Origin of the sequence: Blautia sp. MSJ-36 (assembly GCF_018917985.1) — a bacterium.
Taxonomy (GTDB): Bacteria; Bacillota; Clostridia; order Lachnospirales; family Lachnospiraceae; genus Blautia_A.
In genome coordinates this window covers 173,014-227,614 of record NZ_JAHLPQ010000003.1, presented here as the reverse complement: position 1 = coordinate 227,614, position 54,601 = coordinate 173,014, and the positions used below count along the sequence as shown (strand labels likewise).

Genomic DNA, 54,601 nt, shown 5'->3' with positions numbered 1-54,601 from the left:
CTCCAAGTATAGTAATTGACCACTTCCTATCTACGAAGTGGAGTAAAAAACTATTTACTATCAATCATTATGAACTACAAAACGGCAAATGTATAGTTACCCAAGAATTAAGCGCTTACATTCATTATGTCCAACCAGGCAAGGAGAGCCCCCTTCTTCTAATAGTCTAATTGCACCACAAAAAGAATCCAAACCTCCCGAAAACAAACATACACAATCACAATCCTGAACATTCAAATGAATCCTATTTGCATGCTCTCTATAGCTATATATTACTTCACTTTTCCTAAATACAATATGCCAATGATCTCCCGTTAAAAATCCAAGTATTTTTTCCCATTGTAAGCTCGTATCCTTCCATTTATCATATTCCAATACCGGAATAGATACATTTATATCTCTAGTCCAACAATCTTTAAACCTTCTTCTGGATACTCTTTTGTCTAAAGCAAAAATGCTCAAACCTATTATAAATAAATCCTCATATATTGCAGGAATCTGCATTTGATCCATCCGGTACCAGCTGTCTGTTATATTTGTAAATATCGTACTATATTTTTTTCGATTAATCGAAAAAACATATGCGTCTTTCCATTCGTCATCTGGCTTTTTCTCTTGTTCCTTATCAACCCAAAACCGCATTCCTAATCCTCCCCATAATACTTTTCAAACACAGATAACGCATCTCTCAATGCATCTTCTACTACTTGTGCTGTTCCCATATTAGAAAAATCAACTGTTCTCAAATTATCCAAGTTTAAATCACCATCAATGCTATTTTCTATATATTCATGCATGTCATTTAAAATTTCGGATGTTTGTGCCGGTGTTTTTCCTTTTGATATTTTTTCTTCATATCGAAAGTCAAAATTTTCTTTTATGTATTCCTTCAACATTTCTTTTAACAGTACATCAACCGAAACATTCCCTATATCTGCAATATCTTCAATTTCCAAATTATCCATAGCCTGTGACAATGCATCTGCTGCCATATTATCTTCTACCGATGCTCCAGAATTTGTAAATTCATGCAGTAATTCTGTCCAAACAACTTCTGACGGCTTTCCTACAAGGTCTTCCCTATTATATTCACGCAATGCATTATCCAGTCCACCCGATGCAACTTTTTGTGCAAAACCTAAAGTTCTTGCAGCTGCTGATTGGAAACTACCACCTGTCGACATGTCTGTTTTCATTGCTGTAGCATATTTACTAGCAGCTTTTGCTTTCGAATCATAATCTCTATTATTTATAAATGACGTCACTGCTCTTTTCGCTTTTGACCAATGCAGTGTTGTTGGTGCTATATATCCTTTCGATGTACCCATATTAGCTTTTCCTCTGTTCTTTTATTTCTGTAATCTGCTCATCTGTTAACGTTCCTTTTTTTACCATTATTTCTAATACAGTATTCATACTTCCTGTATCACTATTATACATTGTTCTTAATGCAGCCATATCACCCGCTTTTATTGTGACTGTTGATTTTCCAATTGCCTCCACTATTTTTCCTTTATACGTATCAAAATTCAAAAATAAATCTCTTATAATAAAAAATTTCATTTCGCCTTTTTCGATCTTAGGTATAATAATCTTAAATGTATCTGCAACTTCTTCTGCATTTAATTCTTTCATATCTTTTATAATAGCCGCCATTTGGCCAGCTTTAGATCGTCCAATTCTTTCCAAAATTTCTTTCGTATTTTTACTGAATCCAGATTCATCAATGCTAGAACTTTTCAGATTTTCTCTTGTTAAATAAAAATATTTTTCTAAACGATATTTTTCCAAGTCAACAGGTTTACATTCTATCCACTTTTTCATTTGTGCCGTATTCCACGGATTTTGACTATCCATATTTCCTTCCCGGAATTCTGTACGAATTTGCTTGAATTTTTTATTTTCAGTATCAAATTCTTTACTCCATTCATTTAGCTGTATAAACAAGTCATTATCCAATTTTTGTAACACTAACAACTTCGCCAAAATAGAAATATCAATTTCATCACCATAATAAATTTTTGCCAACTGGCGTTTAGTAATAAATGTATTCAGAAAGCGTTTTGCCTGACGTGGATTCCCTTTCAGCGTAGAAGCAACAATTTCTCTTATTTCATCAATAATCTTTGCCGTTTCATTAAAAGCTGACTTATCCCCGTCCCTCCAACTCAGGTTTAACTCATCAATCAAACTATTAATTTCTTCTAATGTAATTATATCACCAGAAACTATCATTTTTTCTTCAAATATTTTAGCTATTAGGCGGCTAAAACTTTCCTGTTTCAAATAACTTTGTGCAACCAGTAATAATAGATAATTTTGTATGTCCTTTGCAGATAACTCTGGGATATATATCGGCAATTGAATAATTTTTTCAATATATTCTTTGTCTAGTTCTACATCAAAACCATTCATCGGTGGATACTTTTCACGAATGGAATACTTTATAACATTTTCATCCGCAGCAATAATAAATGTTGTTCTATCAACAGCTAAAAACAGCTTAATCACTTCCAATATTTCAATTATTCGTTCTGGGCGGCATCTATCCAAATCATCTACCATTACAACTATATTTTCGATATTGTCATTTTTCAGCGCATCTGAAAACTCTTCTCTAAATTTTCTTATATTATTTATTGTACTTTCATCGGTCGAGTCATCTTCATCTTTCCAATATTCATCTTTCAACGATTGAATTGAATCTGCTGCATTTTTGACAGTATTCCCTATTTCTTCTGCACTTCCAGTTACGCTTAATAACATAGGTAACGGATTTCCTGTTGCTACACTTGCAACTACCGGTGCAAGTGTAGATACGGCTTTCGTTCCTAATTTAAACCAATTTACTCTTTTAATTAATTTTCCAAATTTCTTTTTTACCTCTGCAGGAACTTCTTCTTTTAGTTCCTGCAATAAGGCCTCCATAATTGCAGTTTTCGCATCATCATATGATTCAAACATCCATGCATTAATGGTCACACAAATAATACCTTTTTGATTTTCAAGTTTTTTATCTATTAACTTCAATAAAGTGGATTTTCCAGCACCCCATAGTCCAAACACTCCAATTGTCAATGGGTTATATTCTTTATTTTTAGCAATATCTGCAATTATTCTTGCATATGGTTCATAAAATAGAATATCAATATCTGACGCATTATCCAGCCACATAAAAACCCTCCCTCGTTTTGACACAATTTTATAACATCATATTTTCTTCACTATTTCCCATATTTAACTGGTTCTTCCGCTACCATTTGCGCTTGCTCATCTCTCTCAATTTTCCGGTAATCCACAGTCTTTTTAGAACGCATTTCCCTGTAAATCACTCCCGCCAGTGCACTCATTACAGCATCATACTTACTTTTGTCCTCAAATAGAGAACCATAGCTGTCCTGCGCTTCCATATAACTTTCCATTGCTGCATTTCCAAAAGCAGAAGGAAAAATGCTTTCCGTAAAAATTCTTGGATCTGAAGTACGTGCAGAACTTGCCAGTTTATCATCAGCAATCAGCTTATCGTGTAACGCACCAAGCATCACCCGATCTCCATCTGTAAACTGTCCTTTATACTTCTCGTTAATCTTATCCAAAATTTCATCCAATGTGCTTTTCTGTCGGATCCCCTGTGCCCCCTGCTTTTTAGATGGAACATACTGCCCGTCAACTTTTTCCAGTTTTATTGCACCCTCAAAAGTCTTCTGCAATTTATAGTATTCCAATTTCAGCTTTCCATCTAAATCAATCGGTTCTTCCTTTTCTTCCGGCAAGAGTCCAATTAAATAGCTAAGGAAGAGATATTCCTTATGCATATCTGCGTCAAACATACGAACTACTTGTGTTATATAACTATACCATCGTAATAATTTTCTTACCTGTCTTCTGAATTGATACCGTTCTTCTGGGTTTTTCAAATTATATCTGTCTGCTACCGGTTTTAATACACTTGTCATTTTTCCCATTGCAGTTGCATCCTGCTTACCAGGATGATTCCATATATCAATAAATGCCTTGATATCATTCTCATTATAAATTGCATAATCCAGAAGTTCTTTTTCCGTTTGATAAATCAAATCTACGTTTACTTCCTGCTCAAGGCTTGTCTCCTGATAAAATGGCTGAAATGCTTCCAGAATATCTTCTTTTTTATTCGCAAAATCCAACACAAATGTATCCACTTTTCCTGGACAGGTTCGGTTTAGACGAGATAATGTCTGCACTGCTTTCACATTTTTCAATTTTTTGTCAACAATCATTGTATGTAACAATGGTTCATCAAAACCAGTCTGATATTTTTCCGCTACTACCAGAACGTTGAAATTATCATGAAATTCTTCCTTTGTCTGACTTTCTGATATATGGCTTCCATCTTTTCTTACATTCAACCCGGATTCTGTATACTCTTCATCTCCATCCTGCACCGTTCCGGAAAATGCAGCCAAAATATCCATATCTACATAATGTTGTTCTCTTATATATCTTTTGATTTCATGGAAATATCGAACTGCTGCCAGTCTCGAGTCTGTGACAACCATCATTTTTCCTTTTCCACCGATTTTTTGTTTCGTAGTCTCTCTGAATGTTTCTACGATAATCTGTGATTTCTGGCTGATATTATATGGATGTAATTTTTCATATTTCTTTATAATTTTTGTTGCTCTGCTTTCTGGAAGCTCTGGATTTTCCGGTGTGTCTTTTGCAATTTTGAAGCAAGTACTGTAAGTCATATAATTCTGCAAAACATCCAGAATGAATCCTTCCTCTATTGCCTGTCTCATACTATAAATATGAAATGGATGGAAACTTCCATCTGTCCATTGACTTCCAAACATCTCCAGTGTTGCTGGTTTTGGAGTTGCAGTAAATGCAAAAAAGGATAGATTTGGATGTTTTCCATGTGTCAGCATCTCCTGCACAAGTTTGTCATTTCTATCTATTTCATCTTCTGCTTTTCCTTCTATTTCCGCATATTCTCGCAATGCTGCTTCTGTATCAGCCAACGCCGCTTTCAGTTTCATTGCAGAACTTCCTGTCTGTGAAGAATGAGCTTCATCGACAATAATCGCAAAATTTCTTCCGGCAACCTTATCCACTTCCTGATAAATCACCGGGAATTTCTGCAATGTAGTTACAATAATTCTTGCTCCGTTATTGATGGCGTCTCTTAAATCTTTTGAGTTCTTTTTATCATCAATCGTCTCTACCGACCCTATCGTGTGATCAAACCCTGAAATGGTTTCCTGTAACTGTTCATCTAACACGGTTCGGTCTGTAACTACAACCACACTGCTGAAAACAGATTCATCATTCGAATCATGTAAGGAAGCCAGTCTATACGCTGTCCAGGCAATAGAATTGGATTTTCCAGAACCTGCACTATGTTGAATCAGATAATTACGACCTGCGCCTTCTTTTTTCACATCTGCAATTAATTTACGTACAACATCCAATTGATGATATCTTGGGAAAATCAATCTTTTCTTCTTCGTGACCCGCTCTGATCCGTCAGGCATTTGTTTCTTTTCTTCCTTTACCTGCAGATGAATAAACTTTTGGATAATATCCATCATACTATCTTTCTGGAATACATACTCCCAGAAATATGATGTCGGATATCCGTCTGGATTCGCAGGATTTCCCTTGCCGCCATCATTTCCTGCACCGTTCGATCCCTGATTGAACGGAAGAAAATATGTATTTTTTCCTTCCAACCGTGTTGTCATCCAAACTTCCAACTGATCAATACAAAAATATCCTAAGATTCTCTTATTGAACTGAAAACATATTTCTCTTGGGTCACGATCATACATCCACTGACGCTTAGCATTATCAACGTTTTGTCCTGTATACTGATTCTTTAATTCAAGGGCAAATACCGGAATCCCATTTACCGATAGAACCATATCAACAGAATTATGTGTATCACTGGAATAAAACCATTGTCTGTTGCAAGTAATTTCATTCTTTTCGTACAGTGCTTCCGCTGTTTGATTTAAGCCAGATTCTGGTTTAAAATAACATACTTTGAACGGAATACCTCTATGTTTAAATCCATGTCGCAGTACAGAAATAAGTCCGTCCATATCACATGCATTGTTGAACGCAAGGCAGAATTTTCGTTCTGAATCTACTTGATTCTGCAATAAAAAGCGTTTCCACTCTTTCGGTTGCGTTCTCTGAATAAATCTCAACAGCGTATCTTTATAAACACCAAGCTGAGGATCATACACATCGTTATTATGTGTATATCCACCTGCCGGTGATAAAAAGAATTCTTCAATGTCTGCCTCGAAGCGTTTTTCTGTTGTAACATCTATACTCAAGATTCTGGCACCTCCTTTTTCCCTGTTACATACTCGTAAATCAGGGATCTTTTATAACTTTTTAATTCATCAACAAATTTCTCTTTTTTTATAATCAACTGATCAATTTGCGGTATTTTTTTATTTAAATATACTGCAATTTCCTGTTGTTCTTTTCTAGGTGGAACTGGAAATAATATTGAAAAAAATCCCTGTGGATATAATCTAAGTCTTGACGCAGTTATTCCAGTAGAATATGCTGCATATGTAGCTACTAATGGCGAGATACGTAACAAATACTCAAGATAATCTGCATCATACGTATCTGTTTTTTGTCTGTATGTGTTATATGAAGGACTTATTACTCCATAATATTTTGATACACCTATCGCACCTTGCCACATCCACATCGTGTTAGCAGCAATATCTCCTTCATGGCATATTTTGTAATCAACTAAAGATTCCGACATAAACATATTTACATTTTTATTTTTTCTTGGTGTCACACCTGTTATATGGGATACCGTTAACAATTCCTCTTCTCCTGTCACAGAGCGCTCATTTGTTTCCCTAAACAATTGTTTTCCTTTTTTTACATCCCAGTTCTTTGGTATTCTTCCTAACCATTCAACACCACTTTCTTTCATTGAACAATTATTTCTAACTCCTCTGGTTATTGCTTTTGTAACAATTGATTCTCTTAATTCTTTATATTTCCTTATCGAAATTTCTGTTTTATTAATAATAGTATCTATATAATTACATTTATTTTCAATAAAATCTGCAATTTTAATTTGTTCTTTGCTCTCCGGATATGGTATTCTAAAATTTGCAAATGAAAAAGCTGATATTTCTTTAAAAGTAGTTCCTGTCCCCAGCAATTCAAATTCTTTACTTAATATGCTCATCAGGAAATAAAAATACTTTTCACTAATATCTCCTTTTTTTACACATGACAAACATCCTTGGTTAGTACATAATTCATTTTTTGCTATGGCTACACTTCCAATAGGAGCTCTCTTTGAAAAAACTATGCTTCCCGCAGGAACCAATGTTGTATTACATGATTCATACCCTACTATTGACAGATTTCTTCTACCTGATGAAACATATTTATCTGATGTTTTATAATCAGCCGGTGTTATCCATGTTACATTCCCATCAAAATTTCCCTCCTGTTCACTTTTAGGCGTTGCACCGGCAACAACATAAAAAATACTCTTAATTTTTGTTATCTTCCATTCCTCTGGAATTTCTCCCAACCATTCAACCCCGGAATCTTTCATCTCTCTACTCATATTATTTCTCCCCAAACAAAGCATCCAAACTACTCTGAATATCCAGTTCCAGTTCATGCAAGCGTGCTGCAATTTCTTCCACTGGTTCCGGTGCCTGATATTCATAAAAGTACCTTGTCATTGGAATCTCGTATCCTTTTTTCGTTTTCTTTTCATCTATCCATGCTTCTGGTGCATATGGTAATACTTCTCTCTTAAAATATTCCGCAATATCTTCTGTCAGCGGTACATTTTCTGTATCTCGCAGAGACACATCAGCCACTGGCTTTCCCTTCTTTAATATAACTTCGCCATTTTCATCTTTCTGTGGCTGTTCTACTACAATCTTCTGATATCCAAATTCCTCTGTGTCAAAAATCTTGCTCTGACAGTAAATACCATCTTTCTCACCATATACAGTTCCATTTTCAAATGCACCATATGCCTTTACAATCAGATCACGGCATTTATCAGTAATGTCATTTCTTTTTGTTCCGATACTTTTTCTTCTTGCTTCAAAACAATGCGAAGCATCAATCAACTGCACTTTTCCAGCTCTGTGCACTGGTTTATCTTTAGAACAAATCCAAATATAAGTGCTGATACCGGTATTCATAAACATATCTGTCCCTAACTGCACAATCGCATCCAACCAGTCGTTTTCCAGGATATATCTTCTAATCTCTGACGGGCCGCTTCCTGCATCTCCTGAAAATAATGGTGATCCATTCTGAATGATAGCCATTTTTCCATTTGGAGCCAGCTTGGAAAGTCCGTTCAATACAAACAACTGCTGTCCATCTGATATCTTCGGAAGTCCGGGTGCAAATCTTCCCAATTCACCTTTTTTCGCCTCTGCCTCTACTGCTGTTTTTTCTCTTTTCCAGTCAATTCCGAAAGGTGGATTTGAAATAATATACTGAAACTGATACCCGCTAAACTGATCTTCTGACAAGGTATCTCCAAATCTCATATTATTTGGATCACCCCCACGAATCATCATATCTGCTTTTGCAATCGCAAATGTAGAGGGATTAAACTCCTGACCAAAACAGGTAACCCCAATCTCCTTATTCAGCTCCTGAATTCTTTCTTCCATGCAACTGAGCATCTGAGATGTTCCCATTGCCATATCATACACTGTTACATTTCCACCTTTGCTCAAATCTGCATCTGATAAAAGTAAATCGGTCATTAAGTATATGATATCCCTGCTGGTAAAATGCGCTCCTGCCTCTTCGCCAAAAGATTCTGAAAATCGTTTTACTAAATCTTCAAAAATATACCCACAGTCTACTGCACTGATCTTATCTGGTCCCAGATATCCTTTTTGCGAATTAAATTCCTTTATGACAAGATACAAGGTATTGCTTTCTACCATTCTGCGGATAATATTATCAAAATCAAACTTTGCCAGCACATCCTGAACATTTGCTGAAAATCCATTCAGATAATCTCGAAAATTTGCTTCGATATTTTCCGGATCAGATAATAAAGATTCAAATGTATATTTGCTGATGTTATAAAATTGATAACCGGAAGCTTTTGTCAGAAATCCATCAATTACAGCAAAATTCTTCACCTTTTCATACTGTTCCAATACTGCTTTATGTGTCGGTAATAAACAATCATGAAATCTTTTTACTACTGTCATTGGCAAAATTACCAATCCATATTCATGCGGTTTAAACGGTCCCCGTAGCATATCTGCTACATTCCAGATCACTGTCGCTTTCTCTGCTATATTAGTTCCAACTACATCAAATTTCTTATTCTCGTCCATTTATTGTTCCTCCGTATAAATATGTTCTAATTCTGCTGTTGCCTTTTCTAATTTGTATTTCAATTCTTTTATTTCATTTATCTTGGCGTAATATTTATCTGCAATTATCTTCTGACTTTTTAAGTCAGGCAATGGAATTGTTATTTTTTTCAATCCTTCAACCGGCAGATTTAATAATGTAGCTCCTACTGCTACTCTAGATAAGGCTGCTTTTCCATTTTCACTTTCCAAATATGCTTTCAAAAAGTAAGGATTTATCTTATCTTCATCTAACTCAATAACATAAAGATTACCATTCGCTAAAATCTTATTTCCTTCTTTTACAGATGCAATTGCCATTTTTACCGGAGATACATTTTTGGAAATTACGAGACTTCCATTTTTAATACAATATTTCTCGTATTTAGGATTCATTTCTTTCAAATAAGGAAGATCATCACTAATAATACCATCCTGTATATTTGCCAGCATCAAATACTGCATGTTCGTTGGTTCATCAGATACAATTTCATCTAAAACCGATGCTTTAATCTGTGCTCCTCTTGTTATGTTCTTTATCACAGATTCAAATGGTACACCGTTTTTTATGAGCATCTCTTTTTGAAGATATCTTGACGGATTAAGAGTGTATTCATTTTTTGCCACCTCTTCACTCAAAACTAGCTTTGAGTTATCGTCATCTATATTCAGCAATTCAATAATTTTAGAAATATTTTCATCACTAAGAACATTCTGTCTTCGTCCAACTGAGGCCATCTCCGTTGCATCTATCATTCTTATATTTTTATTGTTTCTGCTTAATACCAGTAATGAACAGGCAATTCCTGTATTCGAATACAAATTGGATGGAAGTGCTATCACCGCCTCGACAAATCCTTTTTTTACAAATTTTTCGCGGATTACTGCATTGATTCCTCCGTTCCAAGTCACTCCATTACTCACCGAAACAACCGCTTTTCCATGTTTGTTGAGATGATTCATGACATTTATAATAAATACCCAGTCTCCCGCAGCTGCTTTCTGTACTTCCGGTATAATATTATATATCGCCTCTAATTTCTCGTTGTTCCCAATGCTCTCTTTCACCCTTATCCCCCAAGGATAATCACAGAATATTTTATCAAACATCAAATTGTCATCTATGTCCAGAACTGATTTTTGCTCAATTTTCACCTGATCAGAAATTAATTCCGTTCTAATTTCTGCTACTTCTTTGACCTCGGTTACAAGCTCTACACCATAAAACTGTGATTCTGGGTTTCTTTCTATAGCATTCACTAGAAATGTTCCAATTCCACTACAGAAATCTGCTGTTTTATCATTTGAAATTTGAAGTATCTCATTTGCCAACTTTACAACACTCTGTGGGGTTTCGCATTCTCCCATAAATTTATTCCCTTGCAATGGCCACCACAATACTACTGCTAAAAGTGTTTCTTCCGAATATGCTTCTCCGATTTCTATTGCCATATTCCATAAATTTTCAATATTTCCTTTTATGAAACTGACTCTTTCCGGTGAAAAAGTCAGTTCCATATATTCTACTAACTGATATACATCGTTTATCTTATTTTTTAAAGATAAATACGCTACATACGATAAGCAAAAGCCTCCATATACGGATGTATTTCCAAGTTCTCTCATCCTATTTGAAATATCCCAACTAATCTCTTCAACTTTCGAGCTTTCTTTTTCTTTTAACTCTTTAACTGAAATATTCAACCCTGTTTCCTCCTTTGGTTATTCACAATCAATTTCCTTGTGTTCACTATAGCATTTGTTTATTTGATTGTCAATAATCAAATTTGGTTTTTCATAACCATAAATGTTTTTCTAATATAATTCCCTTTTATTATGACAGTAGATTTTTATTTCCATAGCAGCAATATTTATAAGTCCCAAGAGCAATATATGATTTATCGGAAAATATTTTCTCACTACATCACCTATTACAGCAATTGATGACACGCTGATAAGCAGAATCCATATAGAATATTTATCCCATGCTTTTCGATACTGCTCTATCTTCCTCAACACAAATATCTCACTACTTATTCCTAGTCCAAGAAAAATAAGAATAGCCATAATTCTCAAAAACCACGACCATCCTGCTGAAAAATACTCTCGCTCACCTAAAATATTTAATTCTGATGGATGGATTAACCACTCTATATATCTATACCAAAACCTCAATGGAACAATTATGCAAGCAAATAGATCTTTTTGAAATACGGTATTTTTTATTACTGCCAACAAAACCAAGATCATATAAGCTATCATCCAGAATGTTTCCTTTTCTTTCGCTTCATTTTTCAACTTTTTTATTTCACAATCTGTTTTTTTCTTCACAGTCTTTACTTCTTCTTGTGCCTTATTAAACTGGTATTCTATTGTTCTAGCCTTTTTCTCCGCTTCTTTTTGTTTCTCCTGTGCTTCATCTACTGCCTCAACAGATGATTTATTCACCTGTATCTGCAATTTAGAGTTCTGGTCCCGAACGTCTTTTATTTCTTCTTCGAGCTGCTCTTGTTCGCTCCTGCTCTTCAAGCCGTTTCTGTTCCTCAAATCGTCGTTGCTCTGCTGAAGCGATCGATTCAACTTCTGCGTTTCGGACAGTTCGGTTGTCAAACGATGAATTTCGTCGTTTAATTTCCGAATTTCGTCTTGCATTTCGTGATTCTCGAAGAATAAATTCTGTTTTTCCATTTTCAGCTTGTGTGTCCTTTCCTGAAATTTCTGGATAAACTCGTTCATCTTCTGATTTCTCACCTGTAACTCGTCTCTCTCTTCCGTCACTAGCTCCAGTGAAGCCGCCTGCTCCTTCGCAAGCTGCTTCCACTTGTCGGTAGTATCCGGCAAGCTCTTCATCTGCTCCGTTTGTTCGTTCTGCTTCGGCTCGTACCCTTTCGTAATTTCTATCAAATTCATTCTCCAATCCCTCCTTGCTGATGTCCAGATGGAATGTTTTTGACAAATTGCTGTCTCGCACTTTCTTCCCATCCTGGTTCTGAAATGTGATGTGCTTCCGTTTCTCTGCCCAGTTTACTTCCCATCCAAACTGTTTCATTTTTTCTATAAACTTCTCTTTGCTGATACAATTTTCCAGTGCTTTTAACACTGCCATTGCACAGTCCGCTACAAAGCTGTCCTTCACCTGCTGACGGAACAGATTATATTTATCTTTACTCCATGCAGTGACTTCCCCTTTTTCAATCTCACTTCCATCAAAGTGCTTTCCTTTTTCCGCAACTGTCAGTCCTCGCTCCCGGCACATCTGATTGGTAAGCTGTTTCATACGTTTCAGATCGTTTCTGGTGTTATGTAGCTTTCTCCCATCTTCATAACTCACCGAATTTGTAACCAAATGGCAATGAATATGTTCTTTATCCTTATGTACCGCTACTAAGGTCTGGAATCCACTAAACCATTTTTCCGCAAACTCTTTTCCAAATTCAAATGCCTGCTCCGGAGTGATCTGCTCATCTTTATGCCAGGAAATGATGTTGTGGGCATACATTCTCCCGGTGTCTTTATCCCACATCTTCTTTTCTTCCAGAAAGGTTCTGTACACCAAATCATAATTAATCTCATCATGGCAGTACGGACCTGTTACATAAGTCAGCATCTCACTTGTTTTGTCCTGACGCAAAACGTATTCGATGCAATTTCTCATTGCTCCATGTGTATTTGTCCGCTTGTTAATCGTCTTATTAATAGCCATATCTTTTCACTCTCCTTCCGGTACTTAAGAATATTTTTATTGAGGAAATACAGCGTACTGTCATTTGGAACTTCTCCATCTGTATGCAGCTTTCTTGCAATCTGATTGATATTTGTAGTAGCTCCACGAAGCTGACTGAGAATATCTGCAAACATCTGGTTCAATCTTTTCAGTTCTTCCACTTCCTCTGTAGAAGCTATCTTCAAATCTGCGATTGCTTTTATTACAACTTCCTGCTGTGTTCTTCCGGATTCTTTCACTTTGTTTTGAAGCAGATTATATTCCTCGTTATTCATCCGTATGGTTACTGTATGATTTCGTTTTCTCATAGGCTTTTGTCTCCTTCCTTGCTTCATTTTCATTCTTTATCAACAGACACAGCGTTTCGGCTAAAATTTACAGGGATTCCATAAGGGGCAACGCCCCTTTGGTGGGTGCAGGGTGAAACCCTAGTCAATCAGTAAGTGTTCCGTAGGAATGTCCGGTGGACATTTCGCAAGAATACTTACGCCATTAACGTGCCGGGGTTCCAAGGGGCAGAGCCCTCTGGCAAGTTTAGGAGCAGCCCAAAGGCTGGCTCCGGTGCAGAGTGGCTTGCCACTTTGCGAAACTTGCCTGTCATCTCCCCACCACTGAACCAGCACCAAGTAAGCAACATTCTCCTCTGCGTTATCAAGCCAAAATTGAGATGACAGTGGTTTTGTGGTGCAGGAACTGACTGTAAAAGAAAGAGAAAATCTCCACATTCCATAGATTTTTCCTTTCTGAAACAGGCTAGTCATGCACCACTCCGATGTGAAGTATCGGACAATCATGTGCCGTATCCGGCACTCTATATTTCTTCTTTGCCTTGCTTATACAACGTTTTCCATCTGCAAATGCCTCTCTGCCATATTTCGCTGTTATTTCTGCTTTTCTTTTTCTGAATCACTTTCCATTTCTGCTGAAAAGCATAAAAATAGCAGTCATGAACATTTCACTGATTTTTACCAATAGAAATGCCATCACTGCCATTACCTTTTTCTGCTATTCTGTTTCCGTAAAGCTTTCCTTACTGTCAATCTATTTTTCTATTACTGCTATTTTATTTTGTCGCAAATTTCAAACAGGTCATGCAATAAATTCTCCAGTTTCATAAGTCTGCGATGCTGATACCAGATCAATCCGGGAAGTCCCACTGCAAGGAAGAACGAAGCACATAAAATCTTTATTGCCTGTCCTCTGCTGCTTATCCCTCCATATCCAAATCCACATACCAGATTCACGAATAAAACATAGAAATATCCACAAAATAAAACAAATTCAAAAATCCACACCAGCACCTTTTTCACTTTCTCTTTCACTCTGTACTTCTCCCTCCTGCATTTTTAAATTCAGTGTAGCGAATTTCTCGCTATATTTCAATAGTGAATATCTCGCTAAGTTATTATTATGCTAGAGGTGAAACGCATGTATCAGAGAATACGGGATCTGCGTGAAGATCGTGACCTTACGCAGAAGAATATGGGTGAAATTCTGAATTGCAGTCAGCGTATTTACAGTAATTATGAATGTGGTGATGTCGATATCCCTACTCACATTCTGATTAAACTGGCTGAATTTCATAACACCAGCGTTGATTATCTGCTAAACCTGACAGATGATAAACGTCCTTACCCAAGAAAAAAGAATAGCTCCACTTAAGGCAGTCCGATTTATTTTATGCAAACCGGACTGCTTTTCCTTTTTACAGACAGCTAAAAACTATCCGCAAAATCCAGTGCTGCATCCATATCAGCTTCTTTCTCCCAGTCCAGATTATCTTCTGCGATCTCTCCATCCGTTTTCTCCATTGTTAGTGTTCTGTCCGGCAGATTAATTTCTCCTACCGATTCTTTTACAAACGGTACAAGCATTTCCATCAGATTCTTCGCTATAGCCATCGGGACGGATTCTTTCACTCCATCCCGGATAGCTGTTTCCACCCTTTTCAGAAACACATCTTCCTTTTCTCTGGTTTCCAGATACGGATCTGCTTCATTCCTGTACTCTCTGGAAAAATAATCGTTTAAAGCAACTACAACTGCTCTGGTGTACGATTTATATTTTTCCCTGTCCATCGTCTGCAAATATTCCCATGCCTGCCTGTCCTGTTCATCACAAAGATTCAAACGGATATTTGTATTGATGATTTTCCGTTCTTTTCTCATACAAGCATCCCTCCGTTTCTCTGGATTTTCCTTACGGTCATTGCTTCATAGCCTTTCGCTGTGGCACAGATGTCCCGTACAATTGTCACCCGGCTCTTGTCATATTCTCCAAAATTCTGGATCATACAACCGCCACCGCCGACCACATACAGACGCATCAGTTCTGGATTATATTCCCGTTCTCTCAGCTTATGAAAGAGTTCTTTCGTATAATCTCCGGCAGCTTTACGAATGACTGTCAGATATTTCTCACCAATATCTGCTGTCCCGGTACGGATCACCTGCTCAATCACCAGATCATCCACCACTGTTCCCAGTTCTTTCAACAAAGATTCCCTGACTGCAAGCACACACTGGTGCGTTCCATATTTCTCTGTAAAGCATTTCTTCTCTAATGGACGGGAATTATTGATATACATGATGTTCATAGTCCCGTTTCCAATATCCACAAGCATGTTGATTCCTTTGAAATCCTGTAATCGGTAAAAGGCTGCTGCAAACCCCTGTGGGTAAATATCAGCTCCTGCAAACTCTACATGGTAGTCTTTGTTACGGAATGTAAAATCCACACTTTCATTCTGGAGAAGATATTTCTGAAAGTCTTCTTTCTGTGTAGCTACCCAGGTAAGGGGAAGTCCGGCTGCGATATGTACCGTTGCCCGGTTCATACCTTTCCCATCAAGTTCTCTTGCGATAGCCGCCAGTGTCAGCACATAATAGTCCTCATCCTGCGTTTTCTCTGCACAGAACTCCTTGTGTTCCTCTCCGATCTGGTAATACATGCCATTGTAAACAAGAAGATTATTCTGAAAGATTGGCTCCTTGTCATATCTGGCTACACCGGATGGGAAACATCTGGTAGCTGTTTTCATGTTTCCATAACCATGATCAATCCCGATTACCATAACTGTTTCATTATTGTTGTTTTTCATCATTCTCATAATCATACCTCACACTTTCTTAATTTTTATTTTTTTACTTTTTCCCAAATTCGGGAAAAACCTATATTTGTATCAGCTAAAACGTTGATACCTGAAAAAGGGCAATCAGTGTAAAAAAAGCAAAATTTTATGTACTCTGGCAGCTATCTTTGTTATTTCTCCTGCTCTGGTAACATTTCTTTTTGCTTATTTTGCCCTAAATGCCCTTAATTCCCTGATTCATATTTAATTGTAACTGTTTATAATCTGTATCTGTTTCTTCAAAAGGTATTCTTTCTTCTGGATCTACAGGACAAAAGTCTTCTTCCTTAACTGCAATATCCTGATAATAGAATTCCCCATTGTACTGCTTCAGAAGGAAACCTTTATCTGTCATATTCCTGAAAAAGTTAGATTTACCATGCCCCTGTCTGCCATTCTCTTTGCAGTATTCCTCATACATATGGAACACTTCACTTCGTTTCAGACGTTTTCCTTTGGCACGCACCAATGACTCATCAATAAAAGCACAGATACTATCTGACGTCCGTTGCACTTCTCTTACACATTCTTTGCTGTGTTCGCTCTCCGTGAACTTTCCCTGTTCATACAGATTTTTCAATGCAATCATCGCCATATGAATTGCATAATCAGATTCTGCCTGTACCTTTTCCTTTAAGTGCAGATCTTTTTCACCACTTTTTACTACCCGGTTCATATCGAGAATCAGTAGTCTACGGTAAAAAGCATCTGACTTATCCTCAAGATTCTGCGGCATTTCATTGGTAGAAAAAAGCAGCTTCGCATAAGAGTGGAAATGAATTGCATCCTGTCCTTTTTTCTCATAAATCAGTGTGTCCTCACCGACTGCTTTCTTTAATACATCTGTATTCTCCATTGCCTTGCATGGAATATCCGCACAGGCGTTTAACAGCTTTCCGTACATTCCAGTCGCATAGAATCGTTTGTTCAAATCCTGTAAAGAAATGCTGGACATATTGGTGATTCCAACGATATGCTGGATCAGCGATACTGCCACCGACTTTCCTGTTCCACCATTTCCTTTCAGTGTAAGGAATTTCTGAAACTGCGTATCCTGTGTCATGCAGTATCCAAAATACTCCCAGAATGTCTGCTGTTCTTCTTTGTTAGGAAGAGACGATGCAAGATACTTTTTGATATTTTCTCCACCATGCAACACCTGCTCCCTGTCCTCCGGATAATAGGGAAATGGTATCTGATTGATTGTCAGATAATCTGGATTGTGTTCCAACATTTCGCCTGTAACCGGATCATAATATCCATTTTTGAAGTTGATCCACCTCACAGGTTGTTTATTTAGTTCATATGCCTCTCGGTGAACTTTTGGCTGTGCGATCAGCAGACTATAGATTCTTTTGATCACTCCACTCTGTACCTGGTCACGATAGATCAGCTTCTGGATACGGTATTTCATTCTTACCCCATCATGGTCTTCCAGGAAAACACCATGCTCATAATAATACGGTGTGATTCCTACCACAAAAAACTGAACATTCTCCACCAGATAATCTACAATCTCCATATCCCGGACGCCTTTCACATTTCCTTTTGCATCAAATAAGTGAAAACGACTCAGTTCCGGTTCTTCTCTCGGATCTCGTTCAAAACGCAGAATATACTGTTCCAGTAATTTCTCAACTTCTTTCTGATTATCCAGTTTGCCAAGATACTCTTTCTCTTTGAACAACTGCCAGCCTGCTTTTCCGTCGAGACCAGCGTCTTTGAAAAATGTCTGTAACTTATCATTCATCCACTTCACTGTACAGGCAGCCACATAATGATAGGCACTCTGACAGCTTCCAGTAAACTGAATAGACCTCATTTCCTCTATAAAAGAATCTACACTGAAATAATATCCGTCATCTTCCTGCACCAGACAGATTGCCTGATATCCTGACATTACAATATTCAACGCTATATCCTGATTGTCCACCAGAAAGATATAGGTTTGTGCTGTCCCTTCTGGATTGGTTTCCATATAATGCTTCAAAAACTTCTTGTTCAAACTTATCACTTTCTTTCAGGCAAAGAAAAAGACGCAAGCCATATTTTATGACTCACGCCTTACTTCGCTCACAATATTCTATTTTTATCAGTTACCTGCCAGATTGGTTACTGGCAATCCTTATGCATAAATCAATTCTTTCAAGATAATCTCCTCTGCAATCGCTCTGTGCTGATTAGCTGCTCTTACCCATGCCATCTGATCTTTCTCCTTATCTGGCAGTGGTTCTTTTTCTTCCAACTGCTCCAAGATTACTTCTTCCCGTTCTCTTGCTTCCTTGTCCACTTCCAGAAGATGCTCGCCAATCGTATCCTGTAAAAGCATCACCTGATACGTTGAGTTTCGATGGTTCTTCAGATAATCTCTGCGAAGAAATCCATATTTGCCAAGTTGCTCCATCTGCTCACCGGATTTATAGGTGAGATTCGGAATCAGGTATCCATTTACATTTGTATAAGTCAGTTTCATATCCCTATGACCTCTCTTTCGTTTAAACTGTTGTCTGTAACAGAACCAACTGTTCATGTTACGTCATTGCTACAAATCTTTCTTTCCATATCATTTTGAATCCAACCCGGGCAGATTTTCTTCAAAATCATGGTAAAAGTGCTTCGTTTCTGTGTTGGGAAAATGAACGGAAACACTTGATTTTACTGACTTTCTTCAATGTAACCTTATTATAACGTCCTCCCCCCATCCCACCTCCACATTCGGATATTCCTCATACCCGCCCACACTCTGTGCGCCTTTCCTCAGATACGCCTTCACCTTTTCCCCGTAAAGAAACGGATCATTTCCTTTCACGATCCCCCACTCCATAAGCAGAGCTGCGCTTCCGCTGACAAAGGGTGCCGCAAAGGAGGTTCCGGTAACAGTGGCGTAGCCACCGCCTGGAACCGGGGCGGTGATGGATACGCCGGGAGCTGCGAGGTCAGGCTTCCGGATCGGCAGGAACTGACTTCCCCTTCCGGAAAAATCTGCGTAGGCATTCTGTCTGGAATCATAAGCTCCAACAGAAATAATTTTTTCGGCAGTGGAAGGAATCGTCAAAGTGCCCACAGCCCGCGGAAAATAAAACCCAGTTCCGCGATTCAGTACATTCCCCCCCGGCAGCCAGAGAAAATACTGACCGGAACGCACATGTTTTCCACTTAAAAGAACTTTCCAGACACCGCTGTCCACATAATTACCTTCAGGAATGAAATCTATGTAGATTTCCTGGGACAGCTGATATGGACCGGGTTTTCCATAATAGATCAGAAGCTCTGTATTTTCCAGCAGATGCCGCTGGGGGCCCAGCCTTTCATATAATGGACCGATCCGTTCTCCGGACGGACTTTCCAGATAAATTTCCATCTCATCTTCATAATCCTTCCATAGCTGTACATTTAATGTGGGCTCAAAAGCTCCCACTGCCAGCTGGATTTCTTCTGTTTTCCCCTGCTGCAGGATTCCTCCTGCATGCCAGGGCTGGCTGCCGTTATTTCCGGTTCCTGTAACGATCACAGTCCGCCCCATGGCCGCAACAATATCAATGTAATTTTCCAGAAGGGAATCTCCTCTGTGGGAACCATAATTATTCCCAAAGCTGACGTTTATGACGATCGGTTTTCTCATCTTCACTGCCTGCCGTATCAGGTAATCAATACCCTCCATCAGCTCCGTTGTCCGCGGAAATGAATTTTCCCGTGGATTTCCCATTTTTACCACCAAAAGGTCACTTCTATACGCAACGCCTCGATTCACTCCATCCGATGCTCTCCCGTTTCCTGCTGCTATTCCAAGAACTGCTGTTCCATGTCCGCTGAAATCTCCAGACGGAACAAGGCGCCTGCCTTCGGTTTCCCCGAGTGCAAGCGCCTCATCAATTTCTTCCTTCGTATATTCAGTTCCTGATACATAGTTTTCCGGTGGATTTCCAGCTACACTCTGATCCCACAGTCGCAGGATCCGGGTACTGCCATCCTCGTTTCTGAAATCCGGATGGAAATAGTCCACTCCGGAATCCACAATGCCCACCAAAATCCCTTCGCCGGTTAAGCCATCGACTCCATTCTGCACCGGCAAAATGCAGCTTGCCTCCCGCTCTTCAAAGGTCTCAAAGTAGAGTCTCTTGGGCTTTTCTATAAACTCGATCTGCTCTCTGCCTGAGTATGCAGCAATTTCCGATTCCGGCAATGTCACTACTGCATAGCTGCCAAGCAGCGGGACCACCTGGATCCTCTCACCACCAAGTCCACTTTCCGGGCCACTGTACTTCACGATCACATCCCACAGCCTGGTGGTGGGATCATACCCCACATTCAGATTTTCCGATTTCGCCCGCTCATGCGGCAGAGCATTCATGGCAAGATTAAGAAGATTCTCTAATTTCTGATCTGGCATAAGGCTTTCATTTCCATTGATACATTTTATTTATTATATGCATAGCTTTCAATTAAAGAACCAGCTTCTGCTTCCTTCTGATTCAGTGCATTTACAACTGCCTCATAAAGCGGTTTCGCCTGCGGTGCAGCCCCAAGCAGCTCTGCCAGTGTCATTCCATAGGCAAACTGGATCATCGGTCCCTCCAGCATTCCTGGTGCCATCTGGTTGAACAGTTCTACTGCCAGCGGTTCTGCCACGATCTCACCAAGGGTGCTGTCCATACTGAATCTCTCTACCGCAAGGCATGTCTCTGTTTCATACTCATAATCATAAATTCCGGAACCAACTTCATGTACTTCCTCTTTCTCCGGAAGTACGATCACAGCTGTAGTGTTTGCCGGTACTTCTACATGCACATGGATCTTTCCATTTTTGCAGGATGTCTTTGCCACGATCTTTCCGTAAACGGATTCAAATTCCGTCCCCCACTCTTCAATGCCTTTCACAAACATGGGTTTTACCTGGAATTTCTTATATCCCGGCTCTAACTGGGATAAACCGGCAACCTTGCGATACATCCAGTCTCCGATGGAACCATATGCGTAATGGTTCAGGGAGTTCATACCGGATTCATCAAAGGTTCCGTCCGGTTTGATGGAATTCCAGCGCTCCCAGATCGTCGTTGCTCCCATATTTACTGCGTAGAGCCATGATGGATAATCTTCCTTCATGAAGAGAGTAGCTGCCATCTCGTGCTCGCCATTTTCAGAAAGTGTATGGCAGATATATGGTGTGCCGACGAAGCCTGTAGCCAGATGATTTTTGTGGTTTGCAATATTCGTAAGCAGCGTATTTAAAATGCGTTTTCTGTCTTTTTCTCTTGCAAGATCAAAATACAGGGAAAGGATCGCTCCTGTCTGTGTCTCACTTACGATACGGCCTGTCTCTGTATAATATTCTCTCTGGAATGCATCCAAGGTTTTTTCGTACAGATCCGCATATTCTTTTGCTTCTTCTGACTTACCAAGCACCTCTGCTGTTTTCTTTACAAGATCTGTCACATACAGATAGTATGCGTTTGCGATCATATACTTATCTGTTGCTCCGGTTCTGTCTGCGCTCTCTTCCTTATCCAGAGCAAGCCAGTCTCCATACTGGAAACCGCTCTGCCAGAGACCGCTCTCTTCACAGTTATTTTTGATATAGTCTACCCACTCATGCATACATTTCCAGTTCTCTTCCAGGATACCTTTATCACCGTAGATCTGATAAACAACCCATGGAACGATAACCGCTACATCACTCCATGCCGAAGCACTGTACTGTCCCAGAATGTCCGGGACAACATGGGGCACTCCTTTTTCCAGTGAAGATTCTGCTGCCACATCACGCATCCATTTCGTATAAAACAATGCTGTATTTCTGTTAAATGCTGCTGTCCATGAAAATACCTGTGCATCTCCGGTCCATCCAAGACGCTCATCTCTCTGCGGGCAATCCGTCGGGATATCCAGGAAGTTATCTCTCTGGCTCCATGTAATATTGCTCTGCAACTGATTTACCTTCTGATCAGAGCAGGTAAAATCTCCTGTTTTTTCCATATCAGAATGTGTCACACAGGCAACAAACTGATCTGCCGTAAATTCTTCCAGTCCTTCCACACAGATATAGCGGAATCCGTGGAATGTGAAATGCGGACGGAAGATCTGCTCTTCTCCGCTGCAGATAAATGTGTCGATGGATTTTGCCTGGCGAAGTGTCTCCGGGTAAAAGTTTCCGTCTTTATCCAGAACCTCTGCATGACGGATCACGATCTTCTGTCCCTTTTCCCCTTTCACATGCAGCTCGACAACACCTGTGATGATCTGTCCAAAATCAACCAGTCTTTCACCCTTTGGTGTCACGATCAGCTCTTTGCCGGCAATTTTCTCTGTGATACGGACAGGCTCATTTTCCTGTGCAGTCAGAACTGCTTTGTCAAACTCTTTGACAACAACGTTTCCTTCTGTGATCTCCGGTGCATCTGTGTCGATGGTCTCTCCCATATAGATTTCGCTGTAACGGATCTCTCCTGTCTTTACAGACCATGTTTCATCGGTAGCGATCACATCCTTACTTCCATCTTCATATTCCACATGAAGCTCTGCAAATGCTCCCACCTGTGTTCCATACTGATCTGGCTGACAATAGAATCCAAGGATTCCTTTATACCAGCCGTTTCCAACTGTGATCTCAATTTTGTTTTCTGTATCAAGCAGCTCTGTCACATCATAGATCTGATACTGAAGTCTGTTGTGATAGCTTGTCCAGCCCGGTGCCATACGGTAGTCTCCTACAGTCTGTCCGTTCAGGGTCGCCTCGTATACTCCGTGTGCAGTTGCATACAGACGGGCTTTCTTTACCTTTTTATCCAGTGCAAATGTCTTTCCAAATATCGGGCAGGCAGTCTCCTCTTCCGGAAAATCACTTGTGATCATCTGCGCTTTAAATTCTGTATTGTCCAGCACACCAGTCTCAAAGCTTCCTGTAATCTCTGATATATTTCCGTGATTATCTGCTGCATTTACCTTTACTTTGTAGAGCTTTTCATCTACCAGTGTTGCACCTTCATAAGGAATCAGAACCGACTGATCAGACGCTCTTTTTCCACTGTTCCAGACAATTTTTCCATTCTCATCTGTCACATTAATTTCATATGCAGTCTGTAAGGTATCCTTTTCCTGTGATTCCATTTTCCATGAAAATCTGGGTGCTTTAGCAGTTAATCCAATAGGGTTTATCCGATATTCGGTTTTTAAATCATATAATCTCATTTTATTTTCTCCAATTCCAGACTCAAAAACTCCAGCTGTCCTTTTCCTATATACTGCATATATAAAGGTGCTGTTTTGTTTATAGTTAATTTAACAGTATATGCTGACCATTCTTGCTTTGCTTTTACTTTAATTTCTATTCGATGTTTTTTGTTGCCGTCGGAAATCAGGAATTTTCCCTTTCCATTTCCGCGTATCCACATTGTTAGTTTTACCGGATCATGAAATGCAAAATAACGGAAGCCAATCAAAACTCCATTTCGAATTCCTGTAATATAACGCTCATTTTCTTTGTGGGTAATCATAGGGTGTTTCCCACGCGCCGTTCCATTTCCTATATGTGGCATATGTCCATCTGTAAGGACACATGCAATTGCTGCCGGATATTTTCCATTTGGAAGCAAGGGCCCCTTATTTAAGCCGCAGGAGGTCATAGGTACCTGTTTGATCGATCCATCTTCTGCGATTTTTATTTTTTCTGCACAACCTTGACGGTTATATGAATTCAAATGAGTGTGTCGATGATAAAAAACATACCATTCCCCATTGATCTTTTCAATGCTTCCATGATTGTTTCCTGTTGCAGCGACTCGTTTCTTTGATTTTCGGCCATGAATTCCTATGTCACCATTCGAAACAAGAACACCTCCATAGCGAAATCCCTGATCCGGATATTTGCTTGTTGCATAACATAATTCATGATTTGCCTGCGAAGAATAGATAAAATAATAGGTATTATTAATTTTCCTGATTGAGCTTGCTTCAAAAAAAGCATGTCCTTCAAAATCAGTTCCATTGCTTCGGTCAATCCCCGGAAGAATCCTTTTAGGTTCTGATTTTACTGTCAACATATCATCTTCAAGCTCAACAACATTTGCACCCATAATTCCGTCAGCTTCTCCACGTATCTCTTCCAGAGATTTGTGAAACATATTTTGTTGTATCTTTTCATTGATCAGAGTTCCTATTTTTCCATTTCCGGCATTCACAGAAAGAGACCATCCATAATAAAGATATATTTTTCCGTCATCATTTATTACTGCCGGATCAAATGGAATAAAACGATCCAATAGTTTTCCATCCGCATAATGAACATCACCATAATATTTATACTTTCCGGCAGGTGTATCACATACAGCTACAGAAATTGGTCCATCAAAGCCTCCTTTACCGGCACTGCCTGACAGAGCATAATATAAATAATATCGTCCGTCAGATCCTTGCACTACATCTGGTGCATACATTTGCTTTCTTTCCTCACAATAATGAGGATCCTGAACTGCATGATAAATGGTTCCTTCACACTTCCAGTCAGTCAGATTACTTACCGGTGCTGAATATACAGTATAATCAAGTTCACAGTAAGTACTTCCACCTTCCCGGTCATGAGAGCCAAAGATGTATATTCTGTCTCCAAATACATGTGGTTCTCCATCAGGTATGTATTCATTCAGAGGCAAATAAGGATTATAGACTTGTCTGCTCATGGAATAAGATCCTTTCTTTTCATATTTTGAAAGCATTAAAAGGACAGAACCATCTTATAAGCCCCGTCCTTTAGTCTCAGTATTTAGTTTGCCTTTTCTCTTTTCTGCAGCTCTGCCATGATCTCAGGATATCTCTTCTCAAGGTCATTCTTCATAAGACAGATAAACATGATCACAAAGATCGCAAGCGGGATATAGATGGAAAATGCAAAGATTGCAATATCAACGGAGCCGGGCTGAGTTGCCAGGGATGCTTTGTATCCCGCAGCTGCCAGAAGCCATCCGATCAGAGATGCTCCGATACCGGATCCGATCTTCATTCCGAAAGAGTTGGCACTGTTTGTCATACCTACGATGCGTTTTCCGAATTTGTAATCATTATATTCCACACAGTTATTTACCATTGCTCCAAACAGACACATCATAGGGATGTTGGCAAAGGTAGTTACAACTCCACCTGCAATACAGGTTGCAATGCTGTACGGTGTAAATACTCTTACCACACAGGCAGCCGCTCCAAGTACACAGGAAATCTTACATGTTTTTGTCATTCCAAACTTGGAAGTCAGAGGACCTGTCAGGATAAATCCAAGGAATGTAGGAACCAGTCCCACAGCTCCCAGAAGTGCTACGATATTGTCATTTCCAAGAATATATTTTGCATAGTATGTTCCACCGGATGTAGTTAAGCTGTAAGAAATATTTATCAGAAACTGAAGTACAAGCATGATAACCCAGTACTTGTTTTTGAAAAGCATTTTGATAGCTTCCACAAACGGTACATCATCATCTTCACTTTTTTCTACAATCTGCACGTTTTCTTTTGATACTTTATAAAGAATCATCAATGAAAGCATGGAGATGAGACCAAAGACTACAGCTACCTTGATCCATGCACTCTGTGTTCCGCCAAGCATATTTGTGATAGGGATAAGAAGGATGGCAATTACCATTCCTGCAATGTATCCGAATGCTGTACGGAAGATTCCCATTTTACCACGCTCTTCAAAGCTTTCAGTACGGATAGCCATCAGGGCACCATAAGGGATCGCTACTGCTGTATATACGATCGCTGTGATCAGTACGTTCGTGATCAGTACATAGGCAGCCTGAAAACCACTTCCTATATTTTTAGGTACAGTAAACAGTAAAATAATAGCTACAAGTGCAGGAATTGCCATTCTCGAAAACCACGGACGACATTTTCCCTTTGGTGATCTGCCTGCATCCATGATCTTTCCCATTGCAAGATCTGAAAATGCATCAAAGATCTTTGCGATCAGAAGCATGGTGGCAACCATTCCTGCTGCAAGGCCTACCTTTTCGGTATAAAAGTAAGTCAGCTGTCCCACAAGGCTGCTCATGATATTCAGCGGCAGCTGTCCGATACCATCTCCAAGATAATCCGTTAATCTCATTGACTTCTGGATTCCCATGGAATCCAGACCAAGTTCCTTCTTTGTCCTTCCCATTCTTTTCTCTCCTTAAGCGTTTAAAGCATCAACCATCTGTTCCAGCATTTCTCTTTTAATTCCGGGAACGAAGCTTAACAGCTGACGAAGGGGCATGCCTTCCATCATCGCTGCCATCATTTCCTGATTCACAGCTCCTGATGTATCGTTCTCCTGTGCTTCTGCCATATCTTTTGCTGCATCATTCTGTGCCATTCCCTGCATGAAAGGTCCCATCACAGCCTGTGCTTTCGGATCGCGCATCAGCTCTCCAAGACAGGTATTTAATGAATAGGTCTTTGGAAGTTCTTTCGTAGTATGTACTGTGATCTCTTCACCTTTGCACATCTGATCTGCATTTTCACCGATCATCACTTTATAAATTCCTTCCTCTGCATACCAGTCATGGATCAATGTATTCCAGTAAGCGAATGCTCTCTCATCCAGTGTAAATGTGACTGTCTTCTCTTCTCCTGCTTCCAGGAAAATCTTTTCGAATCCTTTCAGTTCTCTGACCGGACGGACAACTTCTGTCTCCGGTGCTTCTACATAAAGCTGAACTACTGTTTTACCTGCACGGTTTCCGGTATTTTTTACCTTAACACTTACTTCTAAAGTATCTTTATCAGACATTTCGTTCTTATCAAGCTGCAGATCACTGTATTCAAAGGTTGTGTAGGATAATCCGTAACCAAACGGGAATGCAGTTTTCATTTTTCTGGAAGTATAATAGCGATAGCCTACAAACACGCCTTCCCGATAATCCGCATTGTCAAAGCCTTTTCCGTAAGTCAGATAGCATGGAGTATCTTCCAGACGAAGAGGGAAGGTTTCAGCCAGGCGTCCGCATGGATTCTTTTTTCCTGCGAGGATCTCTGCTGCTGCTCTTCCAACTGCTTCTCCTCCAAGATATGCCTCCAGGATACCCTCTACCTGATCCTTCCACGGCATAAGTACAGCAGAACCGTTGTGAAGAACAACTACCACATGCTTCTGCACTTCAAGGATCTTCTGTACAAGTTCATTCTGGCAGTTCGGAAGCTCCATATGCTTTCTGTCATAGCCTTCGGATTCGAAGTTGTCCGGAAGTCCGAGAAACAGAACTGCAATGTCAGCTGCTGCCGCTGTTCTGACTGCTTCATCCTGAAATTCTTTTACAACCTCATCTTTTTCATCCTGATAGCCTTCTGCAAAGGTTACAGTTGCAAGCTCCGGAATTGCTTTTGCAGCTTCCAGTGCGGATTCCACCTTCCAGCTGTTGATATGAGAGCTTCCACCGCCCTGATATCTCGGTTCTCGGGCATATTTTCCGATAAAAGCGATCTTTTTTTCTGCATTCAGAGGAAGGATATGGTTATCATTTTTCAGGAGTACCATACATTCCGCTGCGATATCGGCTGCTGCCTTGTGATCCTTTTCATATTCGAATACAGCGTTTTCATCACGGTTCTCTGTATAACGGAAAATCACATCCAGGATTCTCTCGCATGCCAGATCCACAGTCTTTTCATCAAGCTTACCTTCCTGAACAGCCTTTACGATCAGTCTGTCATTTTCGTAATCCCCCGGAGGCATCTCCAGATCCAGTCCTGCTGACAGTGAAGAAACCCTGTCGTTGACCGCACCCCAGTCGGAAACCACATATCCGTCAAATCCCCATTCCTCTCTGAGGATATCTGTCAGGTATTCCTTGCTGTCTCCGACAAATTTTCCATTGATGCGGTTATAGGAGCTCATGACAGTCCATGGCTTTGATTTTTTCACAGCCCCCTCAAAGGATGCCAGATAGATTTCTCTTAATGTCCGCTCATCCATATCCGAGGAATTTGTCATCCGTCGTTTTTCCTGATTGTTTGCCACAAAGTGTTTTGCGCTTGTTCCCACATGCTTACTCTGCACACCTTCGATCATTGCTGCTGCCATTTCTGCAGACACAAATGGATCCTCTGAATAATACTCGAAATTTCTTCCGCATAATGGGGAACGTTTGATGTTCATTGCCGGTCCCAGGATCGTGCTGACATTCATTGCCTGACATTCCTGGCCAAGGATTTCTCCCTGTCTGCGGATCAGATCACGGTCAAAGCTGGATGCAGTTGCACAGCCGGCCGGGAAGCAGACTGCCTTCTCACTCTCATTGATTCCAAGATGATCGGCTTCTTCTGCCTGTTTTCTGATTCCGTGAGGTCCGTCTGTTACCATCACCTGGGGAATTCCAAGGCGTTCGATTCCCTTAAGATGCCAGAAGTCGGCTCCGGAACACATTCCGGCTTTTTCTTCCAATGTCATCCGGGAGATCAGTTCCTGGATTTTCTCTTTCTTCATGCTATTACCTCCGTTTATTACGATGCTGTATGTATGATTTCGTTCTGTCCGGTCTTATCTTTATCGTGATTTTATAATAGCCTGAAGCAGCATATATTTATTTCATATTTAAACTATTTTTTATATTTTTATACTTTTATTGAGTGTTTTTTTATTGACTTATATGCGAAAATTAATTACGATGGAGTATATAAAATGTATGATATGGAGGGACTTTATGAAGGATTCATATAATCTGATAGATTTTATCCGAATGTATTATCTGGATTCCAACATTCCAATGTATCTTTTTGAAGGTGGAAACTGTATCTTCTGTATGCCGGAACAGACAAATCTCACATATCCCCCGGGGAAATATACAGAGGAGCTTCTGAACCCAGGAAAAAGAATTTCGTACTGCACTACGAAATATGGTATTTTTTTCTGTTCATTGAAGATCGATCATCTGAAAAACGGAGCTCTTATTTTTGGACCTGTGACTAATATTCCGTACACGGAATCTGACCTGCAGCAATTATACAGGGATTACACAGTTCCGAATAATGATCGTACGAACTTTAACAGCTTTCTCCGCCAGATTCCCTGTCTTTCCATGAATTCCTTATTAAAAAAATGTCTGTTCCTTAATTATTGTATCCATGAAGAATTACTGACTCTTGAGCATCTGACAGCTTCAGAGTCGGACGCTTCTATGCAGATATCGCTGACAGATGCTTCCTTACTGGAGGAAACCTACCAGACCAAGGAGAACGAACAGCATAATCAGACTTATGCAATTGAAGAACAGATCTTACGACTTGTACGGACCGGTAACTACCAGGGATTTAAAAATATTGAATTCAGTGACAGCAATTATCATCTCGGTGTTACCGGCTCTACTGCCCTTCGTCAGTTGAAAAACGATATCATCATTACCACGACCATCTGTACCCGGGCTGCAATAGAGGGTGGCCTGGATTATGACAGCGCTTATAAGCTTTCCGATTATTTTATCCAGTCCTCAGAGAGGCTGAACAGCATTGAGAGACTATATGACCTTCTGTCAAAAGTCGGATATTCTTTTGCGGAAAAAGTAGCAAATTCAAAAGCACCCGTCTCCACGGACGGGTGCATTCAGAAAGCGATCCGTTACATTCAGCAAAACACAAACCAGCATCTTACGGTAGGTGATGTTGCAGCCTATGTCGGATTCAGCAGATCCTATTTCTCTGCTTATTTTAAAAAGACCCTTGGTTTTTCTGTCAGCGCATTTATTTTGCGCTGTAAGCTAGAAGAAGGGAAAGAATTGCTGCAATACACTAACAAATCCATCAGTACGATCAGTACCTTTTTATGCTTCTCCAGCCAGAGCCACTTTCAGACTGCTTTTAAAAAGCAATTCGGAATGACTCCCAATGAATGCAGGCGCATGGGGTCATAAATCGTCTCTAGATATCTCAAGGTTCCATGGATGCAAAAAGGCATGAGCCTTTTATATGACTCATGCCTCTTCAGCTAAACAGATATCCGTGATCTTATCCGATAATGTTATGCCGTTGCTTTTTTATCATCTGTCTTCTCAAGCAGTTTCTTCACGCCCTGGATTGCTACCAATACACCAAGGATCAGCAGTAATACTGCAAATACAAGCTGTAAGGTGTTTCCAAGATCCAGCCCTGTTGTTACCAGTGCCTTTGAAAGCTTTGTGATGGTCATGCCAAGTGCTGTGAAGGTAACTGCCATCATGAATACCATCGGGATCCAGAGCATGCAGCCCTGACGTTTTGTTTTCTTTAAGAATACCGCGCAGGCTACAAGAGCGAGTACAGATAACAGCTGGTTTGCGGAACCGAACAGCGGCCAGATCTCCGCATAGCCGACCTTTGTAAGCATGTAAGCAAGTACCAGTGTGATGACTGTTGCAAAATATTTATTTGTTACTACCTTCAGGAACGGGCTCATGTTTTCCTCATCTGTATCAGAATCAAGGAAAAATTCCTGGAATGACAGACGTCCGACTCTGGCTACAGAGTCAAGAGAAGTCAGTGCAAATGCAGATACTGCAAGGTTGATCAGTGTAAATACCAGAGAATGTGGAAGGCCAACTACAGAAAGGAAGTTTGCGATAGCACCTGCAAAAATCTGCGGCTGTGTTGTAAGCCCCTGTGCTGCTGCTTCACCGTCTGCAAAGGATGCAACTGCGATCAGTGCGATGATGGCAAGCATACTTTCCATCAGCATTGCTCCAAAGGAAACAGGAAGCATATTTTTCTCATTTTTTATCTGCTTGGATGCAGTACCGGAGGATACCAGTGAATGGAAGCCGGAAACAGCACCACAGGCGATGGTTACAAACAGGATCGGGAACATATACTGTCCGTCTACGTTAAAGCTTGTAAATGCCTTCAGGTTACAGGAAGGATTGGCAACAAATACACCGATAACCGCACCAACGATCATAAAGATCAGAAGATAACTGTTCAGATAATCACGTGGCTGAAGCAGTGCCCATACAGGAGCGACACTGGCGATCAGGATGTATACAAAAATGATGATATGCCAGGTTCCAAGGCTTACATACATCGGGAAATTAAGTCCCAGTACAATTGCTGCTACCAGAAGTAAAATTGCAACTGCAGTGTTGATCCATTTATTGAACTTTGTATATTTAAGGAAAAATCCAAGTGCAACAGCCTCAAATATAAATAACATGGAAGTGGTTGCAACAGCTCCGTTTGCCGCTACCTTTGTAACAGCTCCTGCATCATTTGCGACAAATCCGTTAAAGGTTCCTGCTACAACATCTGCAAATGCTGCAACGACCAGGATACAGAACAGCCAGCAGAATAAAAGGAATAATTTTTTTCCAAGCTTTCCGATATACGCTTCGATGATATATCCGATGGTACGTCCTTTATTCTTTACAGATGCGTACATGGATGCAAAATCCTGCACAGCTCCGAAAAATACACCACCGATGAGGATCCAGAGCAGAACCGGCAGCCAGCCGAAAATTGCGGCCTGGATCGGTCCGTTGATGGGACCTGCACCTGCTATGGATGCAAACTGATGGCCAAATACTACATTTGTATCAGCCGGTACATAATCAACTCCGTCCTCCATTTCGTATGCCGGAGTTTTTGCTTTCGGATCAATACCCCATTTGTTCTGGAGATAACGGCCATACAGAAGATATGCGCCTCCGAGAACTACAATGGCTATGATCATCATTGTTATTCCGTTCATAATATCAACTCTCTTTCCTTTGTGTTTTTTACTTTTATTTTATATATTAAAAAAGCCCCTGCTATCCTTTCGGATAACAAAGGCGGAATGTTCCGTGGTACCACTTTGTATTATCATATTTATCACTAAATACAACCACTTAGTGCTGTCTCTTCAAACAGCCTCTTCTGTAACGTGAAGACTACGTCCCGGCTTACTTAAAGATTTCTATTCAGCGGGATGCTCCCAGGTGATATCACAAAATACCTTCTGCCGCTTCTCATCAGCCTGCGGCTCTCTGTAATCCGGCATGCTTTTTGTGGTCTGTCCTGTTCCATGCATTTCTCTTTTTTATTTATCTAATGTTTTACTCCTTTTTTTATAAAATTTCAACAAATAATTTATACATATTTTATAAATTTGCATGCGTTTTTTTATGCACATTTCAATTTCAAAAATAAAAGGCATCTATTTCTCGCAGAATTTTTCTCTTTACTTTTCCTGAAAAAATCTGCTATAATAATGCTCGCGCAAATTGAATATGGATTTTTCTGACACTAAATATCGCTTTGGCTGATGTCTGATGGCCGGGGCATATTTGGTGTCTTTTTTTGTGCTGAAATCCTATTTCATACTTTCATTAAATAAACAAGGAGGGCTCATCATGCCAAAAACAAAATTTCAAAGTATCATTTTTACACTGATCATGGTTTTCTTTATGGTGTTTTCCATGACCTGCTACACGATTTCCCTGAATATAGGCAGTCTGACACCACAAGTGTTTTCCATGGCGATCCGGGAGATGTGGGTTGAGTATGTGGTTGTTTTCTGCCTGATCTTTTTCCTGATCACAAAAACTGCTCAGAAACTAGCTTTCCGTATTGTCACTCCTGGCGTGGATAAACCGATTTTTATCATCCTTGCCATTCAGTCTTTTACTGTATGTCTCATTGTTCCGACTATTACATTGTTTGCAACATTTCTGCATAACGGTGTACAAAACTGGTTTACCAACTGGCTGCAGCTGGCAGTGCTTTGTTTCCCGGTTGCTTTCTGCCTGCAGATTTTCTTTGTGGGACCGCTTGTGAGACTGATCTTCCGAACACTGTTCCGCAGTCAGCTGGCGGATAATGCTGCACCGGAAGCTGCTTAAGCAGAAAATTCTTCCTTTCATATTCAGACAGATAAAATCATTCGCATTCGTTGTTTCTTACTTTTCGCATCTTCGCTAAGGACTTATCTGATTCAAGTCAAGCGGATATTCGCAATCCGCTTCGCTACTTGCTCATAACCAAATAACTGCTCCGCAGTTTATCAGGAGGAGCTTGCACTCCTCCTGATACAAGCAAGTCCCCACCCACTGCTTATTGCTTTTCGCAATTGAAGCAGGGGACTTACTTGATTTGGTTAAAACTGTCGCATATAATATTCCAGATCCATATCCTTAAACACATTAAAGATCACCCGGTCAAAAGCATCTCCGTGTTTTTCCAGGAATCTTTTTACTGTATCCACTGCTATCTCTGCGGCTTCTTTATTTGGAAAATGAAACTCTCCTGTGGAAATGCAGCAGAACGCTACGCTCCGGATCTGATGTTCCAGGCAGCATCTGAGAACGCTTTTGTAACAGTTCTTAAGATCCTGGCGAAGTGCATCTGTGACTTCCTGATATACAATGGGGCCAACGGTATGGATCACATATTCCGCCGGCAGGTTGTAGCCTTTTGTCAGCATAGCCTGACCTGTAGGTTCTTCGTAGTTTCGCCCATACCGGATGCGTTTCTGGTTCATCTGATGGCTGCACTCCGCTCGAAGCTCTACTCCGGCTGCAGAGTGAATGGCATTATCAATACAGCGATGACATGGGACAAAACACCCCAGCATCTGGGAGTTTGCAGCATTGACAACAGCCCCCACCTGAAGCCTGGTAATATCACCCTGCCAGATAGAGATTTTTTCTGCAAAAATATCTTTGCTGTTACAGCTGTCTTTTACTGTGGGGATCTGGTCCAGAGTCACGATTCCTTTTTCCCGGGCATCTTCCTGAAGAAATGCATCCTGTACTTCCAGCACCTCATCATCCAGATGACGTGGCATGCGGATATTCATTAAAGAACGGAGGATCCTTCGTTTCTCCGGCTCGGAATCCGGTACTGCAAGATCACTGTATTCTCCAGAATCCTCTTTAAATTTTTCTACAAGATAATCGAGACGTTGTTTCTGGTCCATAAGATTCTCCCCTTCCATTACATATTCTTCCTGATATCATCCAAGCTCTCACAAAGATCCCGGTTGATCCCGATTCCCCTTTTACCAAAGCTCTCCGGTATCACTGCCTCATCCAGGTTCAGCCGCACCAGATTTATATTCTTATTCTCCCGCACCATTTTTTCAAATGGAAAACGGATAATGGATGGGGTGTTAAAACCAACTCCAAGCTCCAGAAACAGCACGTTACCTTTTTTCAGCTGTTTCAGATATCTGCCATAATTTTCTGCTGCCTGATTCCACGCCTCGTCTTCCACAAAATACTGGTCGCACCGGAGATTCATAGCCATAGGGCCGCCGCATACAGGGCATCTCGGAACCATGTAGGATGGGATTTTGCAGTCTTTCTGTGCCTGGTTCATCTGGGTGAACATGGAAACGGCATCGTATGTTTTCGGGTGGCAGCCCTTCATACACTGGATCAGTCCATAATCACCCTGCGTGGCAAAAATCCTCTTGTCCTGAAATCCTGCCTTCTGAAACTGATGGTCCACATTGGTGGTCAGCACAAAATAATCCTTATCTTTTACCATGGCAAAAAGCTGCTCATATAATGGCATTGCAGGCGGCTCAATACGGTTTACATAAGAATGCCTGCACCAGTACGCCCAGCGCTCTTCTTCTGTTCCAAACGGATAAAAACCTGCGGAGTACATATCCTGCATTCCGTATTTTTCGATAAATTCTTTGAAATTATCCTGAAAACGTTTCCCGCTGTAGGTAAGACCTGCTGCTGTGGAAAGTCCTGCGCCAGCTCCGATCAGAACATAGTCCGCTTCCTGAAGATATCGGGCTGCTGATCGGATCTGCTCCTCATATGGCCCCTGCTGAAAAACATAATCTCTTGACGGAATCCCGCATAAAAACTGTGTCCAGTCCACTTTTTTTCTCCTCCTGATCCGAAGACGTTTCTGAATTTCCATATGTTACCTTCTTTCCACTGCTCCGAAAGGACAGACCTCCATACAGTTGCCACAGTGGAGACAATGCTCCTGCCGGATCACCAGAGGTTTGCTGTTCAGATCAATGCATTTCTGCGGACATTTGGAATAACAGATCTTACAGCCCTGACACTGGTCGGTGATATAGTAGCCACTCTGTACCTGCTGCGTCTCACCTAGGGAAAAAGTTCCTCTTGTGATGGGCTTCGTGGACAGGTCAAAGTAATCTCCCTGCCCCTGGTACAACTGAAAAACTTCCAGTGCCATGCGGCTTTCTTTTTCCGGATAGATTTCAGCCATGTATGGATTTTTCTCAAATATTTCGTCCAGTTTTTCTTTTCCGATATTTCTTACGTTTCCGTGGACAGAGACGGCTTTCTTGCTCATGGAGCCTTCCCCGCCGCTCATTCCGCTGAGGGAAAGATATTTCTGGTCCATCAGCTGTCTGTAGAATTCTTTTCCTTTTGCAGTGAGGAAATAGAGACTGCTGTCATCGTGCAGCATCATATCAATGACCCTAGTGACCGGATGGCCTTCCCGGTCAAGTGTTGCCAAAACTACGGAGTGGATTTCCTCGCAGATTATTTTGAGATACTGTACTGTTTCCATGGCTGAATTAAAACTCGTATGGTGGGTTTCCGGAGAAGTCTGCGATCACGCCGTGGGCATTCTCAAGGTAAAATACCTCAAAGATCGGGTTCTCGGCAGTCTCATACTGGCTCTTTACGATCGGGTTTGCCATGCAGGCTTCTTTCACTTCGTGGTTGTTTTCAAAAACTGCTTTTCCGTGAAGACGGATCCATGCGCACTCCGGGCTGGATACGGAAACTTCGATCTCCGGATTTGCCAGAATGTCTTTGTAAACATCTTTCGTATTGTTGGTTCAGAACCAGAGTTTTCCGTCTTTCTCAAAGCAGAACATAAACGGACGGCATTTTGCCTTTCCATCGCGTCCTACTGTTGCAAGGTACTGTACCGGGTTTTCCTGTAAAAATTCTACTACTTTTTTCATGATTTTTCTCCTGTTCTTTTAATTTTTATATGATTTTCTGAGTTTCTTCTGACTGGCCTGTCGTTTTTTGATGTAACCATCGTTATTACATTTCAGAATATAGCATTTCTTTGTTGTAATGTCAATAGTTACAACTACTTTTTTTATTTTTATATCTTGGATCAAGGAAGTTCCCTGCTTCAATTGCGAATATCCGCTTGGCAGAGGGCATCACAAAGTAATTTCACATACCCTAAAAAATAACATCTATTTTTCTTCCACCGTACAATTCCACCGGGGATTTTTATACAAAAAAACCGCTGTCCTGCAAAACACACTTCCTGTGTCCCCTGCAAAACAACGGTTTTCACTTCCGTTTCTATAAGTTTAATACTCTATTCCTGGATATATTTCCCAAGATCTTCTTTTACATCTTCCAGAGTGATGGACTTAAGCTCTTTTTCCATGGCTTCCTGCACCCTCTTAAGTTTGTCATCCAGAACATTGTGGATGTTCCGGCCTACCGGACATTTGGGATTCGGGTTCTCATGAAAGTGAAACAGCTGATTCTCCTCCACACATTCCACTGCCCTGTAAATATCCAGAAATGTGATCTCTGACAAAGGTCTCGTGATGGTGGTTCCTCCGGTTCCTCTGGCAACCTGCACCAGACCTGCTGCCTTCAGCTGAAGAAGGATCTTGCGGATGATCACCGGATTCACATTGGTGCTTCCCGCGATAAAATCACTGGTCACTTTATATTCATTCTGAAAGGTATCAATACATGCAAAAATATGCACGGCTAATGTAAATCTGCTGGATATCTGCATGGTTTCATCTCCATTACTGTTTTTTCTTATCTTATATCGTCTTTGTTGTAATGTCAATGATTACATTTCATCCCGACATCTATCATATGTTACTTTCCAAAATATTCCCGAATCTCCTCCATACGCTCCTGCTGCTGTACACTGAACGGACAGCGTTTATTGCAGTGTCCGCACTTGATACAGTCGGAAGCATGTTTTTCCAGAGTCAGATAGTGATCCTTGGCCATCACATCTCCCTGAAGAGAAAGATCATAATACTTATTGATCAGACCGATATTTAAACCTGCCGGACATGGGTGGCAGTGTTTGCAGTAAACGCATTTTCCAACGGAGTCGTCCGGTGTGAAAGATCCGATAATGGAATAGTCACGTTCCTCCTCTGTAGTATCCAAGAAACTTAAGATTTCCTTCAGCTGCTCTACATTTCCGGGGCCGCCGACAACTGTGAGCACACCTGGTTTATCCAGTGCATACTGAAGGCACTGTGCCGGTGTCAGCGCCTGATGGAACGGCGACTTGGCAGCATCCAGAAGCTGGCCTGCATTAAAAGGCTTCATAACAGAAATTCCAACGCCCTCTTTTTCACAGCGGCGGTACAGAGTCTGACGCTCCCCTGTGCTTCCCAGGGCAAAATCTCCCTGCCCGAAATCATACATGGGATTGATGGAAAACATCATCATGTCCAGGATCTTCATATCCAGAACTTTATTTGCAAGTTCCGGCGCATGAGTGGAAAGTCCCACATATTTCACAACACCCTGGTCTTTCAGATCCATGATAAATTTCAGGATTCCATGTTTTTCGTAGGTACGAAGATCCGATTCCTCATTCAGACAGTGCATACTGTACTGTTTCGATGATCTTCTTTTCACTCTGCTCTCCTACTACGGATGAGCCCATTCCGATCACACTGATCATTTCTTCGCCATGCGGCAGTTTCCGATATTCCATAAAGATTTCCTCCCTGATCTTTTTAACGATATTTTTTCTCAATTATACCTTTATCATAGGGGATAAACCTTGCTTTAGGTCAAGATTTTTTTAACCCTTCACGAAAAAAATCAATAAAATACGACGTATATGCAAAACAGATCCACATTTTACTTTACGTTCCGTTTTCCGTCACATACGTCGCATTATTCACTATTCAGAAAATACCATACCTGTTACGATCACAACACCACAGTCAGAAATTTTCAGGCTTCTTCCTCATCCATCTCTTTCTGGATCTCATCTTCGCTTTCTGCCATAGCCTGAAGTGTCATAGTAAGAAGTTTCGCAAGATCCCAGCCCAGCTGATCTGCGCCTCGCTGGATCACTTCTCTGGAACAGCCTGCCGCGAAACCTTTGCTTTTATATTTCTTTTTCAGGGATTTCAGCTCCATATCCTTGGTACTCTTGGACGGACGCATCAGCGCCGCTGCCCAGATCAGACCGGTGAGCTCATCCGCTGCAAAAAGGACTTTTTCCATCTCATGCTCCGGCGCAGTCTCAATGGTAGCTCCACAGCCAACGGTAATTCCATATCCATGAGAAACCACCGCATGAATGATATCTTCTCCCACACCTGCCTCACGGAGAAGTTCCAGTGCTTTCAGGCAGTGTTCTTCCGGGTAAAGTTCAAAATCAATATCATGAAGCAGGCCTACAATGCCCCAGTATTCTGCGTCATCGCCATAGCCCAGCTCCTTTGCATACCATTTCATCACTGCCTCCACAGTCAGTGCATGCTGGATGTGAAAAGGATCTTTGTTGTATTTTTTTAATAATGCAAATGCTTCGTCTCTTGCTATATGTTCCATTTTTCTGTCCTCGATTCTGTTCTACTATCTATCACATCTGTCCTGCTGTACCAGAAAACCATATGTTCTGCCATTCTTCATTGTATTCTGACACAGCCCGATGCACACCTTATTCTACAAAGTGGATCCTGCTCTCGTCAAAACGATCCTGCTGCTTCCTGCTCTCTGCCGGATATCCCAGGGCAAAGAGGGAAAAAACTTCCACATTCTCCGGAAGCTTCAGAATATCATGAACCAGATCCATGCGATCCTGCATCGGCGCAATTCCGATCCACACACCGCCAAGTCCCAGTGCATCCGTTTCCAGCCAGATATTTTCCTGGGCGATAGACATGTCGATCTGTGCCATATCCTGCACAACCAGACCTTCTTTCCGATATACCGGAACGATCACAACCGGCGCACCACCTGCACATCCGGAATAAGGAGTTGCTTTGGAAAGCTCCTGGATCTTCTCCTTATCTGTCACAACATAAAATTCCCACGGCTGCTGATTACATGCACTAGGTGCCTGCATACCGGCTTTCAGAATCTGAAGGATTTTCTCTTTCTCAACGGGTTTATCTTCATATTTACGGATACTTACTCTGTGAAAAATATTCTCCATGATATTTCCTCCTCGTCTTTATGATCTACATTACTTTTCTGGTTTTATTTTGTCAGTGGGACTTCCACATTCTGTCTCTTTAATCATACCCTTCTCTGACAAAATCCTCTTTGCTCATTTTAGCACAGTTTTTTGCAGACGGACAGACCACATTCCTGAAAACGTTTACACGGTATCCTACACCCGTTTTTTCTTTCTCAGATACAACATACATCCAAGACACAGCACCAGCTGCAACACGGATGAAAACGGTGTTGCCAGCCCGATATCAAACAGCGTCGCCCCGGCTCTGCGGCTCATAAACCATGACACCGGAACTCTCACACAGAAAGCGCCGATGATTCCCTGGATCATTACAAACTTCGTCATGCCGATTCCATTATAAAATCCGATATAGCAGAAGAAGATCGCCGTAAACAGACAGTCAATGGCATAAGCTTTCAGGTAATCTGCCGCTGCCTCGATGACCATTGCATCAGAAGAAAAGATCCCCGCCAGCACATTTCCATGGAAAAATGACAGGAAAAACATTCCAACACCAATGGCAAAAGAAACCGCCACACCATAATGCAGAGCTTTTTTTGCCCGGTCCATGCGTCCCGCTCCGTAATTCTGCGCCACAAAAGCAGAAATGGACTGCATAAACGCAGATGAGATCAGCATGATAAACGCACAGACTTTTTCCGCAACGCCAACACCTGCAGATGCCGTTACTCCCATGGAATTCACAATAGCCAGAATGATCAGAAAGGAAATGCTTACCAGGAGATCCTGCAATGCGATAGGTGCTCCAAGCCCCACCATTTTCCGGAGAGTCCGGCCGTGGACCCCGATATCCGTTTTATGCATTTCAAAAGGCAGCTCTTTTTTGCGGATAACGCCAAAGGAAACGATCACACTGATGATCTGTGCAAATACAGTTGCAAAAGCAGCTCCTGACGTTCCCATCTTAAATCCCGCACAGAGGATCAGATCCCCTGCAATATTGAATACACATGCAACGGCAACCGTAAACAGCGGCGTTCTGGAATCTCCGATCCCCCTGAAAATACAGCCGATCAGATTGTACGCCACGATCACCAGCATACCGCCGCCACAGATCCGCACATAAGCAACTGTTTTGTCAAAAGCTTCCTCCGGCGCATTCATAATGCTGCTTACCTGTGGTGCAAAAATCACAAGCACCGCAGTCATGACCAGCGCGATCACCGTAAACATCACAATAGCAGTTCCAACTGTCCGACCTCCCTGTTTCCGCTCCCCACAGCCGATCTGCTGTCCCAGGAGCACAGTGGTTCCCATGGCAAAACTGCTCACAAGATTAGTAAGCGTCATCATGATCTGCGATCCCGTGGAAACCGCCGAAACATCCGCAGAAGAAGCAAATTTTCCCACGATCAGAAGATCCACCGCGCCATACATCGCCTGCAGAAAAAGCGCCAGCAGGACAGGAAGCGCAAATAAGATCAGCGGTTTCAGAATCTTACCCTGTGTAAAGGTGTTGTTTTTTTCCATTCCTATCCTCCTTTTTATAAACGTTAAAAAAGCCGGATAAGCAACAGGCATCTCAGCCTGTCATCTTATCCAGCCATTGTTTCCGTCGAACAATCAACCCTCCGATGAACATTCACAGTATACTATATGCAATTTTTTACGTCAACCTTGATCTTACGCAATTCAGTTTCAAAAATGTAATCTCTTCTGTCTGCAGCTGCACATTACGTATCTCATTTATTTTTATATACACCCAGCACATTTTCGATATAATCCGCCATCTCCCGCGCCATCTCAAACTGCTCCGGAATACGGGGATGCCCCGGTGTAGCCACACCATTTCTGCTGAACAGAAAATGTGAGATCTTCTCATCTTTCATGGAATCTACAACCCGGTCAATAGCATCATCCCAGCTCTTATCATGCTGTAAAACCGTCGTACAGCAGACGATCCACGCCTCCGGATAAACACCACGGAGCTTTTTCAGGAAATCTTTATAGTGATTGCGCCATTTATCAGCCATCTCACAACAATATGAATAACCATTCTCCACCTGCGTCACCTGATCTGATTCTTGTTCGTAAACACAGACACCTTGCGCTTTCTTCTCAGCCTCCACTTTCATATAATCCACCGGATAATTATCATTCTGCCCAAGAGCCACGATCACCACCTGAGGAACAAATTTCGAAAAATCCCACTCCGTCATCTCCCCAAACACAGAATTATAATGCACCTTATCCCACGCAGTCTCCATCCCCGTCTGCACCGGCCTGTGAAACCACCCCTGACCATCCATCAGAGCAATCCCACCCTGAGCAATATCATGAAGCTCCGCTCCCAACATCCGGGCCGTCAGCCAAGGAAAAGAAAACCAGCAATTAGAAAAACCCCCTTCATGCTCCATATCCGTTTTACCAGTAAAATCAATCGCCTCCACCGACTCCCCGGCAGAAACCGAATCCCCATAAACCTCAATCCTCCGCCCCGAAACCGAAGGCAGATAAATCAACCTCTCCCCATCCTCGATCTCAAACCCCAGGATCTTCAACTCATGACACCCATCCTGCCGCTTAAAAAACAAAACATGATGCACCCCTGACTCATTCTCCGGCACCTTAACCTCAATAACCGTCTCACCGAACTTTTTCAAATAAAACGCCGACTGCACCTGATCCAGAATACACCCCAGATAATTCTGCCAGTACTCATTAAAATTCTCCACATGAATCCTCAGCACCTCCCCCGAAAACCAAAACTCCGCCGAAGACCCCGGAAACACCCAAACCGGCTCCCCTTCCACACTCCAGTCAATCCTCCCCGTATATCGAATCCTCTCATCATTCGCAGAAATCCACATAAAATATCCCCTTAATTTTGGTTTATAGCTAACACATCACTTCTTACAGATTATACTCACCATACAGCTTCTGACGCCATTTTACATCCGTCACCACACGCTGTACTTCATCTGACCGTCCTTCCAGAAACAGTCGATTGATCAGTACACTCAATCTCGCTTCACCCTCTGCTTTTCCTTCCGCTTTTCCAATCGCCATTCCTTCCTCGCGAAGCCTCTCAGATTCCAACTGCAAAACTTTTCCACCCATAACCTCGCCAACTCCTTTCCGAACTTTTTCTTTATTCCTGAAAACATAATCCGATATTCTGATAATCAGCCTATTCAGATCTGTATATAATTCTGCCCTCCCAGAAATCGAAATTTCTTTCCCCAGTTTATTACGTATATCTTCATATTCACTTAATAATCTCTGAAGTTTTTCCGAATCTTTCTCTATTATATCCGCAACCTTCTCATATCTCATAATATAAAATGGAAGCAGCATCAGAAGCTTTTTCTCAAAAATACTATCTTTTGTATGCAAGATCTGGGAAATTCTACACAATATCTCCCATCAACTTTTTTTCTGTGTTCCAATGCAATCGCAAAGTCATACTCAACCATTCTGACCGCCATTGTTTCATCATCCAAGCTCTGGCATTCAATATGGTACAACATATCGCCAATCCTCAGACAGGAATCGGTAATAATCTCCCCATCTTCCAACTGATGTTCATTACGAAGTTGAACAATCTTAACATCCTCCGGATATACGGTATGGAACACCTCATTAATAAGCGGAACCACCAGATAAGTCATCTTCTCCACCATTGTCCGGAAAACATCATCGAATATAGTATTGTTGGTCATTAACACTCCTACTGGTATATAAAATTATACCACAGCACCCAAACATAAAAACCCCATAAAATGGATTTTCACAAACTCTACAGTAACTCAAAATGGAAAATGCTCCAGAATATGAAGCTCCAAGAATGTCCATACAGACAAAGATCTTATAAGATATAATAACCATACCACGCATCACCCTGAAAATCATCCAAAACTATTCCAAAAATTATCCCATAATCCGACATCCACTCCCGCCAAACCACAAGGAAACTCAGCCTTTCCACCCAGGCATCCAGCGCAGCGCTGATGCCTCATCCAACCCCCGAGCAGCCACCCTAAATCTCCCAACCTGAACACCCAACCGCGAAAACCACCTATCCCTCCCGCCCTGAATAGCCAGCCGTGGAGTGTGCATCGGTTCTGGCTGACTCTGCAGGAGGGGAGCTGATTCTTGGCTGGCGGAAATCTGCGTTGTTTTACAAAAGTTCGCTGTTTGAGCGAAGCGAGTTCGGACTTTTGTAAAACGCTTTTAGCAGAATTCCGGCAGCCTAGAAGCCAGCCCCCGACGAAGCCCCAGCCAGAACCGATGCACACTCCACGGCGTCCTATACTTGCATCCCACCCCCATTTATCATAAAATAAAAACAAAAACCCAAAGGAGGACCCCCAATGTACACCATCGGCCAAGTATCCGAAATGTTCCATCTCCCCGTCTCTACCCTACGCTACTACGACAAAGAAGGCCTCTTCCCCAATCTCAAACGCGAATCCGGCATCCGAAAATTCAACGACCACGAACTGGAAGCCCTCCGCATGATCGAATGCCTCAAAGCCTCCGGCCTGGAAATCAAAGACATCAAACAATTCTTCGAATGGTGCAACCAGGGAAGCAGCACCTACCAGAACCGCAAAGAACTCTTCGAGACAAGAAAAAAAGCCGTAGAACAGGAAATCCTACGACTCAATAAAACCCTCGATATGCTCAAATACAAATGCTGGTACTACGACCAGGCCATGAAAGAAGGAAACGAAGACAAAATCCGCCAGATGCTCCCGGACAACCTCCCGAAAGACATCCAGCAGCTATACGACAACGGCCATAAATAACAGACATAGCCACCTCACCACGTCCGCCGCATATAAACAATCCCCGTAACATCCGCCATCACCCAGCCGATGGGAATCGCCACCCAGATTCCTACCTCACCAATCACAGCAGAAAGAACATAAGCCAGCAGAACACGGAGCCCCAGCGAGATCACCGTCAGCACAACCGACATCTCCGCCCGCTTGATCGCCCGGTAATAACCATACAACAGAAACAGACAGCCAATGCCAAGATAAAACGCACCTTCGATCCGGAGATACTTCACCCCCGCAGCGATCACAGCCACCTCTTTTCCACTGACAAAAATCTTCATCAAAGGCCCGGCAAACAGACACACCAGCACCGAAATCACCACACTGAACCCGATACTCATGGCAAAAGCCACCCGGGTACCCTTTCGGATACGCTCTTTATTACCGGCACCATAATTCTGCGCCACAAATGTAGAAAACGCATTTCCAAAATCCTGAACCGGAAGATAGGCAAAAGTATCAATCTTCACAGCAGCCGCAAAAGCAGCCATCACCGTAGCCCCGAAACTGTTCACCAATCCCTGGACCATCAGAATACCAAAATTCATCACCGACTGCTGCAGACAGGTCAGAGAAGAAAGATTCACGATCTCACCAAGAATCCCCCGGTCAAAACAAAGCTCCTCTTTTCCAGGCAGAAGATCTTTACAGGAATGCAGCACATAAATGGTGATCCCGACGCCTGACACATACTGAGCGATCACCGTAGCAAAAGCCGCACCTGCGATTCCCCAGGGAAGAACCGCCACAAATAAAAGATCCAGTCCAATATTCAGGACAGCGGAAACCGCCAGAAAAACAAGAGGCACCGTGGAATTACCAAGAGCCCTCAAAAGACAGGAAAAAAAGTTATAAAGGGACGTTGCCACAAGACCCGCAAAAATCACAAGCAGATATGTTTTCATCCCGCCATACACTTCTTCCGGCACCCGCAGGAACCAGAGGATCGGGTCCGTAAAAAGGTACACCACCACATTTAACATCACCGTCACACTCATGATCAGTCCAAAAGCATGGACAACAGAAAGCCGCAGTTTCCGGTCACTGCCCTTTCCCTTATAAATCGAAAAAAGAGCACCGGAACCCATACTCAGTCCCAGAAAAACAGACGTCAGAAACGTCATCAAAGTATAGGCAGAACCAACCGCTGCCAATGCGTTTTTTCCAAGCACACGTCCTACGATCAGAGTATCCGCAATATTGTAAAACTGCTGCAGAAGATTGCCCGCGATCATAGGCAGCGCAAACAGGATCAGACATTTTCCGATCCTGCCTTTTGTCAGATCATAATACATTTCATTTCACTCCATCATCCTCATACGCCAAAAAGGCGTAATCCTCACATGGAATCTATGATAAATCTTTCCGAATGATTATGCAACCTTCTTTCTCTCATACGGCTCTGAGATTTTTTCCCGGAAATCCTCTTTCCGCCTTCTGTTACTGCCAGCAAGATCACCACAAAATATAACACCATCTGAAGCCCACTCACATGTCCGGAAAAATTCATGTACGGATTATACCAGTCCAGGATTTTTGCTGTTATGGAAACCAGACTGCATACAACACAGACATGCAGGAGAATTTTTCTTATTGTACTTAATATCTTCATAAAGATCCCTCCGTAATAAAAATCCCATCTTCGATCTCATGCTCCGGTTTTCGTATGATCGTACCATTCTCTCTGTGGCGGTTGTTGCTGTAGGAATCTCCATTGACCGACAGTATGGATTTAAAAGAAATTGACCGTCAGGAAAAAATACAGGCAGAAATTCTCCATTCCTTCCATCAGACTCTGAAAAATGAAGAATTTCAGATTTATTTTCAGCCCAAAGTATCTCCTGCCAGTGGGAAGATCTCCAGTGCGGAAGTCCTCGTCCGCTGGCTTCGTGGTGGAAAAATGCGCTGATCCCCGGCCGTGTACATTCCATTGTTTGAGCAGAACGGTTTTTTCATCAGCCTGGATTATTATGTTTATGTCTTCCCTGAATACCTTAAAAGATCTGCTGTTCAATGAAGTAAAGATCGACCGGAAATTCCTTGGCGATTCCCTTACGGAAAATGCAAAGATTGTTCTTCAGGAAGTCTTCCATATGCTGAAGCGCATGGGAAAATCCATTGTATGCGAAGGTGTGGAAACTGAAGATATTGCTGAATTTCTGAAAGAAGAAGGCTGCGATGAAATCCAGGGATTCCTGTATTACCGTCCTATGTGTGAGGAAGATTTTGAAAAACTGATCCATACACCAGCGGCATAATACCGATCTCTCATTTTTCCGAAACAATTTACTGTAACAGAAAAACCTCCTGAAACAATACCACAGTTTTCTGTCTGTGGATCGTTCCGGGAGGTTTTATTTTCTGTATTTTTTATGACTGTTTATTTTTCCTGCACATTGATGATAACCTTCATGGTTGTCTCACGGTTCTCATCAATATACTGGTATGCTTTCAGATAATCTTTGAACTTGAATGTTTTTGAGATCAGTGGTCTTAAATGAACTTTTCCGGCATTTACAAGATCAATGGCATCTACGTAATCCTCATGGCGGTACATCATGGTGCTCTTGATATCCAGCTCATGATCGTTGGCAACAGCAAGGTCAACCGTTGCCATATCTGCAAATACTGCTACCAGTACGATGACGCTGCCTTTTCTTGCATACTGGATCGCCTGTCCCATAGTGATGTTGTTTCCGGCACAGTCATAGATTACATCTGCCTTGTCCGGGCCAAACGCTTCCACCAGAGCTTCTCCGAAATTTTTCTCTTTCGTGTTTACGCAGATATCAATGCCGCACTCTTTTGCTTTTGCAAGACGGAGATCGCTGACATCGGTGATCATAACTTTGGCTGCGCCCATTCCCTTGGCTGTCTGTGCAACAAGGTTTCCGATAGGACCTGCGCCGATCACTGTGATATTCATTCCCTTTACATCGCCCATCTGCTTCACTGCATGAACTGCAACAGCCAGAGGCTCGATCATAGCGCCTTCCTCATAGGACATCTCTTCCGGAATCGGGGTAACCTTGGACGCATCTACCGCAAAATATTCAGAAGCAGTTCCTGTTGTCTGGAAGCCCATAACCTTCAGTTCCTCACAGAGGTTATACTTTCCGTGGCGGCATGGATAGCAATGTCCGCAGTATACCTGTGGCTCGATGGTAACTTTCTGTCCAACCTTAAACCCTGTCACATTTTTTCCAAGTTCCGTGATCTCACCGGAAACCTCATGTCCCTGTGTCACCGGATATTTGGTAAACGGATGCTTGCCGTGGTATACATGGATGTCCGATCCACAGATACCAATATTCATGATCTTAACAAGAACCTGGTCATCTTTTACCTCCGGAACCGGTACCTCTCTGAAAATAATCTCTCCTGGATTTGTCATTACCTGCTGAATCATTGTTTTTTCCTCCTTGCTGATCTTTATTTATCTTTCATCGTAACTTTTATTAATCATTTTATCAAAGTAATTATATTGTGATTCTTTTGAAAGAATTTGTCAATAGTATTTCCTGCTATTCTACGTATTGAACAAGTCTGACCTTCTGTTTTTATGCATATTTCACTATTTACAGCCAGAAGTATCATTCTATTGATATCATAATAAAAAAAGCCCGCAGATCCTGTGTGTTCACATATCACACCACCCCTGCAGGCTTTTTCCATAACATTTCTTTATTTATATATTTTTTATGAATTCACTGAAAAAATGCTTCGCTGCCCCCACCGCAGATGCTTCCTTCCGGTAGGTACAATTCTTAAGATATCGGATATCCCGGTCAAATCCGTTATATTCCATCACTTTTTCCCCAAGAGCCAGCATATGATCCGCAAGATATCCACCAACTTCTCCACCAAGAATGATGTCCATATCGTAAGCCATTCGCAGATTGGAAATCAGTATGGCTAGATTGTCCAGATAATCCGCCCATTTCTTCTGTGCTTTTGTGTTTCCCTCTGAAAGTGCTTCCATAAACAGTTCCAGGGATTCATACTTCCCATCTGTCAGCGCGCTTGCCGCACAGTAGGCATCTGCACAGCCCTTTTTGCCACAGTAACATTTCCGTCCGCCAGGTACCAGAATCATATGTCCAAACTCACCGGCTTTCTGATTCTGTCCGGAGAACAGTTTTCCATCAATGCAGAAAGCACCACCCAGCGTATTGTTCAGAGAAAGATAAATGGCGTTTCTATACTGATGGATATCCTCAGCCATCATCGCCGCATTGGCATCATTTTCAAAATAAACCGGACAGGAAAAAGACTGTTCCAGAAAACTGAGGCTGTAATTTTCAATCTTAAGGGCATGGGATTTCACCACAAGATGCTGTTCCTGGCTGATGATCCCCGGAATGGATATCCCGATTCCCAGAAGCTTTTCCGGCTCTTCCATGTCTTCCAGAAATTTTTTTACCAGTATGGATAGCTCCCCACAGTAAGATGTTTCCGGCGAAAACTTCATTCTTACCCTGTCTGTCTTTTCGATCTCAGATCTCATATTCACCAGTGTCATTCCCACATGATTGGCAGTGATCACAATTCCCATTGCATAACGGTAAGACGGATTGATACCAATACTCTTGGCCTTTCTGCCTCCGGTGGATGCATATTCCCCTGTTTCCACAAGCACCCCACTTTCCATCAGTTCATTTACATTGGAAAGCACGGTAGGCATACTTATGTTCAGATTCTTGGAAATTTCCACCTTGGATGTATTCTCATTATTCATCACATAACTGATGATCCTTGATCTTGTATTGCTTTTTTTCTCTGCTTTTCCTGCCATACGAAACCTCTTGTTGACTTTTATAAATAGTTTTATAAAAGTATGATATTCCTTTCCGGCGGGTTTGTAAAGACTTTTATCAATACCACCGTGTCATCGGCAGATCATTGTTCACGCCCTTGGTCATAAGGATCTGATGAAGATCGATAATTCCGTTATGGAACGTTGCCGCACACGCGGACAGGTAGAGATCCCACATACGTAGGAATTTTTCATCAAACATGGTCTTCTCTTTTTCGATGTTATCCCGGAAATTCTTTTCCCAGTGGAGCAGTGTCTTATTGTAATGCAGGCGGAGATTTTCGATATCCAGGGTATGGAAATTGTCCTCTGCCATATGATTCAGAATTTCACGTAAACTCGGAACGGTTCCGCCCGGGAAAATATATTTCTTGACCCACGGATCACCCGGATGCTCTTTCAGGGCACTGATAAAGTGAAGCAGGAACAGTCCACCTGGTTTCAGGACTTTCTCCACGCAGTCAAGAAACAGCTGATAATTGTCACGGCCAACATGCTCCAGCATACCGACGCTGACAACACGGTCAAACTGATACTCTTTCTTCGGAAGATCACGGTAATCCATCAGCTCTACGGTAAGATAATCTTCCAGTCCCTGCTCTTTGATCCGTCTCTGAAATTCCGCATACTGCTCATGGCTTAACGTGATACCGGTACCGTGGATCTTATATTTCTTGGCCGCTTCGATCAGCAGAAATCCCCAGCCGCAGCCAATATCCAGAAGGCTCATGCCTTCTTTGAGATGTAATTTCTTAAGAATATAATCAACTTTATTTACCTGTGCCTGATACAGAGTATCATCTTCATGGATGAAGTATCCACAGGAATAACTCATCGTCTCGTCCAGCCATAGTTTATAAAAATCATTTCCAATATCATAATGGCTGGTTACTTCCTTTTCCTGGTTTTTCTTGGATGTTGAACTGAACATGATCTTCTTCAGCGCAGACTCATTGGTCGAAAATTTCCCCATCTGTCCCAGAAAATGATCCAGTGCCTCATAAAGATTCCCCTCGATATCCAGATCCCCACGCATATACGCCTCACCCAGTGCAAGGGATGTGCTCTTCATCAGATCCGCCAGAGGAATCGCTTTCTTAAAATTCACCGTAAATGTAGGTTCACCCTCTCCGATGTGATACTCGGAATTCTTGAACTTTACCAGAAATGGATAATCTGTAAAGCGTTCAAGGAACTGTACCATTGCCTTCTCTTCAGTCTTCTCCTGTAATGACTCAAACATAATAGTCTACCTCCTTTAACACAGCATTATGATACACCCGGAGGAAGCCTTTATGTCAAGGGAGATATACAACAAAATTTCATCAATAAAATGGGGATATTTAGTAAAACTCTTCCTTATAATTATTTATAGTTATCCAAATTAACTCGATATTTACAGTCCACATTTAACTCAGCCACCAAAAGCACTGATATTTCCAAAACACGCTCGTTAATTATATATCATTTTTCAATAATTATCTTTGTATTTCACGCATTTTTTATTGCTTTATATACAATTCAGACTTATAATAAAAGATACAAAAAAAGAGCGAAAACCATATAAAAATCCAACACTGGAGGGAACCTTATGAACGAAGAACTTTTTAATGAAGCATCAAAATCCAACATCCTGTCAAAACAGCTGATCGACCAGCTTCAGGAAAGCATGAACTACAGCAGTATCTCCTTCATCAACTGGACCATCGAAGTCCTGAAACTCCTGAAAGCCCGCATCGAGCGCGGCGACAAGATCAAAGATGAAGTCAGTGGAGTAACCTACGACCTCTACACCTTCCATAAATTCGTAGAAGCCAACTTCTCCACCTACATCACCGGCCAGGTCTTCAACACCTCCATCCGGTCCCAGAAAGTTTACTTCACCCTGGAAGCCTGTCCAGGCGGCTACAACCTCCTCATGGCAGACTCCGGCAACGAAAAAACCTACCGCTGGATCTCCAGCTTAAGCAAACGTTTCTCCCTGGTAGAAATGATCGCCACCGGAATCGTCTACATCAAAGACAATCGCACCGACACCTACCAGCCATTTATCTCCGAAAATGGCAAATACTGCAAATACAACAAAGACCTGGGCAAACTCACAGAGCTCTGATCTCTTAACTACAAAGGGGAATCTGCCAACCGCAGATTCCCCTGAATTTTTTCTCAGATTTCTTTCAGAAAGTCAAATGGCTCTTCATCTTTCAAAAAGTGCATCAGCATATATGCACACATAATAGCGACTCTCTCTTCTTTGAGGATCCTTCGTACTTCATCTCTGTCAGCGATAATGACCTCGATCTCCTCACTGTCCTCCTGAGCAGCCTTACTAACCTCCCCACTGGCATACCCGTAAACCGTAGCACAGGACTCATCCGTCATTCCGATCGTCGTAAAATAAGGCTTCTCAAACGCCTCCGCCACCTTAATCGGCTCCAGCTTCAGCCCTGTCTCCTCAAACATCTCCCTCACAGCACCTTCGTGAAAATCCTCCCCAGGCTCCACAAGCCCCGCCGGAAACTCATAAATATACCCGCCGATCGTATACCGATACTGACGGATCAGCACAACCTTATCCCTCTTCTCTCCATAAACACTGTAAATGATCACCCCATCCGGATGATTCTCCCCCGTAGAAAGCTTCATATCCTCCACACTCTTCGCCCTGGAGGCCACAAAATAAGAAACCGGCGTATCATGTACACTGGTTGCATCCACCCCATAAAGATTCACGAACTTATTATCTGTAAGTTTTTTCACACTGTTGATCTTACCCATCTGAAAAGCTCCTTCCCGAAAATTTTTTCTAAAAACATTTTATCCTATCCAAAACCAAAGGTCAATTTTTTATACTTACACTCACTTCACAATAGTGCTATAATAAATACCCTGCTATAAAATTTAAAATTTATTTATCACATTACCAAACAGCTACTGCAGACAAGAAAGAAGGAAAAAACATTGAAAAACCAGACCACCTCTGCCCAGGCCGAAAACCCTCTGGGAACCGCCCCTGTAGGCAGCCTGATCGCCAGATTCGCCATTCCAGCCATCATCAGCATGCTGGTCAGCGCTCTGTACAATATCGTTGACCAGATCTTTATCGGCCAGGGCGTCGGAATGCTTGGAAATGCAGCCACAAACATCGCATTTCCCGTAACCATTATCTCCACCGCTGCTGCACTGCTCCTGGGAATCGGCAGTGCCTCCAATTACAACCTGGAAATGGGCGCAGGAAACGAAAAAAAAGCCAGTTCCATCGCAGGAACCGGACTCTCCTCGCTGATAATCTCCGGTACGATACTCTCTGTCATCGTCCTTCTGTTCCTGAAGCCACTACTTCATTTTTTCGGCGGAACACCGGACGTCATGCCCTATGCCATTGATTATATGGGGATCACCGCCATTGGACTGCCCTTTTACGTTTTAAGCACAGGCGGTAATCACCTGATCCGTGCAGACAGGAGCCCCACCTATTCCATGGCCTGTATCCTGGCCGGAGCCGCCATCAACACCATCCTGGACCCGCTTTTCATCTTTGGATTCGGCTGGGGCATCAAAGGTGCAGCCTGGGCAACCGTGATCGGTCAGGTCGTATCCGGACTTCTGATCATTTTTTATTTTTCCAGACTCCGGAAAATGTACCTGGACCGCTCCATGCTGATCCCTGAGGCACGCAATCTGTCTGCTATTTTTTCTCTGGGAATGGCATCCTGTATCAATCAGGTTGCCATTGCTGCAGTGCAGATCGTCATGAACAATACACTTCGCCATTACGGAGCACTCTCAGCCTACGGAAGTGATATTCCGATCGCCTGTGCAGGAATCATTTCCAAAGTCAATCAGGTATTTATGGCCATCTGCATCGGAATCTCCCAAGGCTCCCAGCCCATCTGGGGATTTAACTACGGCGCCGAAAAATACAGCCGTGTACGCCAGACATACCGCTATTCCATAACCTTATGTACTGTGATCGCAACCATATTTTTTATCTGCTTCCAGCTCTTCCCACATCAGATCGTAGGTATCTTCGGAAACGGCAGCGACCTGTACTTTCATTTTGCAGAAAAATATCTCCGCATCTTCATGCTGATGACCTTTGCCAACGGAATCCAGCCTATGTCCGCCGGCTTTTTTACCTCCATTGGAAAAGCCAGGCTTGGTGTGATCATGTCCCTCACAAGGCAAGTACTCTTCCTGCTGCCGCTGATCGTCATCTTCCCGGTCTTCTTCGGAATCGATGGCGTCATGTACGCAGGACCAATTGCAGATACTGCCGCATTTGTGCTGGCCGTTGTTTTTGCCAGACATGAGCTTGGAGTCATGAAAGCTGCCGAACAAAACGCCTGACATAAAAAATGCCATGTAATCTTACTGCCCATCGGCAATATATTACATGGCATTTCTCATATTCTCAGATATTTATCTGAAACCACCATTTTCTGATCTTTCCATCATCCTCCGGCAGCTGCTTATGATCAGTCGCCCTTCAGTACAACACGGATCTTCTTATAAATCACAAATACGATCAGAGATGTCAGTGCATATTTAAAGATATTAAACGGAGCAATGATCAGCAGTGCAAAGGTAAGCAGTCCGTTTACGGAGCTGTGTACTGCGCTTCCCATCTGGATAAAGGTCTCGATCGGCATTCCAAAAGCCTTACCGTAAGCCGGAAGCAGCACAAAGGCATTGACAAAGCATGCAAGGATCGCTGTCAGAACTGTTCCCGCTGCCATACCTGCAACTGCATGTACTCTGCTCTTTTTATGACGGAAACGGTAGATCAGGCCGGCCGGTACCACATAGGCACATCCAAACAGGAAATTGGCAACATCACCAACACCGGCAGTCATGGTTCCCTTAGTCACAAGATGTACGAGAATCTTCACAAGCTCGATCAGGATACCTGCTACAGGTCCCATAGCGAAGGTTCCTACCATAACCGGTACCTCGGAAAAATCAAGCTGATAAAAAGACGGTGCAAGAAACGGGATCGGAAACTCAAGATTCATTAATACTCCTGCCACAGCACCAAGCATAGCTACCTGCGCGATAGTTCTTGTTCTGCTTCTTTCCACGGCATTTCCTCTCTGTAATATCTGTTCACTCATAACTCTCTCTCCTTCTTCAGAAATATTCAAAGAAAATTTCTACAAGAAATCTTTATGCGAAAAAAATGTCTTCACATAAAAAGCCCCGGGAGCTTCTTCCCGGGGCGCTGAGCACGTTCTTCAAATACTGCGCGTTCTTCTCTCATCCAGACTTTACTGTCGGTTCCGGAATTTCACCAGATCAGCCGCCGAAGCGGGTCGCGGACTATACCGCCGGTAGGGAATCACACCCTGCCCCGAAGAAATTTTCTTTTTATTGATTTATTATAACGCGCTCTTTTTATAATTACAAGCCTTAATTTTTCTCTGCAAGAACCGGCGCTTTCAGAAGGCCTGACGGTTTTATCTGATACTCATAGGACCAGAGGTCGCCGGTTGTCCTCCATGCATTTGGTCCATACCAGTCTTCTTTCTGATCACAGTTGTGTAAGGTTCCAAATGTATTCACCCGGTTTCCAAATACAGTCAGCTCCAGGAGATGCTCTCCTGCCGGCAGTTCACCAAGAGATAACTC

General features: G+C 42.0%; 49 protein-coding genes, 1 pseudogene and 1 riboswitch (1 of these 51 cut by a window edge). Of the genes and pseudogenes, 8 read left to right on the top strand and 42 right to left on the bottom strand.

Features of this window, described 5'->3' with window-relative positions; translation table 11 throughout:
* Positions 1-96: 96 nt before the first annotated feature.
* From KQI39_RS04310 to KQI39_RS04260, 11 genes are all read right to left on the bottom strand, one after another.
* A complete protein-coding gene (locus KQI39_RS04310) occupies positions 97-642 on the bottom strand; it encodes a hypothetical protein (RefSeq protein WP_216416818.1) in 546 nt (181 codons plus the stop codon).
* A 2-nt stretch (positions 643-644) separates the two neighbouring features.
* Entirely contained in the window at positions 645-1,328 is a 684-nt protein-coding gene (locus tag KQI39_RS04305; protein WP_055282399.1) for a hypothetical protein, read from the bottom strand.
* A 1-nt stretch (position 1,329) separates the two neighbouring features.
* Positions 1,330-3,174, bottom strand: coding sequence for a KAP family P-loop NTPase fold protein (locus KQI39_RS04300; RefSeq protein WP_216416816.1), 1,845 nt, complete (start codon positions 3,172-3,174; stop codon positions 1,330-1,332).
* A 50-nt stretch (positions 3,175-3,224) separates the two neighbouring features.
* On the bottom strand, positions 3,225-6,326 hold the full coding sequence (locus tag KQI39_RS04295; RefSeq protein WP_253293065.1) for a type I restriction endonuclease subunit R: 3,102 nt from the start codon (positions 6,324-6,326) through the stop codon (positions 3,225-3,227).
* The gene (locus tag KQI39_RS04290) at positions 6,323-7,603 is read right to left on the bottom strand and encodes a restriction endonuclease subunit S (RefSeq protein ID WP_216416815.1); all 1,281 of its coding nucleotides are present in this window, start codon (positions 7,601-7,603) and stop codon (positions 6,323-6,325) included. The genes KQI39_RS04295 and KQI39_RS04290 overlap by 4 nt, the downstream gene beginning before the upstream one ends.
* 1 nt (position 7,604) lies before the next feature.
* On the bottom strand, positions 7,605-9,365 hold the full coding sequence (locus KQI39_RS04285) for a type I restriction-modification system subunit M (protein WP_216416813.1): 1,761 nt from the start codon (positions 9,363-9,365) through the stop codon (positions 7,605-7,607).
* Positions 9,366-11,087, bottom strand: coding sequence for a type I restriction-modification system subunit M/S (locus tag KQI39_RS04280; protein ID WP_253293064.1), 1,722 nt, complete (start codon positions 11,085-11,087; stop codon positions 9,366-9,368). It lies immediately after the preceding gene.
* Positions 11,088-11,198: 111 nt separating this feature from the next.
* Positions 11,199-11,831, bottom strand: a complete 633-nt coding sequence (locus KQI39_RS04275) for a DUF6040 family protein (protein ID WP_173906622.1) — start codon at positions 11,829-11,831, stop codon at positions 11,199-11,201.
* Positions 11,832-11,844: 13 nt separating this feature from the next.
* Positions 11,845-13,086 carry a relaxase/mobilization nuclease domain-containing protein gene (locus KQI39_RS04270; protein WP_253293062.1) on the bottom strand — a complete coding sequence of 414 codons (1,242 nt, stop codon included), beginning with the start codon at positions 13,084-13,086 and terminating at the stop codon, positions 11,845-11,847.
* A complete protein-coding gene (locus KQI39_RS04265) occupies positions 13,035-13,415 on the bottom strand; it encodes a plasmid mobilization protein (RefSeq protein ID WP_216416812.1) in 381 nt (126 codons plus the stop codon). The genes KQI39_RS04270 and KQI39_RS04265 overlap by 52 nt, the downstream gene beginning before the upstream one ends.
* Positions 13,416-14,165: 750 nt before the next feature.
* On the bottom strand, positions 14,166-14,429 hold the full coding sequence (locus tag KQI39_RS04260) for a hypothetical protein (RefSeq protein ID WP_055158244.1): 264 nt from the start codon (positions 14,427-14,429) through the stop codon (positions 14,166-14,168).
* Positions 14,430-14,535: 106 nt separating this feature from the next.
* Between KQI39_RS04260 and KQI39_RS04255 the strand changes: the two genes are divergently transcribed.
* The gene (locus tag KQI39_RS04255; RefSeq protein WP_015540886.1) at positions 14,536-14,769 is read left to right on the top strand and encodes a helix-turn-helix domain-containing protein; all 234 of its coding nucleotides are present in this window, start codon (positions 14,536-14,538) and stop codon (positions 14,767-14,769) included.
* A gap of 53 nt (positions 14,770-14,822) precedes the next feature.
* Here KQI39_RS04255 and KQI39_RS04250 read toward each other — a convergent pair whose 3' ends face one another.
* The 9 genes from KQI39_RS04250 to KQI39_RS04210 all read right to left on the bottom strand — a co-directional run bounded on the left by KQI39_RS04250 (position 14,823) and on the right by KQI39_RS04210 (position 28,685).
* Entirely contained in the window at positions 14,823-15,275 is a 453-nt protein-coding gene (locus KQI39_RS04250; RefSeq protein WP_216416809.1) for a hypothetical protein, read from the bottom strand.
* The gene (locus KQI39_RS04245; protein WP_055160778.1) at positions 15,272-16,216 is read right to left on the bottom strand and encodes a ParM/StbA family protein; all 945 of its coding nucleotides are present in this window, start codon (positions 16,214-16,216) and stop codon (positions 15,272-15,274) included. The genes KQI39_RS04250 and KQI39_RS04245 overlap by 4 nt, the downstream gene beginning before the upstream one ends.
* A 196-nt stretch (positions 16,217-16,412) precedes the next feature.
* The gene (locus KQI39_RS04240; protein WP_334300788.1) at positions 16,413-18,251 is read right to left on the bottom strand and encodes a DNA primase family protein; all 1,839 of its coding nucleotides are present in this window, start codon (positions 18,249-18,251) and stop codon (positions 16,413-16,415) included.
* 111 nt (positions 18,252-18,362) lie between these two features.
* The gene (locus KQI39_RS04235) at positions 18,363-18,710 is read right to left on the bottom strand and encodes a TnpV protein (protein WP_216416807.1); all 348 of its coding nucleotides are present in this window, start codon (positions 18,708-18,710) and stop codon (positions 18,363-18,365) included.
* Between the two features lie 195 nt (positions 18,711-18,905).
* The gene (locus tag KQI39_RS04230) at positions 18,906-20,627 is read right to left on the bottom strand and encodes a S8 family peptidase (protein WP_216416805.1); all 1,722 of its coding nucleotides are present in this window, start codon (positions 20,625-20,627) and stop codon (positions 18,906-18,908) included.
* A gap of 26 nt (positions 20,628-20,653) precedes the next feature.
* Positions 20,654-23,422 (bottom strand): alpha-L-rhamnosidase, encoded by a 2,769-nt coding sequence (locus KQI39_RS04225; protein ID WP_216416803.1) that lies wholly within the window; start codon positions 23,420-23,422, stop codon positions 20,654-20,656.
* Positions 23,419-24,909, bottom strand: coding sequence for a family 43 glycosylhydrolase (locus KQI39_RS04220; protein WP_253293060.1), 1,491 nt, complete (start codon positions 24,907-24,909; stop codon positions 23,419-23,421). The genes KQI39_RS04225 and KQI39_RS04220 overlap by 4 nt, the downstream gene beginning before the upstream one ends.
* An 83-nt stretch (positions 24,910-24,992) precedes the next feature.
* Positions 24,993-26,381 (bottom strand): MFS transporter, encoded by a 1,389-nt coding sequence (locus tag KQI39_RS04215; protein ID WP_216416799.1) that lies wholly within the window; start codon positions 26,379-26,381, stop codon positions 24,993-24,995.
* A 12-nt stretch (positions 26,382-26,393) separates the two neighbouring features.
* Entirely contained in the window at positions 26,394-28,685 is a 2,292-nt protein-coding gene (locus KQI39_RS04210) for a glycoside hydrolase family 3 C-terminal domain-containing protein (protein ID WP_216416797.1), read from the bottom strand.
* 217 nt (positions 28,686-28,902) lie between these two features.
* Between KQI39_RS04210 and KQI39_RS04205 the strand changes: the two genes are divergently transcribed.
* Entirely contained in the window at positions 28,903-30,105 is a 1,203-nt protein-coding gene (locus KQI39_RS04205) for an AraC family transcriptional regulator (RefSeq protein ID WP_216416795.1), read from the top strand.
* Between the two features lie 107 nt (positions 30,106-30,212).
* Here the strand turns inward: KQI39_RS04205 and KQI39_RS04200 are convergent, their stop codons facing one another.
* Complete coding sequence (locus KQI39_RS04200) at positions 30,213-31,910, bottom strand: carbon starvation CstA family protein (RefSeq protein ID WP_148445203.1); 1,698 nt, start codon at positions 31,908-31,910, stop codon at positions 30,213-30,215.
* 643 nt (positions 31,911-32,553) lie between these two features.
* On the opposite strand from KQI39_RS04200, the gene KQI39_RS04195 reads away from it, so the two are divergent.
* The gene (locus tag KQI39_RS04195) at positions 32,554-33,042 is read left to right on the top strand and encodes a DUF2798 domain-containing protein (protein ID WP_216416793.1); all 489 of its coding nucleotides are present in this window, start codon (positions 32,554-32,556) and stop codon (positions 33,040-33,042) included.
* Positions 33,043-33,296: 254 nt separating this feature from the next.
* Here KQI39_RS04195 and KQI39_RS04190 read toward each other — a convergent pair whose 3' ends face one another.
* From KQI39_RS04190 to KQI39_RS04135, 13 genes and pseudogenes are all read right to left on the bottom strand, one after another.
* On the bottom strand, positions 33,297-34,118 hold the full coding sequence (locus KQI39_RS04190; protein ID WP_216416791.1) for a protein-ADP-ribose hydrolase: 822 nt from the start codon (positions 34,116-34,118) through the stop codon (positions 33,297-33,299).
* A gap of 17 nt (positions 34,119-34,135) precedes the next feature.
* Positions 34,136-35,080: an SIR2 family NAD-dependent protein deacylase gene (locus tag KQI39_RS04185; RefSeq protein ID WP_216416789.1), complete on the bottom strand. Its 945-nt coding sequence runs from the start codon at positions 35,078-35,080 to the stop codon at positions 34,136-34,138.
* A gap of 3 nt (positions 35,081-35,083) precedes the next feature.
* Positions 35,084-35,707, bottom strand: a complete 624-nt coding sequence (locus tag KQI39_RS04180; RefSeq protein ID WP_216416788.1) for a 4Fe-4S binding protein — start codon at positions 35,705-35,707, stop codon at positions 35,084-35,086.
* A gap of 7 nt (positions 35,708-35,714) precedes the next feature.
* A pseudogene (locus KQI39_RS17840) lies at positions 35,715-36,110 on the bottom strand (pyridoxamine 5'-phosphate oxidase family protein).
* Between the two features lie 374 nt (positions 36,111-36,484).
* Complete coding sequence (locus tag KQI39_RS04170) at positions 36,485-36,919, bottom strand: Rrf2 family transcriptional regulator (protein WP_118061833.1); 435 nt, start codon at positions 36,917-36,919, stop codon at positions 36,485-36,487.
* An 89-nt stretch (positions 36,920-37,008) separates the two neighbouring features.
* Positions 37,009-37,791, bottom strand: a complete 783-nt coding sequence (locus KQI39_RS04165) for an aldo/keto reductase (protein WP_330653940.1) — start codon at positions 37,789-37,791, stop codon at positions 37,009-37,011.
* Positions 37,745-37,870 carry a hypothetical protein gene (locus tag KQI39_RS17540; protein WP_256443718.1) on the bottom strand — a complete coding sequence of 42 codons (126 nt, stop codon included), beginning with the start codon at positions 37,868-37,870 and terminating at the stop codon, positions 37,745-37,747. The genes KQI39_RS04165 and KQI39_RS17540 overlap by 47 nt, the downstream gene beginning before the upstream one ends.
* Positions 37,871-38,115: 245 nt before the next feature.
* Entirely contained in the window at positions 38,116-38,721 is a 606-nt protein-coding gene (locus KQI39_RS04160) for an HDIG domain-containing metalloprotein (protein WP_216416786.1), read from the bottom strand.
* Positions 38,722-38,830: 109 nt separating this feature from the next.
* Entirely contained in the window at positions 38,831-39,328 is a 498-nt protein-coding gene (locus tag KQI39_RS04155) for a nitroreductase family protein (RefSeq protein ID WP_173772172.1), read from the bottom strand.
* A 177-nt stretch (positions 39,329-39,505) separates the two neighbouring features.
* Positions 39,506-40,843: an MATE family efflux transporter gene (locus KQI39_RS04150; protein ID WP_216416784.1), complete on the bottom strand. Its 1,338-nt coding sequence runs from the start codon at positions 40,841-40,843 to the stop codon at positions 39,506-39,508.
* A gap of 212 nt (positions 40,844-41,055) precedes the next feature.
* Positions 41,056-42,183: an electron transporter RnfD gene (locus KQI39_RS04145; RefSeq protein WP_216416783.1), complete on the bottom strand. Its 1,128-nt coding sequence runs from the start codon at positions 42,181-42,183 to the stop codon at positions 41,056-41,058.
* 43 nt (positions 42,184-42,226) lie between these two features.
* Positions 42,227-42,433 carry a hypothetical protein gene (locus KQI39_RS04140; protein WP_216416781.1) on the bottom strand — a complete coding sequence of 69 codons (207 nt, stop codon included), beginning with the start codon at positions 42,431-42,433 and terminating at the stop codon, positions 42,227-42,229.
* A 236-nt stretch (positions 42,434-42,669) separates the two neighbouring features.
* Positions 42,670-43,035: a hypothetical protein gene (locus KQI39_RS04135; RefSeq protein WP_216416779.1), complete on the bottom strand. Its 366-nt coding sequence runs from the start codon at positions 43,033-43,035 to the stop codon at positions 42,670-42,672.
* Positions 43,036-43,686: 651 nt separating this feature from the next.
* On the opposite strand from KQI39_RS04135, the gene KQI39_RS04130 reads away from it, so the two are divergent.
* Positions 43,687-44,124 (top strand): MerR family transcriptional regulator, encoded by a 438-nt coding sequence (locus KQI39_RS04130; protein WP_092069838.1) that lies wholly within the window; start codon positions 43,687-43,689, stop codon positions 44,122-44,124.
* A gap of 14 nt (positions 44,125-44,138) precedes the next feature.
* Here KQI39_RS04130 and KQI39_RS04125 read toward each other — a convergent pair whose 3' ends face one another.
* Together KQI39_RS04125 and KQI39_RS04120 are read right to left on the bottom strand one after the other, a co-directional pair.
* A complete protein-coding gene (locus KQI39_RS04125) occupies positions 44,139-45,452 on the bottom strand; it encodes an MATE family efflux transporter (RefSeq protein WP_216416777.1) in 1,314 nt (437 codons plus the stop codon).
* Between the two features lie 44 nt (positions 45,453-45,496).
* The gene (locus KQI39_RS04120; protein WP_216416775.1) at positions 45,497-45,769 is read right to left on the bottom strand and encodes a hypothetical protein; all 273 of its coding nucleotides are present in this window, start codon (positions 45,767-45,769) and stop codon (positions 45,497-45,499) included.
* A gap of 102 nt (positions 45,770-45,871) precedes the next feature.
* Between KQI39_RS04120 and KQI39_RS04115 the strand changes: the two genes are divergently transcribed.
* Together KQI39_RS04115 and KQI39_RS04110 are read left to right on the top strand one after the other, a co-directional pair.
* Positions 45,872-46,066: an EAL domain-containing protein gene (locus KQI39_RS04115; protein ID WP_216416773.1), complete on the top strand. Its 195-nt coding sequence runs from the start codon at positions 45,872-45,874 to the stop codon at positions 46,064-46,066.
* Positions 46,067-46,133: 67 nt separating this feature from the next.
* Entirely contained in the window at positions 46,134-46,415 is a 282-nt protein-coding gene (locus tag KQI39_RS04110) for an EAL domain-containing protein (protein ID WP_216416771.1), read from the top strand.
* A gap of 122 nt (positions 46,416-46,537) precedes the next feature.
* On the opposite strand, the gene KQI39_RS04105 is transcribed toward KQI39_RS04110, so the two are convergent.
* From KQI39_RS04105 to KQI39_RS04095, 3 genes are all read right to left on the bottom strand, one after another.
* Positions 46,538-47,566: a zinc-dependent alcohol dehydrogenase gene (locus KQI39_RS04105; protein ID WP_148445212.1), complete on the bottom strand. Its 1,029-nt coding sequence runs from the start codon at positions 47,564-47,566 to the stop codon at positions 46,538-46,540.
* Positions 47,567-47,845: 279 nt separating this feature from the next.
* Complete coding sequence (locus KQI39_RS04100; protein ID WP_216416768.1) at positions 47,846-48,952, bottom strand: ROK family transcriptional regulator; 1,107 nt, start codon at positions 48,950-48,952, stop codon at positions 47,846-47,848.
* Positions 48,953-49,031: 79 nt separating this feature from the next.
* Positions 49,032-50,216 (bottom strand): SAM-dependent methyltransferase, encoded by a 1,185-nt coding sequence (locus tag KQI39_RS04095; RefSeq protein WP_216416766.1) that lies wholly within the window; start codon positions 50,214-50,216, stop codon positions 49,032-49,034.
* A 348-nt stretch (positions 50,217-50,564) separates the two neighbouring features.
* Here KQI39_RS04095 and KQI39_RS04090 point away from each other — a divergent pair, with 348 nt between their 5' ends.
* Positions 50,565-51,086, top strand: coding sequence for a hypothetical protein (locus KQI39_RS04090; RefSeq protein WP_216416764.1), 522 nt, complete (start codon positions 50,565-50,567; stop codon positions 51,084-51,086).
* A gap of 53 nt (positions 51,087-51,139) precedes the next feature.
* On the opposite strand, the gene KQI39_RS04085 is transcribed toward KQI39_RS04090, so the two are convergent.
* On the bottom strand, positions 51,140-51,751 hold the full coding sequence (locus tag KQI39_RS04085) for an NUDIX hydrolase (protein ID WP_216416760.1): 612 nt from the start codon (positions 51,749-51,751) through the stop codon (positions 51,140-51,142).
* 183 nt (positions 51,752-51,934) lie between these two features.
* On the opposite strand from KQI39_RS04085, the gene KQI39_RS04080 reads away from it, so the two are divergent.
* Positions 51,935-53,323, top strand: a complete 1,389-nt coding sequence (locus KQI39_RS04080; RefSeq protein WP_253293059.1) for an MATE family efflux transporter — start codon at positions 51,935-51,937, stop codon at positions 53,321-53,323.
* A gap of 128 nt (positions 53,324-53,451) precedes the next feature.
* On the opposite strand, the gene KQI39_RS04075 is transcribed toward KQI39_RS04080, so the two are convergent.
* Together KQI39_RS04075 and KQI39_RS17280 are read right to left on the bottom strand one after the other, a co-directional pair.
* Complete coding sequence (locus KQI39_RS04075) at positions 53,452-54,087, bottom strand: ECF transporter S component (RefSeq protein ID WP_022426189.1); 636 nt, start codon at positions 54,085-54,087, stop codon at positions 53,452-53,454.
* Between the two features lie 130 nt (positions 54,088-54,217).
* A riboswitch (FMN riboswitch) is annotated at positions 54,218-54,335 on the bottom strand.
* A 47-nt stretch (positions 54,336-54,382) separates the two neighbouring features.
* Positions 54,383-54,601: the final stretch of a hypothetical protein gene (locus KQI39_RS17280; RefSeq protein ID WP_253293058.1), read on the bottom strand. It continues 1,149 nt past the right edge of the window; only the last 219 of its 1,368 coding nucleotides appear in the window; its start codon lies beyond the right edge, outside the window; its stop codon occupies positions 54,383-54,385.

Coding starts and splice junctions, on each gene's coding strand:
- KQI39_RS04310 (WP_216416818.1), bottom strand. CDS start 642: ATGCGGTTTTGGGTTGATAAGGAACAAGAGAAAAAGCCAGATGACGAA.
- KQI39_RS04180 (WP_216416788.1), bottom strand. CDS start 35,707: ATGGAAACAGTACAGTATCTCAAAATAATCTGCGAGGAAATCCACTCC.
- KQI39_RS04305 (WP_055282399.1), bottom strand. CDS start 1,328: ATGGGTACATCGAAAGGATATATAGCACCAACAACACTGCATTGGTCA.
- KQI39_RS04230 (WP_216416805.1), bottom strand. CDS start 20,627: ATGCCAGATCAGAAATTAGAGAATCTTCTTAATCTTGCCATGAATGCT.
- KQI39_RS04210 (WP_216416797.1), bottom strand. CDS start 28,685: ATGAAGAAAGAGAAAATCCAGGAACTGATCTCCCGGATGACATTGGAA.
- KQI39_RS04185 (WP_216416789.1), bottom strand. CDS start 35,080: ATGGAAATTCAGAAACGTCTTCGGATCAGGAGGAGAAAAAAAGTGGAC.
- KQI39_RS04095 (WP_216416766.1), bottom strand. CDS start 50,216: ATGTTTGAGTCATTACAGGAGAAGACTGAAGAGAAGGCAATGGTACAG.
- KQI39_RS04170 (WP_118061833.1), bottom strand. CDS start 36,919: ATGCAGATATCCAGCAGATTTACATTAGCCGTGCATATTTTTGCATGT.
- KQI39_RS04245 (WP_055160778.1), bottom strand. CDS start 16,216: ATGAGAATGATGAAAAACAACAATAATGAAACAGTTATGGTAATCGGG.
- KQI39_RS04135 (WP_216416779.1), bottom strand. CDS start 43,035: ATGACCAACAATACTATATTCGATGATGTTTTCCGGACAATGGTGGAG.
- KQI39_RS04090 (WP_216416764.1), top strand. CDS start 50,565: ATGAACGAAGAACTTTTTAATGAAGCATCAAAATCCAACATCCTGTCA.
- KQI39_RS04215 (WP_216416799.1), bottom strand. CDS start 26,381: ATGGGAAGGACAAAGAAGGAACTTGGTCTGGATTCCATGGGAATCCAG.
- KQI39_RS04255 (WP_015540886.1), top strand. CDS start 14,536: ATGTATCAGAGAATACGGGATCTGCGTGAAGATCGTGACCTTACGCAG.
- KQI39_RS04145 (WP_216416783.1), bottom strand. CDS start 42,183: ATGTGGATTTCTGCGAATGATGAGAGGATTCGATATACGGGGAGGATT.
- KQI39_RS04120 (WP_216416775.1), bottom strand. CDS start 45,769: ATGAAGATATTAAGTACAATAAGAAAAATTCTCCTGCATGTCTGTGTT.
- KQI39_RS04125 (WP_216416777.1), bottom strand. CDS start 45,452: ATGTATTATGATCTGACAAAAGGCAGGATCGGAAAATGTCTGATCCTG.
- KQI39_RS04190 (WP_216416791.1), bottom strand. CDS start 34,118: ATGGACCAGAAACAACGTCTCGATTATCTTGTAGAAAAATTTAAAGAG.
- KQI39_RS17540 (WP_256443718.1), bottom strand. CDS start 37,870: ATGGAATATCGGAAACTGCCGCATGGCGAAGAAATGATCAGTGTGATC.
- KQI39_RS04225 (WP_216416803.1), bottom strand. CDS start 23,422: ATGAGATTATATGATTTAAAAACCGAATATCGGATAAACCCTATTGGA.
- KQI39_RS04105 (WP_148445212.1), bottom strand. CDS start 47,566: ATGATTCAGCAGGTAATGACAAATCCAGGAGAGATTATTTTCAGAGAG.
- KQI39_RS04140 (WP_216416781.1), bottom strand. CDS start 42,433: ATGGGTGGAAAAGTTTTGCAGTTGGAATCTGAGAGGCTTCGCGAGGAA.
- KQI39_RS04110 (WP_216416771.1), top strand. CDS start 46,134: ATGTCTTCCCTGAATACCTTAAAAGATCTGCTGTTCAATGAAGTAAAG.
- KQI39_RS04300 (WP_216416816.1), bottom strand. CDS start 3,174: ATGTGGCTGGATAATGCGTCAGATATTGATATTCTATTTTATGAACCA.
- KQI39_RS04150 (WP_216416784.1), bottom strand. CDS start 40,843: ATGGAAAAAAACAACACCTTTACACAGGGTAAGATTCTGAAACCGCTG.
- KQI39_RS04265 (WP_216416812.1), bottom strand. CDS start 13,415: ATGAGAAAACGAAATCATACAGTAACCATACGGATGAATAACGAGGAA.
- KQI39_RS04270 (WP_253293062.1), bottom strand. CDS start 13,086: ATGGCTATTAATAAGACGATTAACAAGCGGACAAATACACATGGAGCA.
- KQI39_RS04205 (WP_216416795.1), top strand. CDS start 28,903: ATGAAGGATTCATATAATCTGATAGATTTTATCCGAATGTATTATCTG.
- KQI39_RS04200 (WP_148445203.1), bottom strand. CDS start 31,910: ATGAACGGAATAACAATGATGATCATAGCCATTGTAGTTCTCGGAGGC.
- KQI39_RS04250 (WP_216416809.1), bottom strand. CDS start 15,275: ATGAGAAAAGAACGGAAAATCATCAATACAAATATCCGTTTGAATCTT.
- KQI39_RS04100 (WP_216416768.1), bottom strand. CDS start 48,952: ATGGCAGGAAAAGCAGAGAAAAAAAGCAATACAAGATCAAGGATCATC.
- KQI39_RS04155 (WP_173772172.1), bottom strand. CDS start 39,328: ATGGAGAATATTTTTCACAGAGTAAGTATCCGTAAATATGAAGATAAA.
- KQI39_RS04290 (WP_216416815.1), bottom strand. CDS start 7,603: ATGAGTAGAGAGATGAAAGATTCCGGGGTTGAATGGTTGGGAGAAATT.
- KQI39_RS04085 (WP_216416760.1), bottom strand. CDS start 51,751: ATGGGTAAGATCAACAGTGTGAAAAAACTTACAGATAATAAGTTCGTG.
- KQI39_RS04160 (WP_216416786.1), bottom strand. CDS start 38,721: ATGGAACATATAGCAAGAGACGAAGCATTTGCATTATTAAAAAAATAC.
- KQI39_RS04195 (WP_216416793.1), top strand. CDS start 32,554: ATGCCAAAAACAAAATTTCAAAGTATCATTTTTACACTGATCATGGTT.
- KQI39_RS04220 (WP_253293060.1), bottom strand. CDS start 24,909: ATGAGCAGACAAGTCTATAATCCTTATTTGCCTCTGAATGAATACATA.
- KQI39_RS04075 (WP_022426189.1), bottom strand. CDS start 54,087: ATGAGTGAACAGATATTACAGAGAGGAAATGCCGTGGAAAGAAGCAGA.
- KQI39_RS04285 (WP_216416813.1), bottom strand. CDS start 9,365: ATGGACGAGAATAAGAAATTTGATGTAGTTGGAACTAATATAGCAGAG.
- KQI39_RS04130 (WP_092069838.1), top strand. CDS start 43,687: ATGTACACCATCGGCCAAGTATCCGAAATGTTCCATCTCCCCGTCTCT.
- KQI39_RS04235 (WP_216416807.1), bottom strand. CDS start 18,710: ATGAAACTGACTTATACAAATGTAAATGGATACCTGATTCCGAATCTC.